Origin of the sequence: Bradyrhizobium sp. dw_411, assembly GCF_018449695.1 — a bacterium.
GTDB lineage: Bacteria > Pseudomonadota > Alphaproteobacteria > Rhizobiales > Xanthobacteraceae > Bradyrhizobium.
Map to the genome: position 1 here is coordinate 230,436 of NZ_JAAVUY010000010.1, position 57,671 is coordinate 288,106.

At 60.8% G+C, this 57,671-nt stretch carries 51 protein-coding genes (2 of these 51 cut by a window edge); 29 read left to right on the plus strand and 22 right to left on the minus strand.

Annotated features, from left to right (window positions below; genetic code table 11):
• The 3 genes in view from HB676_RS19100 to HB676_RS19110 are tightly spaced (at most 13 nt apart) and all read left to right on the plus strand, a layout consistent with a single transcriptional unit that may run on beyond the window.
• Window positions 1-114: the end of an ABC transporter substrate-binding protein gene (locus HB676_RS19100; protein ID WP_213739446.1), read on the plus strand. Its footprint begins 798 nt before the window's first position; the window shows 114 of its 912 coding nt (coding positions 799-912); its start codon lies off the left edge, out of view; it ends in the stop codon at window positions 112-114.
• Window positions 115-127: 13 nt separating this feature from the next.
• Window positions 128-943, plus strand: coding sequence for an ABC transporter permease (locus HB676_RS19105; protein WP_213739447.1), 816 nt, complete (start codon window positions 128-130; stop codon window positions 941-943).
• Complete coding sequence (locus tag HB676_RS19110; RefSeq protein ID WP_213739448.1) at window positions 940-1,719, plus strand: ABC transporter ATP-binding protein; 780 nt, start codon at window positions 940-942, stop codon at window positions 1,717-1,719. Before HB676_RS19105 ends, HB676_RS19110 begins: the two co-directional genes overlap by 4 nt.
• 1 nt (window position 1,720) lies before the next feature.
• Here the strand turns inward: HB676_RS19110 and HB676_RS19115 are convergent, their stop codons facing one another.
• From HB676_RS19115 to HB676_RS19140, 6 genes are read right to left on the minus strand one after another with little or no spacing between them, the layout of a single operon-like run.
• On the minus strand, window positions 1,721-2,560 hold the full coding sequence (locus tag HB676_RS19115) for a VOC family protein (protein WP_213739450.1): 840 nt from the start codon (window positions 2,558-2,560) through the stop codon (window positions 1,721-1,723).
• Window positions 2,561-2,591: 31 nt separating this feature from the next.
• On the minus strand, window positions 2,592-3,326 hold the full coding sequence (locus tag HB676_RS19120; protein WP_213739451.1) for an enoyl-CoA hydratase/isomerase family protein: 735 nt from the start codon (window positions 3,324-3,326) through the stop codon (window positions 2,592-2,594).
• Window positions 3,327-3,382: 56 nt separating this feature from the next.
• On the minus strand, window positions 3,383-3,919 hold the full coding sequence (locus tag HB676_RS19125; protein WP_213739453.1) for an SRPBCC family protein: 537 nt from the start codon (window positions 3,917-3,919) through the stop codon (window positions 3,383-3,385).
• A 30-nt stretch (window positions 3,920-3,949) separates the two neighbouring features.
• The gene (locus HB676_RS19130; protein WP_213739454.1) at window positions 3,950-6,298 is read right to left on the minus strand and encodes a xanthine dehydrogenase family protein molybdopterin-binding subunit; all 2,349 of its coding nucleotides are present in this window, start codon (window positions 6,296-6,298) and stop codon (window positions 3,950-3,952) included.
• Window positions 6,298-6,789: a (2Fe-2S)-binding protein gene (locus tag HB676_RS19135; protein WP_346347378.1), complete on the minus strand. Its 492-nt coding sequence runs from the start codon at window positions 6,787-6,789 to the stop codon at window positions 6,298-6,300. The genes HB676_RS19130 and HB676_RS19135 overlap by 1 nt, the downstream gene beginning before the upstream one ends.
• Window positions 6,786-7,667, minus strand: a complete 882-nt coding sequence (locus HB676_RS19140; protein WP_213739455.1) for a xanthine dehydrogenase family protein subunit M — start codon at window positions 7,665-7,667, stop codon at window positions 6,786-6,788. The genes HB676_RS19135 and HB676_RS19140 overlap by 4 nt, the downstream gene beginning before the upstream one ends.
• Window positions 7,668-7,928: 261 nt before the next feature.
• Between HB676_RS19140 and HB676_RS19145 the strand changes: the two genes are divergently transcribed.
• Together HB676_RS19145 and HB676_RS19150 are read left to right on the plus strand one after the other, a co-directional pair.
• Window positions 7,929-8,711: an IclR family transcriptional regulator gene (locus HB676_RS19145; protein WP_213739457.1), complete on the plus strand. Its 783-nt coding sequence runs from the start codon at window positions 7,929-7,931 to the stop codon at window positions 8,709-8,711.
• Window positions 8,712-8,809: 98 nt separating this feature from the next.
• Window positions 8,810-10,087, plus strand: coding sequence for an MFS transporter (locus HB676_RS19150; RefSeq protein ID WP_213739459.1), 1,278 nt, complete (start codon window positions 8,810-8,812; stop codon window positions 10,085-10,087).
• A gap of 24 nt (window positions 10,088-10,111) precedes the next feature.
• Here HB676_RS19150 and HB676_RS19155 read toward each other — a convergent pair whose 3' ends face one another.
• On the minus strand, window positions 10,112-11,005 hold the full coding sequence (locus HB676_RS19155) for a LysR substrate-binding domain-containing protein (RefSeq protein ID WP_213739461.1): 894 nt from the start codon (window positions 11,003-11,005) through the stop codon (window positions 10,112-10,114).
• Window positions 11,006-11,144: 139 nt separating this feature from the next.
• Here HB676_RS19155 and HB676_RS19160 point away from each other — a divergent pair, with 139 nt between their 5' ends.
• Both HB676_RS19160 and HB676_RS19165 read left to right on the plus strand, forming a co-directional pair.
• Complete coding sequence (locus tag HB676_RS19160) at window positions 11,145-12,314, plus strand: FAD-dependent monooxygenase (protein ID WP_213739462.1); 1,170 nt, start codon at window positions 11,145-11,147, stop codon at window positions 12,312-12,314.
• A gap of 103 nt (window positions 12,315-12,417) precedes the next feature.
• Window positions 12,418-13,833, plus strand: a complete 1,416-nt coding sequence (locus tag HB676_RS19165) for an MFS transporter (RefSeq protein WP_249780330.1) — start codon at window positions 12,418-12,420, stop codon at window positions 13,831-13,833.
• A 38-nt stretch (window positions 13,834-13,871) separates the two neighbouring features.
• Here HB676_RS19165 and HB676_RS19170 read toward each other — a convergent pair whose 3' ends face one another.
• On the minus strand, window positions 13,872-14,474 hold the full coding sequence (locus HB676_RS19170) for a winged helix DNA-binding protein (protein WP_249780331.1): 603 nt from the start codon (window positions 14,472-14,474) through the stop codon (window positions 13,872-13,874).
• A gap of 170 nt (window positions 14,475-14,644) precedes the next feature.
• On the opposite strand from HB676_RS19170, the gene HB676_RS19175 reads away from it, so the two are divergent.
• The 9 genes from HB676_RS19175 to HB676_RS19215 all read left to right on the plus strand — a co-directional run bounded on the left by HB676_RS19175 (window position 14,645) and on the right by HB676_RS19215 (window position 23,952).
• Window positions 14,645-15,874 carry a dienelactone hydrolase family protein gene (locus HB676_RS19175; RefSeq protein WP_213739466.1) on the plus strand — a complete coding sequence of 410 codons (1,230 nt, stop codon included), beginning with the start codon at window positions 14,645-14,647 and terminating at the stop codon, window positions 15,872-15,874.
• 60 nt (window positions 15,875-15,934) lie between these two features.
• Entirely contained in the window at window positions 15,935-17,476 is a 1,542-nt protein-coding gene (locus HB676_RS19180) for an ABC transporter substrate-binding protein (RefSeq protein ID WP_213739468.1), read from the plus strand.
• 24 nt (window positions 17,477-17,500) lie between these two features.
• Window positions 17,501-18,508: an ABC transporter permease gene (locus tag HB676_RS19185; protein WP_213739470.1), complete on the plus strand. Its 1,008-nt coding sequence runs from the start codon at window positions 17,501-17,503 to the stop codon at window positions 18,506-18,508.
• Window positions 18,501-19,388, plus strand: coding sequence for an ABC transporter permease (locus HB676_RS19190; RefSeq protein WP_213739472.1), 888 nt, complete (start codon window positions 18,501-18,503; stop codon window positions 19,386-19,388). The genes HB676_RS19185 and HB676_RS19190 overlap by 8 nt, the downstream gene beginning before the upstream one ends.
• Window positions 19,385-20,272, plus strand: a complete 888-nt coding sequence (locus HB676_RS19195) for an ABC transporter ATP-binding protein (RefSeq protein WP_213739474.1) — start codon at window positions 19,385-19,387, stop codon at window positions 20,270-20,272. The genes HB676_RS19190 and HB676_RS19195 overlap by 4 nt, the downstream gene beginning before the upstream one ends.
• Window positions 20,269-21,129, plus strand: a complete 861-nt coding sequence (locus HB676_RS19200) for an ATP-binding cassette domain-containing protein (RefSeq protein ID WP_213739476.1) — start codon at window positions 20,269-20,271, stop codon at window positions 21,127-21,129. Before HB676_RS19195 ends, HB676_RS19200 begins: the two co-directional genes overlap by 4 nt.
• Window positions 21,126-21,845, plus strand: coding sequence for an SDR family oxidoreductase (locus tag HB676_RS19205; RefSeq protein ID WP_213739477.1), 720 nt, complete (start codon window positions 21,126-21,128; stop codon window positions 21,843-21,845). Before HB676_RS19200 ends, HB676_RS19205 begins: the two co-directional genes overlap by 4 nt.
• A gap of 58 nt (window positions 21,846-21,903) precedes the next feature.
• Entirely contained in the window at window positions 21,904-22,509 is a 606-nt protein-coding gene (locus HB676_RS19210; RefSeq protein ID WP_213739478.1) for a VOC family protein, read from the plus strand.
• Between the two features lie 192 nt (window positions 22,510-22,701).
• Window positions 22,702-23,952 (plus strand): aminopeptidase, encoded by a 1,251-nt coding sequence (locus HB676_RS19215; RefSeq protein WP_213739479.1) that lies wholly within the window; start codon window positions 22,702-22,704, stop codon window positions 23,950-23,952.
• A gap of 21 nt (window positions 23,953-23,973) precedes the next feature.
• On the opposite strand, the gene HB676_RS19220 is transcribed toward HB676_RS19215, so the two are convergent.
• A complete protein-coding gene (locus HB676_RS19220) occupies window positions 23,974-24,273 on the minus strand; it encodes a hypothetical protein (RefSeq protein ID WP_213739480.1) in 300 nt (99 codons plus the stop codon).
• Here HB676_RS19220 and HB676_RS19225 point away from each other — a divergent pair.
• Complete coding sequence (locus HB676_RS19225) at window positions 24,260-24,709, plus strand: cupin domain-containing protein (protein ID WP_213739481.1); 450 nt, start codon at window positions 24,260-24,262, stop codon at window positions 24,707-24,709. The two genes, HB676_RS19220 and HB676_RS19225, sit on opposite strands and share 14 nt — an antisense overlap.
• 59 nt (window positions 24,710-24,768) lie before the next feature.
• On the opposite strand, the gene HB676_RS19230 is transcribed toward HB676_RS19225, so the two are convergent.
• The 10 genes from HB676_RS19230 to HB676_RS19275 all read right to left on the minus strand — a co-directional run bounded on the left by HB676_RS19230 (window position 24,769) and on the right by HB676_RS19275 (window position 34,416).
• A complete protein-coding gene (locus tag HB676_RS19230) occupies window positions 24,769-25,824 on the minus strand; it encodes an amidohydrolase family protein (protein ID WP_213739482.1) in 1,056 nt (351 codons plus the stop codon).
• A gap of 51 nt (window positions 25,825-25,875) precedes the next feature.
• The gene (locus HB676_RS19235) at window positions 25,876-26,694 is read right to left on the minus strand and encodes an MBL fold metallo-hydrolase (protein ID WP_213739483.1); all 819 of its coding nucleotides are present in this window, start codon (window positions 26,692-26,694) and stop codon (window positions 25,876-25,878) included.
• 137 nt (window positions 26,695-26,831) lie between these two features.
• A complete protein-coding gene (locus HB676_RS19240) occupies window positions 26,832-27,230 on the minus strand; it encodes a type II toxin-antitoxin system VapC family toxin (RefSeq protein WP_213739484.1) in 399 nt (132 codons plus the stop codon).
• Window positions 27,227-27,478: an AbrB/MazE/SpoVT family DNA-binding domain-containing protein gene (locus HB676_RS19245; protein WP_213739486.1), complete on the minus strand. Its 252-nt coding sequence runs from the start codon at window positions 27,476-27,478 to the stop codon at window positions 27,227-27,229. The genes HB676_RS19240 and HB676_RS19245 overlap by 4 nt, the downstream gene beginning before the upstream one ends.
• Window positions 27,479-27,572: 94 nt before the next feature.
• A complete protein-coding gene (locus HB676_RS19250) occupies window positions 27,573-29,096 on the minus strand; it encodes a permease (RefSeq protein WP_213739488.1) in 1,524 nt (507 codons plus the stop codon).
• Window positions 29,093-29,845: an ABC transporter ATP-binding protein gene (locus tag HB676_RS19255; RefSeq protein WP_213739489.1), complete on the minus strand. Its 753-nt coding sequence runs from the start codon at window positions 29,843-29,845 to the stop codon at window positions 29,093-29,095. The genes HB676_RS19250 and HB676_RS19255 overlap by 4 nt, the downstream gene beginning before the upstream one ends.
• A 130-nt stretch (window positions 29,846-29,975) precedes the next feature.
• Window positions 29,976-30,866, minus strand: coding sequence for a transporter substrate-binding domain-containing protein (locus HB676_RS19260; protein WP_249780332.1), 891 nt, complete (start codon window positions 30,864-30,866; stop codon window positions 29,976-29,978).
• Between the two features lie 68 nt (window positions 30,867-30,934).
• Window positions 30,935-31,222, minus strand: a complete 288-nt coding sequence (locus tag HB676_RS19265; protein WP_213739574.1) for a cytochrome c — start codon at window positions 31,220-31,222, stop codon at window positions 30,935-30,937.
• Window positions 31,223-31,304: 82 nt separating this feature from the next.
• On the minus strand, window positions 31,305-32,969 hold the full coding sequence (locus HB676_RS19270) for a methanol/ethanol family PQQ-dependent dehydrogenase (protein ID WP_213739493.1): 1,665 nt from the start codon (window positions 32,967-32,969) through the stop codon (window positions 31,305-31,307).
• 337 nt (window positions 32,970-33,306) lie between these two features.
• Window positions 33,307-34,416 (minus strand): lysozyme inhibitor LprI family protein, encoded by a 1,110-nt coding sequence (locus HB676_RS19275; RefSeq protein ID WP_249780333.1) that lies wholly within the window; start codon window positions 34,414-34,416, stop codon window positions 33,307-33,309.
• Between the two features lie 230 nt (window positions 34,417-34,646).
• On the opposite strand from HB676_RS19275, the gene HB676_RS19280 reads away from it, so the two are divergent.
• The gene (locus HB676_RS19280) at window positions 34,647-34,931 is read left to right on the plus strand and encodes a hypothetical protein (protein WP_249780334.1); all 285 of its coding nucleotides are present in this window, start codon (window positions 34,647-34,649) and stop codon (window positions 34,929-34,931) included.
• A gap of 83 nt (window positions 34,932-35,014) precedes the next feature.
• On the opposite strand, the gene HB676_RS19285 is transcribed toward HB676_RS19280, so the two are convergent.
• The gene (locus HB676_RS19285) at window positions 35,015-35,806 is read right to left on the minus strand and encodes a transglutaminase-like cysteine peptidase (protein WP_213739496.1); all 792 of its coding nucleotides are present in this window, start codon (window positions 35,804-35,806) and stop codon (window positions 35,015-35,017) included.
• Between the two features lie 615 nt (window positions 35,807-36,421).
• On the opposite strand from HB676_RS19285, the gene HB676_RS19290 reads away from it, so the two are divergent.
• Both HB676_RS19290 and HB676_RS19295 read left to right on the plus strand, forming a co-directional pair.
• A complete protein-coding gene (locus HB676_RS19290) occupies window positions 36,422-43,261 on the plus strand; it encodes a FecR domain-containing protein (RefSeq protein WP_218625772.1) in 6,840 nt (2,279 codons plus the stop codon).
• Window positions 43,262-43,546: 285 nt separating this feature from the next.
• Window positions 43,547-45,778, plus strand: coding sequence for an adenylate/guanylate cyclase domain-containing protein (locus HB676_RS19295; RefSeq protein WP_213739499.1), 2,232 nt, complete (start codon window positions 43,547-43,549; stop codon window positions 45,776-45,778).
• Between the two features lie 119 nt (window positions 45,779-45,897).
• Here the strand turns inward: HB676_RS19295 and HB676_RS19300 are convergent, their stop codons facing one another.
• Window positions 45,898-47,502 carry an ABC transporter substrate-binding protein gene (locus tag HB676_RS19300; RefSeq protein ID WP_213739501.1) on the minus strand — a complete coding sequence of 535 codons (1,605 nt, stop codon included), beginning with the start codon at window positions 47,500-47,502 and terminating at the stop codon, window positions 45,898-45,900.
• A 274-nt stretch (window positions 47,503-47,776) separates the two neighbouring features.
• Between HB676_RS19300 and HB676_RS19305 the strand changes: the two genes are divergently transcribed.
• From HB676_RS19305 to HB676_RS19340, 8 genes are all read left to right on the plus strand, one after another.
• Window positions 47,777-49,378, plus strand: coding sequence for an ABC transporter substrate-binding protein (locus HB676_RS19305; protein ID WP_249780348.1), 1,602 nt, complete (start codon window positions 47,777-47,779; stop codon window positions 49,376-49,378).
• Window positions 49,379-49,599: 221 nt separating this feature from the next.
• Window positions 49,600-50,553: an ABC transporter permease subunit gene (locus HB676_RS19310; RefSeq protein WP_213739503.1), complete on the plus strand. Its 954-nt coding sequence runs from the start codon at window positions 49,600-49,602 to the stop codon at window positions 50,551-50,553.
• An 18-nt stretch (window positions 50,554-50,571) separates the two neighbouring features.
• Complete coding sequence (locus HB676_RS19315) at window positions 50,572-51,459, plus strand: ABC transporter permease (protein WP_213739505.1); 888 nt, start codon at window positions 50,572-50,574, stop codon at window positions 51,457-51,459.
• A gap of 4 nt (window positions 51,460-51,463) precedes the next feature.
• Window positions 51,464-52,531: an ABC transporter ATP-binding protein gene (locus HB676_RS19320; RefSeq protein WP_213739507.1), complete on the plus strand. Its 1,068-nt coding sequence runs from the start codon at window positions 51,464-51,466 to the stop codon at window positions 52,529-52,531.
• Window positions 52,528-52,725, plus strand: a complete 198-nt coding sequence (locus HB676_RS19325) for a hypothetical protein (protein ID WP_213739508.1) — start codon at window positions 52,528-52,530, stop codon at window positions 52,723-52,725. Before HB676_RS19320 ends, HB676_RS19325 begins: the two co-directional genes overlap by 4 nt.
• A complete protein-coding gene (locus tag HB676_RS19330) occupies window positions 52,722-54,134 on the plus strand; it encodes an amidase (RefSeq protein WP_213739509.1) in 1,413 nt (470 codons plus the stop codon). The genes HB676_RS19325 and HB676_RS19330 overlap by 4 nt, the downstream gene beginning before the upstream one ends.
• Window positions 54,131-55,114 carry an ABC transporter ATP-binding protein gene (locus HB676_RS19335; RefSeq protein ID WP_213739510.1) on the plus strand — a complete coding sequence of 328 codons (984 nt, stop codon included), beginning with the start codon at window positions 54,131-54,133 and terminating at the stop codon, window positions 55,112-55,114. The genes HB676_RS19330 and HB676_RS19335 overlap by 4 nt, the downstream gene beginning before the upstream one ends.
• Before the next feature lie 147 nt (window positions 55,115-55,261).
• Entirely contained in the window at window positions 55,262-55,519 is a 258-nt protein-coding gene (locus HB676_RS19340; RefSeq protein WP_213739511.1) for a GlsB/YeaQ/YmgE family stress response membrane protein, read from the plus strand.
• 86 nt (window positions 55,520-55,605) lie between these two features.
• Here HB676_RS19340 and HB676_RS19345 read toward each other — a convergent pair whose 3' ends face one another.
• A complete protein-coding gene (locus tag HB676_RS19345; RefSeq protein WP_213739512.1) occupies window positions 55,606-56,022 on the minus strand; it encodes a DUF1236 domain-containing protein in 417 nt (138 codons plus the stop codon).
• Window positions 56,023-56,265: 243 nt separating this feature from the next.
• On the opposite strand from HB676_RS19345, the gene HB676_RS19350 reads away from it, so the two are divergent.
• A protein-coding gene (locus HB676_RS19350; RefSeq protein ID WP_213739576.1) for a type I secretion system permease/ATPase crosses the window boundary here: on the plus strand, window positions 56,266-57,671 show its 5' portion. 340 nt of this gene lie beyond the right edge of the window; 1,406 of the gene's 1,746 nt are visible here — the first part of the coding sequence; the start codon lies at window positions 56,266-56,268; the stop codon falls past the right edge of the window.

The following is a 57,671-nucleotide window of genomic DNA, read 5'->3' on the forward strand; positions in this document are numbered from 1 at the left end:
GGGCACGCGCAAGAGGCCGGATTCAAGACCGCGCTGGAGATGTTGCGGGTCGCAGACCCCACCGTGAAGGAAGTCACCTACCAGGACGTCGTCGCGCTGCGCTATCTGCCCTGAACCGAATGACCTCATGACCGATCCCGTCATTGCCGAAGAAATTCTCGCCCCGAGCGGTCCGGCGCGCGACGGCATCGACGTTTCGGCCCTGGTCTGGCGTTTGGTGCTGGTCATCGGATTATTGCTGATCTGGGAATTTTCTGCCGGCAATCTATTCAACGAATTCTGGAGCAGCCGGCCAAGCCTGATTGGCGAACGGCTATTCGCGCTGTTCAAAAGCGGCGAGATATGGCGGCATGTCAGCACCACGGTCTCGGAAGCCTTGCTCGGGCTTTTCCTCGGCGCGATCGTCGGCACGCCGATCGGTATCGCGCTGGCGCATTACCGGCGTGCCGCCAAGATCGTCGATCCCTTCGTGATGGGCCTTTATGGCCTGCCGCGCGTCGCGCTGGCGCCGATGTTCATCCTGTGGTTCGGCATCAGTCTTTTCGCGAAGGTGATGATGTCGTTCTCCATGGTGGTGTTCGTCTTCATCCTCAATGTCACCGAAGGTATCAGGACCATCGATCCCGATATGATCGACCTGATGCGCACCATGCGCGCGCCGCGGTCCTACATCCTGCGCAAGGTGACGATACCCTCCATTGTGCCCTGGCTGATCGCGTCCTTTCGCATCGGGATCGGGCTGTCGCTAGTCGGTGCGGTCGTCGGCGAATTGATCGGCGCCAATCGCGGCCTTGGCTGGTACGTGGTGCGGGCCGGCGGCCAGCTCGATACAACAGGCGTATTCGCCGGTCTGTTTCTACTGATGCTGCTCGCGATGATCGCCAACCAGATCATCTTCATGATCGAACAAAGGGCGCTGCATTGGCGCCACGAAACCAGATGACGGTCGCGACCGAAGCTCCCCGTATTCTGCTCGATAATGTCTCGGTGTCCTACGAGACCCCGCGCGGCCGCCTGCCGGTCGTCGATCGTGTCAGTCTTGCGGTGGACAAGGCTGAATTCGTGGTCCTCGTGGGCCCCAGTGGTTCCGGCAAGTCGACAATCCTGCGCGCGATCGCGGGCCTCAATGCCGTCGAAAGCGGAAGCATCACCGTCGACGGCAAAACGGTCGATGGGCCGCCCGAGCATATCGGCTTCATGTTCCAGAAAGACACGCTGCTGCCCTGGCAGACGGTGCGTGAAAATATCGAGGTCGGTCTCGCGCTGGCGGGTGTATCGCCCTCGCAATGGAAACAGCGCATTGCCGATTTGTTGGCGCTATTGCGCCTTTCCGAGTTTCGCGACGCCTATCCAGCGCAACTCTCCGGCGGCATGCGTCACCGTGTATCGCTCGGCCGCATGCTGGCCTATCAGCCCGCGGTGATGCTGATGGATGAACCGTTTGGCGCACTCGATTTCCAGACCAAGGCGGTGATGGGGCGCGAACTCCTGCGCATTTGGGAAGCGGAACGGCGCAGCATCCTGTTCGTCACCCATGATATTGAAGAGGCGGTTGCGCTGGCCGACCGGGTGCTGGTGTTTTCGCCGCGGCCGGCCCGCATCGTCGCGGAGCATCAGATCGACCTGCCGCGTCCGCGAAACCTGCGTGCGCTGCGTGGCAGCCCGGATTTCAGCGCGTATACGCGTGCGATCTGGGAGGCGCTTGGTGACACAGACTGAGTTACCGGTCGCTTTGAAACTCGAACAGCGTGTTGAGAAACGGCGCCAGCAAAGTCAGCGAATGCTCGCCCGTTGCCGAACGCAACTCGGGAAGAGGGACGGCGCGATCCCGGATGCGGCCGATGTCATCCGTTTTGAGTACGATTGCACCGAAGAAACTATTGCGACCGTCGGCCTCGACGCAAAGCGCGCCGTAGCGTTCGCGATACCTCGTGGGCGACATCAGCGTGATACGAAACGCATCAGCCAGATCCATGGTCCAGACGTCGTTCTCGCGTTGTTTCGTCGGAGCCTGCCCAGCCTTGGCATATAGCGCTGCGTCGGTCTCGATCGCGTTGGTCACGACCACCAGCTCCCTGAGCCCACTGCAGCCATTGGCGTGCGCCATCCATTCGCGGCGCCACACCAGTTCCGGCGTGTAGTGCTGGCAGTAATAGACCCGGCCCGCCGCAAAAAGCTCCGGGGCCGTCCGGGTGGTCCGGAATCGGACGAGTTGCTCGATACCGTCGATGATGGCCGGACGCGAAAAATCCTGCGGCGGAAGCATCGCAAGTCCGCTGTCGCGCAACGGGCCGATAATGGCGTCTACTTCCCTGGCCTGAAACACCAGCCCATTGAGGCCAAGCGGGCTTTCGAGGACGTCGCGGCGCAGGACGTCCGTTCCCAAGGGCAAGCCGACCAGTTCCAGATAGCCGCCTTCGAAAACCATCAGATGGTTGATCGAACCCAGCGAATGATAGCCCCGGGGCGTCACCGTGAAGCCGAGCTGTTCCATCAGCGCGGCGGCGCGCTCCATGTCGAACAGCGTATTGATCACGATATGGTCGAGCGGAAACGCCATGGGAACCGAACCTCGCGAAAGTCCGGCGTTATTACTCCTTCGAGGAGAGCACGACGGACAACAAGGTCGAGGCATAGCGGGCAGCGGCGTCCGGGTCCATATGCGGTGCGACCGCGAGATATTCCTTTACCGCGGCAATTGCCGGCCGGCTGCGGTCCGTCAACTTGGCCAGCGTGGCTGCGACCGCGGCGTCAAGCTTGTCCGCGGGGACGACTTCGCTGAGAAAGCCCAATTCCAGCGCTTCAGCGGCTCCGATTTTTGTCCTTGTGTAGACGAGGTGCATCAGGCGCTTGGGTGGCACCTTGCCGAGTACGGCCGAGATGGCGAGTGTCGGCGGCAAGTTCGTGTCCATTTCCGGCAGAGAAAATTGCGTGCCTTCGGCCGCGATCGACAGGTCGCATTGGCCGACCATGGCGCAGCCGAATCCCCGCGCCTCGCCCTGCACAACCGCGATAACCGGGACCGGCGTTGCGCGGATATCGGCGTAAAGGTCCAGAATGGGTTGCGTGACGCCGGTGCGCATTGCCAGCGCGTTCTTTGGTTTCGCCGAAGCGGGACCTGGGTCTCTGCCAAGACAAAAGTGCTCGCCTTGCGCACGAATGATGACGGCTTTGACGGCCGGATCGGCGCCGCACTCGCGGATGGCCTGTCCCAGCGCGGAGACATCTTCGGTCATCAGGCGGTTGCCTTGCTCCGGGCGGCTCAATGTTATGGTTGCGGTGAAGCCGGCTTCGTCGCGTGTCACGAAAAACGGGGCGGTTTCCATCGTCGTCCTTTCAGAAGATATGGCTTGAATTGAAATGCTGCCGGCCAATCGTGGGCTTAGCCCTTGATGGTGTTGCGCACGCCATCGAACAGGACCTTCAGTCCCGAGATTGGTTTCGCAGAATCTTGCGCTTCATCATCACCGGATTCGATCTGGGCCGCGAAGTTGCGGGCAAACTCGTTCATGATCACCTGAGCGGTATTCTGGATTAAGGCCGCTCCCCGCCCATATTGCGCGATCGAACCGGCCAATTGAACATCGGTATCCACCAGCACGCGGGTGCCTTCAGGCGCACTCGCAAGCGAGAACACCACGTTCGCCTGTGCGGTTCCTCGCGCCTTGGTTTCGGAGCCGCTCGCTTCCGCCATCACGCGATGGTTCGCCTCATCGACTTCCTTGTAGATCAGCTTGCCCTTGAAGTTGAGAAGCACGGGGCCAAGCCGGACCGAGATCGTGCCGACATAGGCGCCATCCTCGCCTTGCTCCAGCAACTGTGCGCCAGGGGCGCAGCGCGCCATGCGCGGAACATCATTTAGCTTCGCCCATGCCTCTGCCGGCTGAACGGGGACAGTAAACTCGTTATGAATCTTCATGATGGATCCTTTTTACGCAACGCTCCGAAGCTATGCGGCGTGCTCGCCATATGCGCCGGCCCGTTCGAGGGCCCGCACGATGCGATCGGGCATCAGCGGCGTTTCGGTGAAACGGACTGCGAAGGGTGACAACGCATTCTCGATTGCCGCGATAATGGCCGCGGCGGCGGGGATGGTTCCGCCCTCGCCAGCGCCCTTGACGCCAATCGGATTGAGCGGCGAGGGGGTTTCGACATGCGCGATGGCGCAGATCGGAACATCAGTTGCCATCGGCAGCAGATAGTCGGCGAAGGTGGTGGTCAGCGGCTGCGCGTTCTCGTCATATTGCATCCATTCGAGCAAAGCGTTGCCGATGCCGTGAGCGACGCCGCCCTGCACCTGCCCATCGACGATCAGCGGGTTGATGACATTGCCGCAATCGTGGCCAACTGAGTAGTTGAGGATTTTGACGGCGCCGGTGCCGATGTCCACTTCAACTTCCACCACATGCGTTCCGCTGCAATAGGCGGCCTGCGGCGGCGCGAAGTAGGCGGTATGTTCCAGGCCTACGGGCTGGTCGGATTCCATGGAAAATCCAGGCATGCCTTGCGCCGCACGCGCCAGTTCGCCGAACGAGACGGTCGGACGATTGCCGCCGCGCCCGATCGCTTTTCCATCTTCGAGATCAATTTCGCTTTCAGGCAAACCAAGCGTTCGCGCCGCCAGCTTCATGATCGAAGCCCGCACATGGGTGCCCGCGATGGACGCCGAGGAGCCGGCGTTGACCGCGAGCCGGCTCGCGAACGCGCCGACGCCGTTGGCGATACCGGCGGTGTCGCCGATCGTGACGGTCACATCTTCGATTCGGCAGCCGACCTGATCGGAGACGATTTGGGCCAGTGTGGTTCGCGTGCCCTGTCCCTGGCTGGTCGCACCCGAGGTAACCCGGACCTTGCCGCTCGGTAAAACGCGCACCGTGACGCCTTCGAACGGACCGAGACCAGTGCCTTCGACATAGGAAGCCAGGCCGATGCCGATGAAGCGGCCGTTGGCTGTCGCTTCGGCCTGCCGCCTCGGAAAGTCCGCATAGCGGGCGAGTTCCAGCGCGGCGTCATGCCCGCGGGGATAATCGCCGCTGTCATAGATCAGCGGCTTTCCGTCGCGGAAAATCAGGCCGACGGAATAGGGCATCTGTTCGGGACGGATATAGTTGCGGCGGCGCAGATCGGCTGGATCGAGTTTCAGTTCATGCGCGACCCTGTCCATCAGCCGTTCCATCGCGAAAACGGCTTGCGGCCGGCCGGCGCCGCGAACCGGCGTCGTGGCTACTTTATTCGTGAATGCGACGGTGCATGCGAGATGATAGGACGGAACGACATAGGGACCCGGCATCGTGGCGCCCGCGATATAGGGCATGATGATGCCCCACGGGACGAATGCGCCGGTGTCATGCAGCATGTCTCCGCGCACGCCGAGAATCATGCCGTCATTGTCCACCGCGATCTCGACGTTCCAGTATTGGTCGCGCTCCTGCGTGGCGCACAGAAAATGTTCGCGCCGGTCCTCGATAAATTTGACGGGCCGGCCGAGCGCACGGGCGGCGTGTGCGACGACTGCGTCTTCCGGATAAAAGATCGCCTTGGGTCCGAAGCCGCCGCCGACATCGGGGGCGATGATGCGAATGCTCTCCAGGTCAACTTCGAGGATTTCGGCGAGCATCCGCCGCGCGATGTGCGGTGTCTGGGTGGAAGACCACAGCGTGAGAGCATCGGTCATGACATCGGGTTGCGCGAGTACGCCGCGCGTTTCCATGGCCATCCCGCCGCCGCGGTGCTGCCAGAGCTCTTCGCGAAACACATGCGGTGCCGATGCAAACGCCGCTTCGACATCGCCGTATTTCATGACGAATTCGGAGACGATGTTGCTGTCGAGATCGGCATGCGCGCGGGGGGCGCCCTGGGCGAGGGCCGAACGGACGTCGCTCACCGCCCCAAGTACTTCATAGTCGACTTCGATCGCGGCCAGCGCGTCCTCAGCCAGATAGCGGCTGTCGGCCACGACGATCGCGAGCGCCTGCCCGACATAGCAGACTTCCTCCACGGCCAGGCTGTGTTGGGTGCGCAGCGTCGACATTGTTGAATTGGGAAGCAGCAACGGCATTCGCTGCTTGCGCATCTGCTCAGGCAGATCGTCTGCCGTCAAAACGGCGTGAACGCCCTCGCAGCGCAGTGCTGCGGAAGTGTCGATCGACTTGATCCGTGCGTGCCCATGCGGGCTGCGCAGGAATGCCGCATGCAACGTTTCTGGAAGATGGATATCGTCGACGTAGCGGCCCTTGCCCGAGACGAGGGCTACGTCCTCGAAGCGGCTGACGCGGGCTCCGAAATTCTTCACTCCCATCACGCAGCTCCCTTGATGTTCTTGAGCTGCTCTGCCGTTGCCAGCGCCGCGCGCACCGGGCCGGCGTAGCCGGTACATCTACAGAGGTGCCCGGTGAGGGTTTCGCGCACTTCCTGCTCGGTAGGATCGGGATTGTCCGACAAGAGTTCGGTCAAACTCATGAGAATCCCGGAGGTACAGAATCCGCATTGCAGGCCGTGGTGATCCTGAAAGGCCTGCTGGAGAGGGTTGAGACCTCCGGCAACGCTCAATCCCTCGACCGTCGTCAGCGTGCGGCCATTCATCTGGACCGCGAATGTCAGACAGGATCGGCCGGTACGACCATCGATCAGCACGGTGCAGGCCCCGCAGACTCCGTGTTCGCAGCCAAGGTGCGTCCCGGTGAGCCCGATTTCATGCCGAAGGAAATCGGCCAGCGTCATTCGCGCTTCGACATCGCGCGTGTACGTCTTGCCGTTGATATTGACGGAAATCGAATGGGTTTTCGTCACGCCAGTTCTCTCTTTTTTGTCTTCATTCGCGACCACGCCTCATGCAGGGCGCGTGTCGTCAGAATGCGGGCAAGATGCCGCCGGTAGGTCGCGTCGGCATGGATATCCGCGGTGGCTTCGATATCTGCCGCCAGATTGGCCGCGCGCGCGATCACGCTGTCGTCCAGACGTTGCCCCACCAGCGCGGCTTCCGCTTCATCGCGCCGGATGGGACGGTCGATGGCGCCGCAAAGCGCCACAGCCGCGCGTTCGATGACGCCATCGGGGTTCGCATCGAGCAGCACTGCAACGCCGACCACGGCAAAATCTCCGTGCCGCCGCGCATATTCGTGGAATGAATAGCCGTGCCCCTCGCGCCAGGGCCGGATGTGAACCGCGAGCAGGATCTCGTCATATCCCAGCGCGGTCGTCATGAAGCCGGCGCTGAATTCGCGCATCGGAACGATGCGCGTCCCGTTGGGTCCGGCGATTTCGATCTCGGCATCAAGCGCAAGGCAGGCGGTCGGCAACTCGGCGGCCGGGTCCGCATGCGCCAAACTGCCGCCGAGGGTTCCCCGGTTGCGGGTCTGCCGGTGTCCGACATGGGCCAGAGCCGCCTTGATGAGCGGAATTTTGTTGGCGAGGGGATCCGAAAATTCGAGTTCGCGCTGACGCGTCATCGCGCCGATCCGCAGCGCTTGAGCATCGAAATGCAATCCCGACAGGCCGGCGATATTTCCGAGATCAATCAGATGATCCGGCATGGCGTAGCGAAAGTTCATCATCGCCACGAGGGATTGGCCGCCCGCGATAATCTTTGCGTTATCGAGGGTCGAGATCATCGCGACGGCTTCATCGAGACTCGTCGGCGCATGGTATTCAAACGGCGCGGGCTTCATTGCCGGCCTGCCATTCGGTCCACGGATGTGGGCATCGAGACCTCCCAATCTCATTTTCGAAGACGGCTGTGCTCTAGCCGAGCGCGCCCGAGTTGATACTCAGGTCGCGGTTTAAGCGTTCTCTTGTGAAGAACGCGTGTTCCGTCCAAAGCCTATCTGGTCCGCTCGCCATGTCAACCGCTGCAATCATCTTTGGTTTCAGTTGACGAGAGGCCATTACCATGTTCCATTAAAGAACAAGTGTTTCGTTGTAGAGAACGCATGGACAGGAATCCGATAACCAAGGTACTGCGCGCCCTAAGCCGGCTGATCCAGGAGCCGTCCGGTTTGATCGGCGTGCGGGAGATGGCGGCGGGGATGGGTGTATCGCCCAGCAGTGCCCACCGACTCCTGACCGCGCTGGCGGACGAAGGGTTCGTTCGGCAGGATGCCGCGTCCTCGAAATATCTTTTGGGCGTGGAATTCTATCGCCTCGCCAATATCGCGGCGGCGAAGGCGCCGATTCGTCAGGCGGCGCTAAAGCACATGCAGCGTCTGGTCGATGCCTGTAACGAGACCGCGCTGCTCGGCATCTACGACGACCTTAAGCAGGAAATGATCTTTGCCGCGCGGGTGGAGTCCAAGCATTCCCTGCGCTATGCGGTTGATCTCAATCAGTGGATACCGGTTTATGCCGGCGCCAGCGGACTGGCCATCATGGCCTTTCTTTCCGACAGCGAGATTGAATCGATCATTGCCCGCACCCGGCTCATGCCGTTGACCGACTTGTCGATCACGGAGCCCTACCGCCTTCAGATGGAATTGCAGAAGATCAGGGCGCGTGGTGCGGCCGTTTCGCGCGGTCATCGCGTGCAAGGCGCCGTTGGCCTTGCCGCGCCCATTTTTGGGCCGAGCGGCAAAGTGGTCGGCGACGTTTGCCTTACCATTCCGGAGCAACGCTTCGATGCGATGGCGGAAGATCATATCCTTGATCTTTTGCGGGCGTGCGCCCTGTCCATCACTGAGGAAATAGGCGGCCGCATCACAGACAAGCAGGCGGCCTGAAACTCACCGGCAAGTGAGAACCACACGGTTTTTATAAACGAAAGCGGCCAAAAGAGCCGCCCTAACGATAGACGCATATGGCGTCAGGGAAACGCAACATGGCATACGTAACGGCTACGAACGTCGCCGACGAATCGAAAATCACGTCCTATCAGTGGCTCTGTTTGTTTTCGGCCTTCGCGGGCTGGATGTTCGATTCGATGGATCTGAACCTGTTTACGCTCGTGCTGTTTCCGAGCGTAGCCAGCCTGACGAAACTCACCAATCCCGCCGAAATCGCCCGCTATGGCGGTTACATCATGGCCATCAAGCTATTGTGCTGGGGCCTCGGCGGCATCCTCTTTGGAGTCGTGGCCGATCGCATCGGGCGCTCCCGCACCATGGTAATCACCATCATCATCTATGCGGTCTTCACCGGCTTGAGCGGGCTGGCGCAGGACTGGATTCAACTGGCGGCGTTGCAGGCGATTGCCGGTTTCGGCATCGGGGGCGAATGGGCCGCGGGCGCATCATTGATCGCGGAGAGCTGGCCGGAAAAGCATAGAGCTCGCGCCATGCAAATCATGCAGATGGCGTTTGCGTTCGGCTTTTTCGCCGCGGCGCTCGACAACCTTCTTCTTGGCCCCATCAGTTGGCGCTGGGTGCTGGCGGCTGGCGCGCTGCCCGCCGTGTTGAGCCTTCTCATCAGGTTTTTCGTTCCCGAGCCGGAGCGTTGGGTTGCGGTCCGTAAACGCGATGGCGGCCAAACGACCGCCGCGCAGACGTTTGCCGCGATCTTCAAGCCGAATATGCGTCGCCGGACGATTGTCGGAGCGATCGTCGCATCTTCGGTCATGATCGGCTGCTGGGGCGGCCTCACTCTGCTGCCGAGCTGGATACAGCAACTCGTGCGCGCCAGCGGCGGCACCAACGGCGTATCGACGATCAGTTATGCCTTCATGCTGATGATGGTCGGGGCCGCCCTGGGCTACGCCAGTCTGATCTGGATCACAGACTGGCTCGGCCGGCGGGGCGCGTATTTTGTCTTCAATATCTGCTCGCTTGCTTCATCGCTCTATCTATTCTGGTTCGTCAAGGACCTTCCGACGCTGCTATGGTTCATGCTGATCTACGGGTATTTCGTGATCGGCGGTTTCGGGACCTTTGCCGTGTACTTGCCCGAACTTTTTCCGACCCGCATCAGGGCCACGGGTCAGGGATTTTGCTGGAACGCCGCACGCTGCGCCACTGCCATTGGACCGCTGATCGCGGGATGGCTGGTCGCGGAGTTCGGTTCGTTTCCTGCCGCTGCCGCGGCGGTGTCGTTCGCCTATGTGGTCGGCGCGGTGGTGATCTGGTTTGGGCCGGAAACACGCGGTGTTCCGCTGGAGGATTAATTTCGACGGCAGCTAGCGCCGTTGTCAGGTTCGCACAGCGCGCGCAACTTCGATGAAGTTGCGCACCAGCGCGGAAGGATTGTCGCGTCGATAGACCAGCGTGAGCGGCATCGGCGGGAGCGCGCCGCGAACCAGTTTGCGATAGACGACGCTTTCATGGTGCAGCGCGCGCATCGACTCAGGCACCAATGAAATGCCTTGTCCGGCCGCGACCAGGTTGATCGCGGTGATGATGCGCGGGACTTGTTCCGCCACGTGCGGCTCAAAACCAGATTGGCGCAGCGCGCTCATCAGCACTTCGAAGATTCCAAAACCGTCCGGGCGCCGGTAGAGCACGAGGCGTTCCTGCATCAGCACCGACAGCGCAACCGGTGCGGCTGAGCGGGCGAGTCGATGATCCCTCGGCAGCGCCGCGACGAAGGCTTCCTCATGCAAGACATGGCTCTCAAGCGCAGGCAGGCCTGAACTGATGACGCGGACGAACGCCATGTCGAGGCGCTTTTCATCGACGCCGGAAAGCAACTCGAACGTCTCGCGCTCTTCCACGTCGAAGGTGGCCAGCGGATAAGCCTGACGGAACGCACGGATCAGCTTGGGCGCCAGATGATGAAGCGATGCGGAGCTGGTGAATCCGCAGGCGACGTGGCCCTGTTCACCGCGATCAAAGCGCCGCACCCGCACGATCGCGGCGGCGGCGCTGTCGAGGGTATGGCGTGCATCTTCCAGGAATTGCTTGCCGGCGGCATTGAGAACAACGCGCTTGGCGACACGATCGAACAGCCGCACGCCGAGTTCGTCCTCCAGGCTGCGGATTTGCTGGCTCAGCGGCGGTTGTTCCATGTTGAGCCGCTGAGCGGCGCGCGTGACCGAGCCTTCCTCGGCGACCGCCACGAAATAGCGCAAATGCCTGAGCTCCACGGCGTTTTCTCCTGCACAATATATACTTATTAAATATCAACTTGATAGCAAAGATATATTTTACATACCTAGGGGCAAGGCCGATGTTGGGGCTGAATGGAGACGCACAACAGTCTCCGCGATGAGGAGTTCAGGGATCATGGCCACCCCCAAAATTGCAATCGTCGGCGCCGGCATGGGTGGCATGGCCGCCGCCGGCACGCTCCAGCAGGCGGGTATCGACGTCCAGGTTTACGAGCAGGCGCACCAGTTCGGCCGGATCGGCGCCGGCATCCAGATGCTGCCGAACTCGATGAAGGTGCTACGCGGCATCGGCGTCGAGGATACGCTGCGCGCGCATGCCTTTGCGCCGTACTCCCATCTCAATCGCGTTGGCGATACCGGTGAGGTCAAGCGCGAGTTGCCGATGCCGGAAGATCTCTACGGCGCGCCGTTCCTCTGCATGCATCGCGCTGACCTGCATGAGGCGCTGACCTCGATCGTGCCGAGCGATATCATTCACCTGAACAAGAAACTGGTCGGGCTCGAACAAAACGGCGGCCCGGTGACGCTGTCCTTTGCGGATGGAACGACGGCCAAGGCGGATGCCGTGATCGGCGCCGACGGCGTGCACTCCATCGTGCGCGATATCATCATCGGACCGGACAAGCCGATCCATCGCGGCCGCATCGCCTACCGTTCCGTGTTCAAGTCAAATCTGATGCCAAAGGAGATTTCGATCTCGCGCACCAAATGGTGGGGCGAGGATCGTCACATCGTGATCTACTACACCACCAAGGATCGCAGCGATCTTTACTTCGTCACCAGCGTGCCGGAGCCGGCGGATTGGGTGACCAAGGAATCATGGTCGGCGAAGGGCGACGTCAAGGAATTGCGCGCAGCCTATGCCGGCTTCCATCCCGAGGTTCGGATGGTGCTCGACGCCTGCCCGGATTGTCACAAATGGGCGATCCTCGAGCGCGAGCCGCTGCCGAACTGGAGCCAGGGCAGGGTCGTGTTGATCGGTGACGCCTGTCACCCGATGACACCTTATATGGCACAGGGTGCGGCGACCTCGATCGAAGACGCCGCGGTGCTGGCGCGCTGCCTGAAAGACGTGTCGATCGATGGAATCGAAAAGGCTTTCAAGCGCTTCGAGGCGCATCGCAAGCCGCGCACCTCCAAGATCCAGCAAATATCCAGCGCCAACACCTGGATGAGCGGCGGCAATGACGATCCAAGCTGGCTCTATGGCTACGATGCCTGGAACATTTCGCTCGATGAGCCCGCTCCTACGCCAGGCGCCACCCAGAAACCGGCTGCGGCGTGAGTGGATCAAATGACTTCCACCGCAGCAAACAGGTTGGCTTGCATGTGACGCGTATTGACCGATAGGGTTGGACCGAAAAAATAGAACAAGCGGGAGAAAACCTTTGTCAGTCGCCAACGCGGAGCCGCGGTCCGAGGCTCCCGCCATTTCCTCATCCGCGTCCGAGGATGCCGCCACTTCCCTGATCGTTCGTATGGAACAGGTGCCGACGTCGCGCTGGTTCGTTCGCGCCCGCGTCGTGATGGGCAGTGCGACATTCTTCGATGCGTTCAATGCGCTGTCGATCGCCTTCGTGCTGCCGATTCTGGTGCCGCTGTGGCATATTACGGCGCCGGAAATCGGATTCCTGATCGGCGCCAGCTATGTCGGTCAGATCATCGGCGCGCTGGCTTTCAGTTGGGCGGCCGAGCGTTACGGCCGCGTGCCCTGCGCCGCAGCAGCTACCGCGATCTACGCGATCATGAGTCTCGCCTGCGCCGGCGCCTGGAGTTTTGGCGTTCTGCTGGCTTTCCGATTCATTCAAGGCATCGGCGTCGGCGGCGAGATGCCGGTTGCGGCCGTGTATATCAGCGAACTGTCCAAGGCCCGCGGCCGTGGGCGTTTCTTCATGCTGTACGAGATGATCTTCCCGATCGGCCTGATGGTGACGGGCCAGGTCGGTGCGATCCTGGTGCCGCTATGGGGATGGCAGATCATGTTCCTGATCGGAGGCATTCCCGGATTGATCATCGCGGTCATGCTGTTGCGACTGCCGGAATCCCCGCGCTGGCTGATCGGCAAGGGCCGTCTGGCGGAAGCCGAAAAGGTCGTGAGGCGATTGGAGGCGGCCGCCACCGGCGCGGCGCCATCCGCCATACCGCCTGTTGTGACGATGCCGGCACAAGTCCCGGTTCCGCCGCGCTCGCGTGGCAGTTGGGGCGAGTTGCTGTCGCCAGCCTATCGCAGTCGTACGCTGGTCGTCTGGGTGCTGTGGGCTACGGCGTATCTGGTCGCCAACAGCCTCAACAACTGGCTGCCGACACTTTATACGACCGTCTATCACCTCGATCTGAAGCCGGCATTGCGTGCAGCTTCCATGACCAATGTCGCTCAGGTCGTGCTGGTGCTGGTGTGCGCGATAGTGATTGATCGCACCGGCCGCAAATACTGGATGATGGGTGCGTTCGGGCTTGGCGCCGTGTTGTTGAGCGTGCTGGCTTTCGGCGGGACGCAGGATGTGTCCTGGGTGATCGTCTTCAGCACACTCAGCTATGGACTGGTCGGCTCCATCGCCGCCGTGGTCTATCTCTATACGCCAGAGATTTATCCGACCCGGATGCGCGCGATCGGAACCGGGGTTGCGACCTCATGGCTGCGGGTCGCCTCGGCGATCGGGCCGACCCTGGTCGGCTTCATGCTTGCCAAAGGCGGCGTCGACTCGGTGTTCCTGATGTTCGCCGGTGTCGCCATATTGGGATTGGTGGCCGCGACCCAAATGATCGAGACGCGCAACCTCCGGCTTGAGGATATCGCGCGCTGACGGCAGGCGTTCGAGAAGGCCGCGACCGCGGCGCGCCGTCAGGGCTGATGCCGCCGGGTGATCGCAACCTGTGCGGCCTGCGCATAAAGGCTCGAGATCAAATCGAGCTGGATGCTGGTGGTCTCGGACTTTGCAGCCCAGCCGTCGAGCGCCTCGAGCATCGGCGGCAACGTCGCGGCCCGCAACGCGGCATAGGCTTCGGTGACGGAATAGCCGGTCGCGGTGGCGCGGTAGCGCGTCTCCTTGCGCGATGAACTGCCTTCGGTTTCGATCAGGCCCACGCGAACCAGCTTGCGCGTGGCGTATTGCAGATTGGGGACATCGACGCGGTTGAGCAATTGGCCGATCTCCGATAGCCGCTTCGGCTCATCGCCCATCCGGACCACATTGAGCACGGCGACGTCGTCGCCGGTGAGCGGCACGTCGCAGACAGCGGCGAGACACGCCGCTTTCCAGCGGTAATAGGCTTGCGCCAACCGCTCCAGTCCGAATTCGAAATCCGATAGACGCCGTTCCGTCTCGGTGCGCGCGAGATGCCAGGACCCCGGCCGTTCGACGACGGCAGGTTGGGCTTTCGGCTTCGCGGTTCTGTTCGCCGTCCTGCCGGTTTTCTTCGGCGCAATATTGGTAGCTCTCTTCAAAACAGTCTCCCGATGTCGCGTGCGCTCAAGGCGTAGGCAACCCATGCTCAATCTATGCTATTTACAATTGGGAATCTTACATTAAAAATTCAATTAAGAAAGCACGATGAAGTGGCAGCACGAAATCGTAGTGGCTCCGCGCAAAGGCGAGCATTTGGAGGGGTAATACAGTGGCAGGACAATGGATTGATATTGCGGCTGCCGATGGCGGCACATTCAAGGGATATCTCGCCGTCCCGGCATCGGGGTCGGGCCCCGGCATTCTGCTGCTGCAGGAGATTTTCGGCGTTAATTCCTCGATGCGGGAAACCGCTGATCATTATGCTGAAGAAGGCTACGTGGTGCTGGCGCCGGATCTGTTCTGGCGCATGGAGCCCGGCGTCGACCTCGGCTACACCGAAGCCGATTTCAACAAGGCGTTCGGTTATTTTCAACGTTTCGACGCCAATCAGTCGATCAAGGATTCCGCCGATGCACTGAAGGTGTTGCGCGCGCGTCCGGAATGCGTCGGCAAGGTCGGCGCGCTCGGCTTCTGCCTGGGCGGCAAGCTGGCTTATCTCGTCGCGGCGCGCACCGATGTCGATTGTGCCGTCAGTTATTACGGCGTCGGCATCGAGGCTGACATCGGCGAAGCGTCTAAGGTCAAGTGCCCGATGGTGTTTCATTTCGCCGAGCTCGACAAATACGCGCCGGCGGAAGCCCGCGAGCAAATCAAGGCGGCCTTCGCTGAGCGACCCGACGTCGAATTGTATCTGTATCCCGGCTGCGACCACGCCTTCGCAGCCCCCGAGCGCACAAGCTTCAACAAGCCTGCGAGCCTGATGGCGCATTCGCGCTCGATCGCGCTGTTCCGCAAGGTCATGGGCCCGCATTATGATCTTTCCGCGCTGTGGGATCGTCATACCGAGCTGGAATTCGGCGAGCGCAATGCGGAAAAGACCATGACAACGATGGTCGCCGAGCCCTACGTTAATCACATTCCGACCATGACCGGCGGCGTCGGCTACCGCGATCTGCTGCGTTTCTACGCGAACCATTTCATTCCGAAGACGCCGCAGGACACCAAGCTGATCCCGATCTCGCGCACGATTGGCGCGGACCGTATCGTCGACGAGATGCTGTTCAGTTTCACCCACGATATCGAGATCGACTGGATGCTGCCCGGCGTGGCGCCGACAGGGAAATATGTCGAGGTACCGCTGATCGCCATTGTCCGGTTCCGCGGCGACAAGCTGTATAACGAGCACATCTATTGGGATCAGGCCTCGGTGCTGGTGCAGATCGGGCTTCTCGATCCGGCTGGGCTCCCCGTAGCCGGGGTGGCGCAGGCGAAGAAGCTCGTCGACGAGACGCTGCCTTCGAACACGCTGATGGCTCGATGGGCCGAGAGCGCTAAATAATTTGCCTTCAATCGACGGCGCCCGTCCCGGGCGCCGTTTCGTTCTGTGGAGTAGATTGTCATGAATTCTTCCACGATTTCTCGCCGTGCGGTTTTGCAACTGGCTGGCGCCGCCGCGTTACCTCTCTCCAGCGTTCTGGCGGGGTCGGCGCAAGCCGCCGCACCGGGCACGCTGACGATTGCTTACAATGTCAATCTGCCGTCGTTCGATCCGACCATTGGATTGTCTGCGGTCAATCCGACGATCCAGTCGATCTATCAGGCGATCTTCGATCCCTATATCGGTCAGGCGCCTGATTTGTCGTTCAAGCCTGGCCTGCTGACGAAATGGGGCTGGAACGCCGACCGCACCAAGGTGACGATGGAAGTGCGCAAGGGCGCGACCTGGCATGACGGTTCGCCGGTGACGCCTGAAGACGTGGTCTGGTCGCTGACCCGCGCCGCCGATGCCAAGAGCGGCAACCCGATCCAGTTCGTCTGGTCCAAGGTCAACAACTACAAGATCGACGGCAACACCATCACCGGCGATGTAGTGGAGTTCGAGCCGACCTTGTTCAAATGGATGGCTTTCCTCACTGGCTACATTCTGCCCAAGGCTTACTTCGAGAAAGTCGGCGCTGAAGGTTTCGAGAAGGCGCCGATCGGCTCCGGCCCGTACAAGGTTGACGCGTTCGAGCGCAACGCGTTTCTGCGGCTCAAGGCACATCCCGGCTATTGGGGCCCCAAGCCCGCCTTCGACACCGTGGTGTTCAAATTCGTCACCGATCCCACCAGCCGCGTCGCCGAAATCGAATCCGGCGGATCGGACGTCACGTTCGAAATTCCCTACGAGGAATTCGACCGCCTGAAATCGAAATCGGGCCTCGCCGGGCAGACCAAGCCGGTGTCCGATATCGCGATGATCTTCATCACCGACATCGCCCCGATGCTCGATCGCAATGTGCGTCTCGCGGCCAATCATGCGATCGACAAGAAGGCGATCGTTGACCGGCTTCTGAAAGGTTACGGCGTTCCGATCTCGACGCTGGAAGCGCCGGGCTATGCCGCCTTCGATCCCTCGATCAAAGTGTCCTACGATCCTGATCTGGCCAAGAGCCTGCTGGCCAAGAGCGGATACTCGCCCGAAAAGCCGGTCAAGTTCACCATCCAGACCACGCGCGGCTTCAAGCCAAAGGATTACGAGATGATCCAGGCGATCGTCGGGATGTGGCGCAAGGTCGGCATCGAGGCCACCATCGAGGTCTACGAGATCGCGCAGCATTTCGAACTGCGCGGGCGCCATGCGCTGGCGCCGGCCGCGTTCTACAATTGGGGCAATGCGATCGGCGATCCCTCCACGTCAACTGGATTTGCGATGTTCGGCCCGTCACCGCATTGCGCCTGGAAGGGCAAGGATCTGATCGAGCGGATCGGCCCCTTGTGGGGAGAAAAGGACGAGGCCAAGCGGATCGCCGGCTATAAAGCGGTCGATAAATACATCGCCGAAGAAGGCGAGGTGATTCCGCTGTTCCAGTATGTTCAGCCGATCATCCACAAGAAGGGGATCAAGGTCGTGGCCCAGGCCAACGGCATGATCCTTCCGCAGTTGATCACGCCTGCTTAAGGCGCAAGGCAAGGCGAGACGCTTATGAGATGGGGCGAGATCATCAGACGACTCGTCCTCATTCCGCCCACGCTGTTTGGCGTGTGCATCATTGTGTTCGTCCTGCTGCGCGTGGTTCCCGGCGATCCCATCGCCATGATGATTCCGCCCGGAGCCTCAGCCGCCGACATCGACCGGCTGAGGGCGTTTTACGGGCTCGATCAATCGATCCCGCAGCAATTCATCACCTGGTTCGGCCAGGCGCTGTCGGGCAATTTCGGCCGCTCGATCAGTCTCCATCAAAGCGTCTTCGAACTGGTGCTGGCGCGATTGCCGGCAACGCTTGAACTGTCGGCGATGGCGACGCTGATCGCCGTCGGGTTGGGGACCGTGGTTGCCTTCACGGGTGTCTATGTACGGGGGCGCGGCGCCGAATGGGCGATCGATGGCGGTATCGGTGTGTTTCTCGCGATTCCCGATTTTCTATGGGCGCTGATCCTACTGCTGCTGTTCGGCGTGTTGATTCCGCTATTGCCGATTACCGGCCGGATCGATCCGCAACTCGATGTCACCTTCCATACCAATTTCTATCTCATCGAAAGCCTGCTGACCGGCCGGCTCGATGTCGCCTCGGCGCTGTTGCAACATATGATCCTCCCCGCCGTCGCGCTGGCGCTGCCATTTGCAGCGCTCGTGGCGCGAATTCTCAAGGCCTCGCTGTCGGAAGCCGAAGATCAGGACTATGCACAGATCGCCCGGGCGCGGGGCTTTTCGCGGCCAGCCATTCTGCTGCGCGAGGTGTTTCCCAACGCGCTGATTCCGACGGTGGCGCTGGGTGGGGTTCAGATCACCTTGCTGCTCGGCGGCACGGTGCTGGTGGAGCGCATCTTCTCCTATGAGGGGATCGGTAACATGGCGATCGATGCGGTGATCAATCGCGATTTTCCGCTGATCCAGGGATTGATTCTGACTTTTGCCATCCTGTTCATCGCCCTCAATCTTGCCGTCGATTTGCTGGTGACCTTGCTGGATCCGAGGTTGCGCCATGGTTGATCTCGCGGTCAGTGGTCCGATCGCGCGGCCTTCGCAGTGGAGGGCCGGTTTTGCGCGCGGCGGGCCGCGGCTATGGATCGGTGTGGGTCTGGTGGGCTTCTTTGTCCTGATCGCGCTGTTGGCGCCGCTGCTCGCGCCGCACGATCCGATTGAACAGGATTTGTTGTCGGCGCAATTGCCGCCGGCCTGGATGCAGGGCGGCGAAGTTACATTTCCGCTCGGTACCGATAGTCTTGGCCGCTGCGTGCTGTCGCGGCTGATGTATGCGGCGCGGACTGCGATTGCGGTGGCGCTGATCGCAGCGTCGCTCGCGGCGATCATCGGAATCGCATTCGGCCTGATTGCCGGCATGTTCGGTGGCTGGATCGACCAGGTGGTCTCGCGCCTGATCGATGTCTGGATGGCTTTTCCGCCGGTGTTGCTGTCGATCGTGCTGGCCGCGGTGATCGGCGCCGGGTTGACTTCGGTAATCGCTGCCATTGTGGTGGTCGACTGGACGCGGTTCGCGCGCGTGGTGCGCGCCGAGACCATGGTGCAGTTGCAGCGCGATTACGCGTCGGCAGCGCGCGCCCTCGGTCTGAGCCGCGGCCAGATCCTGCGGCTGGAAATCCTGCCTAATCTCGTTCCCCTGATTGTCACGTTGTTCGCGGTCGAGATGGGAATTGCGATTCTGGTCGAGGTGATATTGTCGTTTGTCGGAATCTCCGTTGCAGGAGACGTCGCGACCTGGGGCGGAATGATCGTCGAGGGACGCCAGGTCATCTATCAGGCGCCATGGATCATGGCGTTTCCGATCGGCTGTGTCATTCTCAGCGTGATCGGTTTCAATCTTCTCGGCGACGGCCTGCGCGCCGCGCTCGACCCGGTGCAACGCCGATGACCGCCGTTCTCGCCGTTCAGGATTTGCATGTCGCGATCGGACCTCGCGGCAAGGCGGCCAATGTGCTGCGCGGCGCGAGCCTGGAAGTTCAAGCCGGTGAAGTCAGGGGACTGGTCGGCGAATCCGGCGCCGGCAAGTCGATGCTCGGGCGCGCCGTACTGGGCTTGCTGCCGGCGAATGCGGTCGTTCAGAGCGGTACGATCCAGTTCGAGGGCCGCGATCTCCTCGCGATGCCGGAGCCGGAGCGGAGAAGCCTGCTGGGCCGTCGTATTGCGCTGATCCCGCAGGATCCGATGACGTCGCTCAATCCGGTCAAGCGCGTCGGCGCGCAGATATCGATCATGCTGCGGCATCATTTGGCGCTGTCGAAACGCGAGGCGCTGGAGCGCGCAACGGAACTGTTGACCGAAGTTGCGATCCGCGAACCACGGCGCGTTCTCGATCTCTATCCGCATGAAATCTCCGGCGGGATGCGCCAGCGCGTGTTGATCGCGATGGCGTTTGCCTGCGATCCGAGCCTGGTGATCGCGGATGAGCCGACTACCGCCTTGGATGTTACCGTGCAGCGTCAGGTGCTGCAATTGGTCGAGCGTCTCAGGCAGCGCCACGGTGCGGCGATCCTGTTCGTGACGCATGACCTCGGCGTGGTCGCCAAGATCTGCCGGACCATGACCGTGCTGCATGCCGGCCGCGTGCTTGAAGACGGTGAGACCGCCGACGTGTTGGTCAAGCCGCGCCATCCCTATACGCGGGCGCTGCTGGCGGCGACGCCGCGCGCCGACCGGCCGGCCGAAGCGCTGCGTCCGGTGCCGCCGGCTCTGATTGAAAGCCTGTGGTCGGAGGCGCACCGGCTGGACAGGCTTGCCGTTGCGGGGCCGGCATGAGCGAAATCCTGCTGCGAACCGGTCAGTTGACCTTTGCCTACCCGGAGCGCGCGTCGTCGCTGTTCGGGCGGCCGGCGATGCGCGAGGTGGTGAAGCGGGTCGATCTTGCGATCCCGCGCGGTTCAGTACTCGGCCTCGTCGGCGAGTCCGGTTCGGGCAAGACCACGCTCGGCCGATTGCTGGTGCGGCTGCTGCAGCCGACGTCCGGCGGCATCCAGTTCGACGGCATTGAGATCGGCAACCTCAGCGAAGAAAAGTTGCGGCCGTTGCGCGCGCGCATCCAGATGATCTTCCAGGACCCGCAATCATCGCTCAATCCGCGGCTGCGATTGGGCGTCACGTTGACGCGTCCACTCCAGGTCTACGGACGTTTGAAGGGACGACAGGATCGGCGTGATCGCGCGGCGGCGTTGCTCGATCTGGTCGGCCTGCCGAAAGGCTTCGTCGATCGCTATCCGCATGAATTGTCAGGCGGCCAGCGCCAACGTGCCGGGATTGCCCGCGCTCTGGCGCTGGAGCCGGACTTTATTGTCGCCGACGAGATCGTTTCCGGTCTCGATGTTTCGACGCAGGCGCATATCCTGCTGCTGCTGCGGGAATTGCGCGCCCGGCTCGGCCTCACCATGGTGTTCATCAGCCACGATCTGTCAGTCGTCCGCGTGTTGTGCGACGATGTTGCGATCCTGCAGCACGGCGAGCTGGTCGAATACGGGCCGGTCGCCCGGATATTCAACTCGCCGCAGCATCCCTACACGCGTCAACTGCTCTCTGCCATCCCGTTACCCGACGTCGAGCCGGGCTGGCTGGACGATGCCAGCCCGATCGTCCCCTCCCACCAGCAAGGATCAGCCGCATGACCAAGACCATCAAGGGTTCTGTCGTTCTCATCACCGGGGCCAGCGGCGCGATTGCGCAGGCGCTCATCGCCGAGCTCAAGGCACGGGGCGCCGCCAAGATCTACGCCGGCGCGCGGGACATTTCGGGGCTCACCGCGTCCGGCGATCTGGTGCCGCTCAAGATGGATGTGAACAACGACGATGACGTCAAGAAAGCCGCGGCCGCGGCGCCCGACGTCACGCTACTGATCAACAATGCCGGCATCAATCACAACACCAGCTTCTTGACCGCCCCCGATCTGACGATTGCCAGCAAGGAGATCGAGGCCAATTATATCGCGCCGCTTCGTGTGACGCGGGCCTTCGCGCCGGCGCTGATCGCTCACAAGGGCTCTGTGCTCAACATTTTGACGATTCTGGCGCGGGTGAACCTGCCGTTCATGGGATCGTATTGCGCGTCCAAGGCGGCGGCGCTCAGCCTGACGCAAGGATTGCGTGGCGAGCTGGCGCCGCAGGGCGTTCATGTTGTCGGCGCGCTGCCGGGTGCGGTCGATACCAGGATGACCGCGGGTTTGCCGATTCCGAAAATGACGACGGCCGAAGCCGCCACCGAGATCCTCGACGGTTTCGAGTCCGGCGAGGAAGACATCTATGTCGGCGAAATGGCGCGCGGCATTGCCCAGGGCCTCGCGCACGATCCAAAGGCCGTCGAACGTCAACTGGCGTCGCCGGGCTAGCCCGGCCGGTGAATACTGATTCCGCTACGCATCAAGACAGAACGCAAAGGAGGACATCATGAAGACATCCGGATTTCTGGCTGCCGCACTTGCTACCCTCGTCATCGGCACGTCGCCGCAGCTTGCGTCAGCAGACTCGATCCCGGGTCTGCGCGGTCACGACCACACCGGTATCACCGTGCCGGACATCAAGGCGGCCACCGCTTTCTTCACCGATGTGATCGGTTGTTCCAATGCGATGTCGTTCGGGCCGTTCTCGGATGACAAGGGGACATTCATGCAGGATGTCGTCAACGTCCATCCGCGAGCCGTCATCGATCAGATCACCATGCTTCGCTGCGGCAACGGTTCCAATATCGAGCTGTTTCAGTATCAGGCCCCCGACCAGGCCAAGACGCTACCAAAGAACAGCGACATCGGTGGACACCATATCGCCCTTTACGTCGATGATATCGACAAGGCAGCAGCGTACCTGAAAGCCAAGAATGTCATGACGATGCAGGGGCCGATCCCGATCAAGGAGGGGCCTGCGGCGGGGCAGTCTATCCTGTACTTCTCGACGCCATGGGGGCTGCAGATGGAGTTGATCAGCTACCCGCAGGGCATGGCCTACGAGAAGGATGCCAAATCGGTGCTGTGGTCGACGCGGGAACCCGCGAAATAAATTCGCTTCGAAACGCCGATAAACAGGACTAATGACGCGCTGGCGGGTTTCGCCGGCGCGTTTTGCTGAACGAGATCGATAAATTTCGCGTGTTCCACAGCTTCTGTGGCGTTCTGCGACACTTATTCCGAACGACGTGCGCTAAAAAGGCCGATACAATCAGAGTCCATGCAATAGCCAGGCCTGACCTTCATGAGCGCATCCGAACGCACGTCCCCGATCGATCCCGTTAAACTCGACCGTCTCGCCGAAGTCGCCATCAAGGTTGGATTGCGGCTTGAGCCCGGACAGGATCTGCTGGTGACTGCGCCGACTGTCGCGTTGCCTTTGGTGCGAAGGGTCGCCGAGCATGCCTACAAGGCCGGTGCGGGCCTCGTCACTCCCATCATGTCCGATGAAGCGGTTACGCTGGCGCGCTACCGGTTCGGGCGAGACGAAGGCTTCGACCGCGCGGCCAGCTGGCTCTATGAGGGAATGTCGAAAGCCTTCGCCGGCAACTGCGCGCGGCTCGCGATCGTCGCCGACAACCCGATGCTGTTGTCCGCCGAGGATCCGGCCCGGGTCGCGCGCGCCAGCAAAGCCAATTCAATCGCCTACAAGCCGGCGCTGGAACGCATCGTCAATTTCGACATCAACTGGAATATCATCGCCTATCCGTCTCCGTCCTGGGCCAAACTGGTATTTCCGGACGACGAAGAGGATGTCGCCGTTGCGAAATTGGCGGACGCGATCTTCGCGGCCTCACGGGTCGACAATGACGATTCGGTCGCGGCATGGAACAAGCACAATGCGGTGCTGCGCGAACGGACCGAATGGCTGAATGGACAGCGGTTCGACGCGCTGCATTACACCGGACCCGGCACCGACCTTACGATCGGGCTGGCCCATGGTCATGAATGGCAAGGCGGCGGCTCCACGGCCAAAAACGGCATCACCTGCAACGCAAACATTCCGACCGAAGAAGTGTTCACCACGCCGCATGCGCGGCGGGTCAGCGGGCATGTCATCAGCTCGAAGCCGCTATCCTACCAAGGCTCCCTGATCGACAACATTGCAGTGCGCTTCGAAGAGGGGCGCATCGTCGAGGCCAAAGCTTCCCGCGGCGAAGAAGTTCTCAACAAGGTGCTCGATACCGACGAGGGCGCGCGCCGCCTCGGCGAAGTGGCGCTGGTGCCGCATTCCTCGCCGATCTCGAAAAGCGGGCTGTTGTTCTTCAACACGTTGTTTGACGAAAACGCCGCCTGTCATATCGCGCTTGGCCAATGCTATTCCAAATGCTTCGTCAATGGCACCAGCCTCTCGCCGGAGCAGATCGCAGCGCAAGGCGGCAACAAGAGCCTGATCCATATCGACTGGATGATCGGCTCGGACCAGACCGATATCGATGGCCTTTATGCCGATGGCCGCCGTGTGCCGGTGTTCCGTAAGGGCGAGTGGGCCTGACAAATTTGCGGCGTGACGGTCTCAACTGCCGCGCAACGAATTGCTCACAAGATCAAACCCGGACAGGGATACCTGGTTCAATTCCTCGGCGATGAAGTCGCGCTGGCGCAATCCAGGGTTCAATCGAAGCGCGCATGGGGTGCGTGCTTCAGAAAGTCGCAGTTTGATTGGCTTTTCGCGGGTTCGTTCACGCTTTTTGAAGTGATCGCCGTAAGGAAAGCTTAAAAGATTGTTATTAGCTTGGCGCCGCGCAGCTACAGGCTTTCGCGCGTAAGCCGATTTTTGAATATTTTCTTTGAGGTCCGTGATGCCCCGCTCCATGATCGAAACTACCAATCTCGTCGTCAACCTGACGCCGCGACCGATCGAGCCGTCCTGGATCATCGAAGGCAATCCCGTTGCGCAATCTTGTGTGCTCTCGAAAAGCGCGGACGGGCTGGCTTCCACCATGGTCTGGGAATGTACCGAGGGGAAGTTCAACTGGTATTATGATTTCGACGAGACGATCCTCATTCTCGAAGGCTCGATCGTTCTTGAAAACGATGCGATGAAGCCAACGCGCTACAGCGCCGGCGATGTCGTCTTCTTCAGGGACGGCGCGCATGCCAGATGGCATGTCGAGGGGCGCGTCCGGAAGCTCGCGTTTTGCCGTACCACCCAGCCGATGATTTTCGGCTTCGCGCTGCGGGTGTTCAACAAGCTCAAGCGAATCCTGCTGCCAAAGCAGGAGACGGCGAGCCTGATGGGTTCGGGCTAGTTCAGCCAAGCAGAGCGTTTTCGAGCGAAGTGGATACCGGTTCGCGTGAAGAAAGCGCGTCAAACAAAACACTCTAGCCGGTAAAAATCCGCGGCGGTCTTCGAGAACAAGGCGGTCTTCTCGGTCTCGCTGCAGTTCGCGGCGATACGCTTGAAGGCGTTGAAGATCACCTGATAGCTGCACTGGCCTTTGTCCGGCGGAAAATTGCTTTCGAACATGCAGCGCCCGGGGCCGAAGGCCTCGATGCAGGTCTCGATATAGGGACGCCACGCCGCGGCCAGTTCCTCCGACGAAGGCGGCATCGGACGCTGGTGAAAATCATAGCCGAGCAGGCACATCGCCAGCCCGCCGAGTTTCACGACCACGTTTGGGCATTTCGCGGTTTCCCGGATCGACGCCTTCCACACCGGAAATGTCTCCTCGCGCCGGCCGGCATAATGGCCGAGGCCGATCGGGCCGCCGCAATGATCGAGCACGATCCTGGTGTCCGGAAAGGCGCGGGCCAGATCGGTGAACTCGCCGATCTGTGGATGAAACAGCCAGGCATCGAAGCTCAGGCCAAGCGGCGCGAGGCAGGCAAAGCCCTTGCGGAAATTGGAATCGAGCAGCAACCCTTTCGGCCGGTTGGCATACATGCCCGCGACATTGGCGTCGGCATCCCAGGCCGACGAATGCCGGATGCCGCGGAAGCGGCCCTGGCCCGCGGAAATTTCAGCCTCTAAGACCGCACGGGCGCCTTCGCCGAGCAGCAGATTGACGTGTCCAACGATGCCAGCGCAGATCGCTGCGGGGCCATAATTGCCGCTTGCGCTCATCGCGGCGGCGCCGTTGGCAAATTCAACCTCACCGACCGGGCGGAACGCTTCGAGTCCAGCGGCGCGATACATCGAGCGCGCCTCGACATAGACGGTCGCGACGATGTTATGACCGGAGGCGATGTCGCCGGTGATTTCCTCGATCAGGTACCGTTGCTCGTCGCGGTCCCACAGATGGTGATGCGGATCGACGATCGGGCGGTTGGGATCGATAATCTCTTCCCGGCGCAAGGCGAGCCAGTCCGGGCGCGGATCGGCATACATTCCGCTCCTCGATAGGCCGATGCTGCCGGTGGCCATGGATCGTCACTCCCCCGTTTTAATTTTTATTGAGGGCGTTCGAAGCAGGCTTCAAACGCCCTGTAGAATAATCACAGTCGGTGTGCCCGGCAGTGAACCCCTTGAAATCGTCAGGGTTCGCTCGGTCCGCTCATCGATGGCGAATTGCTGGCCGATCCGGCGCATGAACTCGTCGAGCGGCGTCATGAAGCGATGCATCGGCAGCACAATGGAGGCGCGCAGCCGCCGCGTGATATCGGAGACGCCGTCCAGCGACATCGTATAGGCGCCGTCGATCGGGACCATCACGATGTCGAGCCGGCCGATGGCGGCGAAATGGCTCTCGTCGAGCTTGTGGTGCAGGTGGCCGAGATGGCCGATGCAGAGGCCGGCGACCTCGAAGATGAAGATCGAATTACCGTCCTTGATCATTTCGGAATTGGAATCATCGCCGAAATATTTACGGATGTCGGTGGTCACATTGCGGATCAGCACATCGCCGATGCGTTCGGAGATCTGCGCGGGCGTGCCGTCATCGTTCCAGCCGTGAAAGACATGTTTAATGCCGGGATCGGGAAACAGCGTGTAATGCGTGCTGTGCGCACGGTTCATGGTGACGACGTCGGGCAGGCGGCCGGTCCTGTAGACACCGTTATAATCGGTCGCGATCCGCACGCCGCCGGGGGTATCGATGTAATAGGTCGAATGCCCGGCATAGGTGATGGCGACTTCGTCCGCCTTGGCGGCGGCCAGACGAAGGCTGACCGGCGTAGCGCGGGGCTGCGTCTGCGACATCGCCAGGCATTCGCTGCTGCGCGGCATATTTTGCGCGATCGCCGGTGCGATCGACAGGCCCAGCAATCCGAACACGGCAGTCAAGTATCGCAGCATGACAGAACCGCTCCCGGTGACGCCCCGACAAGACACTGTACTGCCGAATTTCGCGTCCGTCATGATAGCGATGCTGCATATCGGCGTTGTGCGCTGAGAGCAGAAGAGGCCGCGTTTGAAATGGCGCCGCGCGGTATCTACGCGAGTAGCCGCGAAGCCCCGCCTTGGGCTTCCATCAGTTTTACGGCTTTTTTATCGAAAGAGACGAAAGTGTCTGCACCCAGCCAGCTTCCTTCATACGCGATAACGCCGTCGGCGAAATCGCCGCCCGCGTCCAGCACGGTCAGCCCGGCTTCTGCAGCCGGCCGATTCACGACGGCGTTCGCACCATTTATGAGGCGCCGGATAGCTTCCGCGATTTCGGCCGGAGGAATCTTGTAGCCCTGCGAAAGTACCCAGACCAACTCGCAGAGTGCGGGTATTGGGATTGCTACCAATTCCGCTTTTTTCAGTGCTGTTTGGGCAACTCTGCTTTGGTGTTCGTGATCTTCAGTAACGGCCCGAACCAGTACGTTGGTATCAGCCGTGATCCTCATCGTTTGCCAGCCCAGCCCCGAGCCGCGATTTCGTTCATTTCCTCAATCGACAGGGGCCGTGCGTTTTTCTTCTTCAGAAAACCGAAAGCATCCGAAATTTTACCCGTCGGTCGAGCCGCCTTCACCTCGATCCGCCCATCGGGAAGCTTGTCCACGGTAATTTTCTCACCCGGATTAATGCCCAGATGTTTCAGGAGATCTTTGCGCAGGGTGACTTGACCTTTGGCAGTTACGGTAAGCGTGCTCATCCGGCGACCTCATTCCTCAAACATCAAAGTAAGGTAAAATGACATTACAATCAAGAGTGTCGGAGTAGAATGCCTAACTTTACAGGCTCGCCGATCACTCCCGCCTGGGGCTGATCTTCCAGGTCAGGGCGACGATGGTGGCGGTCAACAGGCCGCTGACGAGCGCGGCGAGGGGGATCGACAGTACCAGCGCCCCGGTCGCGGCCCATCCGATCGAGGAAAAGGCTTCCGCGAAAGTGGCCAGCCGTGACGAGGTCTGGCGGCGGCGAAACTGGCTGCGCTTGGCCTGGACGCGAAACCAGAGCTGGATCGCGGTCGCCGATGCCGCAGCAATAATGACGCCCGCCGCTGTGACAGCGGCCTGTTGCGGTGAGGCAAACATCAGCGCGATGATAAGTGGTGCGAACAGCACGCTGATGGCGATCAGCACGACTTCGATCTTGGCGCGGATAACGCGCGAGGGCGGCAGTGGGGCGGTAGCTACCAGATCGGGGGCGTCTTCGCCCGAGATCGTCAGCCAGGCCAGACCGCCAGCGAGTTGGCCCGCCGCCATCACGATCACGGGTGTGATCAGCACAATCGCAGCGGAGCTGTCGGCGAAGCTTCGCCACAGCATCAAGGCGGGCGGCACGAGATACAGCAGTTGCATCAGGCTTTGCGATACCAGCCAGGGATCGCGCCGGAGCAGCACGAATTCCTTGCGCCGCAGCGCCTGTTGCCGCGAGCCGGCACGGAAGGCTCTTGCGCTCTTGCCTTGACGAGAAGGAGCGGCACTTGCCGACACGCTGATCGCGGTGTCGGCAAACCGGGGCGAGAACACCGCCATCACGACACCGAGCAGCACGAGACTGCCCGCAAGCAGAAGCAACAATGCCTCGCCATCGCCGAGCACGGCATGCGCCGGCCACCAGACGATACTGTCGGCATCAGGTGCAAAGGCCGCGGCGGTGTCCGACGTCAGGACCGCGAACCGCGACAGCGTACCGTAGGACAGGATCGCGGCGATCTGCAGCGCGATCACGAATCCGGCGCCGATAATCGCGGCGATGATTTGCGCGACCAGCCGGGTCCGGCGCGGGCCGATCGAGCGAAACAGCATGATCGTAACCGTGATCGCAACCGCCGCGGCGCTGAGGCCAATGGCGATCACGACGCCGTAGGCGGCGAACCATCGGACGCCGCCGCTGATCACAAGGACGTCGACAAAGGGTGTCGACAACAACAGCGCCATCGCGGTGACCGCTAACGCGATTGCGGCGATGCGCACCGAAAACACATTGGCCAGCGCGACCGGCGACGACATGATCAGGTCGAGATCGGCGCGAGCGTAAAATACCCGTGTTACGGATTCGATCGCCTGCGACAGCATCAGGGCCCATGCCAGGAAAATGGTCGCGGTGACGACAATAAGACTCGATTTGTCGAGCGGGGCCTGAAGGTCCGCAAAGCGGCCGATCACGGCATAGGCCGGCAGGTGCAGGAAGGCGGCGAGGACAATCAAACCGATAATCGCCGCGCGATTGCGTCCGCGCCGGCCGGCCGTCATGATCGCGAGCCATTCGCGCCATGCCAGCCGGATTTCGTGCCGGGCAAACCAGGTCAGCGCACTTGTCGTCATGCTGCGGCGGCCTCGGTATCAACCAGCGCGATAAACATGTCTTCAAGGCTGGTGTCGTTTTTGCCGTTCTGCTGGCGCAGCTCGGTGAGCGTGCCTTCGGCGACCAGCCGTCCTGACGCGATGACACCGATGCGGTCGGCCATGCGTTCGGCCACCTCCAGAATATGCGTCGTCATGATCACGGTACAGCCGGCGCGCACGCGCTCGCCCAATAATCCCTTGACGTGACGCGCGGACACGGCGTCGAGGCCGGTGAGGGGTTCATCAAGGATAATCAGGCGGGGGTTGTGTACCAGAGCTCCCGCGAGCGCGACTTTCTGGCGCATGCCTTTGGAGAATCCCTCGCAGCGCTCGTGCAGATGCGGTTCCAGGCCCAGCGACGCCAATAGCTCGCGCGCGGAGGGTTCGGAAACCGCGGGATCGATGCCCCACAGGCCGGCGACGAATTCGAGATATTCGAGCGGATTGAGCTTGTCGTAGATCATCGGCTCGTCTGAAACCCAGGCCATGATCTGCTTGGCCGCGACGGGATCTTTGAGCGCATCGATGCCGAGTACCGAGACCGAGCCGGCATCGGGCCGCAACAATCCGGCCACCATACGCAAGGTCGTGGTCTTGCCGGCGCCGTTTGGCCCGAGCAGGGCGTAGAATTCGCCGATGCGGATGGTAAGATCGAGCGCATCGACCGCGAGGCGATCAAAACGCTTTGTTAACCCTCGCACCTGGAGGGCGGATTCATCTGAATTCATGATGTCGGGACGATCCAGGTTGCAACCGTTGCGAACCATGGACCCAAGATATTTCGGCACGGTGAATCGAGGGCAGCAAATCCCGCCAAATGGGCGCAGGCTGTCGAGAGCCTCCTCACGCGTGCGTGAGTTACTTCTGCAGTACCTGTTGCCAGACGTCGCCAAGAATCGCCGGTTCACGGGGCGGCAGATAGGTGAGGCCGGCCGCCTGACCGAATTGGGCGATGGTTCCGGCGGCCTGCAAGTCGGTCAGCGCCTTGTTGACCGCAACGAGAAGATCAGGGTCGCTGGCAAGGCTGACATAGCCGCGATTGGCGCCGATCGGGTAAAAATATCCGGAGCCTATGAGTTTTGCGTCCGGATGGGTGGCGCGATAAGCGTCGAGCCGGCGCAAGTCGAGCAGCGTGGCGTCGAGATCGCCGCGATCGAGTGTGCCGAGCAGGTCATCCCGTCCGGGAACCAGATGGGTGATGTTGTCGATCAGCCGCCCGTTGTCGAACCTCATCAGGATTGCGTCGGCCAGGGTTCCGCTTTCGATGCCGATGCGGAGTCCGGCGAGATCCCCGACGCCGGTAATATGGCGGTCGCGCGCCTTGGGGCCAAGCGCGATCGTCAAAGGCGAATAGATATAGGCCTGGCTCGGTGTGAGCACGCCGAGCGGCACGCGACGCCGGCGGTCGTCGCGCGTGGCGCCCTCGAAGTCGGGTGGCTTCGCAGTCTTGACGCCGGGAACGACGAGCGAATCCTTTGTCAGCGCATAGCCGCCGACGAGTGAGCAGCGGCCATCCGAGAGCAGGGCATTGGCTTCGAGGGCTGGACTCGAATCTTCGTCGAGCTTGCTTTCGAACCACTGGATCTTGAGCGATCGGCCGAGCCGCTCTGCGATCGCCTCTGCCAGCGCAACGTCGAAACCGCGATCCGGCGCACCCCGATGATGCACCGAGAACGGCGGCAGATCTCCGTCGAGGCAGATATTCAAAACATTTTCGGCGCGAGCCGCCGTCGTTGCAGCAAATGCCATCAGCAGCGCTGCGGCGCCGGAGGCTGTTTGCCAGATATTTGCTTGCCGAGTCCTTGCTTGCCAGATCCTCATTGATCTCTCCGGCTCGAGATATAAGTCCAAAGCGAAGTTATCTGATCGTCGTTCAAGATATCGCCCCAGGGCGGCATCTTGCCGTTCTTGCCTTGCTTCACCGTGGTGAAAAAGCGCTCCTTATCATCGGGAAACCTGCGCAGGTCGGGCGTGATGGTGCCGGCATTGACCATGTTGGGTCCGTGGCAATGCGAGCAGGTATGCGCATAGGTTTTTTTGCCAACGTCGAGTTGCGACTGATCGCCGCCAATGGCGGTTTGCTGTGCGGCGATCGGCATCGTCATATCGACGATGAGGGTCGCCGTGACGGCGGCGTAAAACGCCGCCGTCCGCAAGCATGCTCTCTGCGTCACGTGCGATCCGCGATCAGTTTTTTACCGCGAACAACCACAATGAACCGCCAGCCGGTACCTTGGCGAGCCGTTCATCGCCGGAGAAGATCGAGTAGACGCCGCCATAGCCGCTGGTGACAGCGACATACTGGACACCGTCCTGCTGCCAGGTCACCGGCTGGCCTTCGATGCCCGATCCGGTCTGGAAGCTCCACAGCTTCTTGCCGTCATTGGCGTCGAACGCTTCGAACTCGCCGGTCAACTGGCCGGAGAACACGACGCCGCCGGCGGTCGACAGCACCCCGGAGAAGCGCGGGATATCGCTCGGCACTTCCCACTTCGCCTTTCCGGTCATCGGATCAATCGCCTTGAGATGGCCGCGGGGTCCGTCGCCCCACTCCCACACATCGGTCAGATCCATGCCGACATACCATTCGCCGGCCTTGTAGGTTGCCGGCTCGCTCTTGTAGTGGCCGCCGAAGGCAAGCGTGTTGGCATAGGCAAGCCCGGTCTGCGGATTGAACGACATCGGCTCCCAATTCTTGCCGCCAAGGATGGACGGATAGACGGTGACCTTCTTGCCGTCGCGGGCATCTTTCACGACGTCGGTCTCGATCGGACGCCCGGTTTTCATATCGATGCCGGAAGCCCAGTTGACCTTCACATAGGGATTGGCGGCGATCAGTTTGCCGTCGGTGCGGTCGAGGACGTAGAAGAAGCCGTTGCGATTGGCATCCATCAGTACCTTGGTGGGCTTGCCGGCGACATTGATGTCGGCGAGCACCATCTCGGCGACTGAATCATAGTCGAACGGATTGTTCGGCGAGAATTGATAGTGCCACTTCATCTTGCCGGTCTTCGGATCGAGTGCGAGGACGGAACAAGTGTAAAGATTGTCGCCGGGCCGCACCGCCGAGTTGAACGGGCCGGGGTTGCCGATGCCCCAATAGACCGTGTTCAGTTCGGGATCATATGAACCGGTGATCCATGTCGATCCGCCGCCCAGCTTCCAGGTATCGCCCTTCCAGGTGTCGCCACCGGGTTCATCGGGACTGGGGATCGTATTGGTTCGCCAAAGATGCTTGCCGGTCGCCGGATCCCATCCGTCGATGAAACCGCGGGTGCCGAACTCCGCGCCGGAAATGCCGGTGATGACGACGCCGTCGGCGACCAGCGGCGCCACCGTCATCGAGTAGCCTTCCTTGATGTCAGCCGTCTTCTGACGCCAGACTTCCTTGCCGGTCGCGGCATCGAGCGCGATCACATTGGCGTCGAGCGTCGTGCGGAACAGTTTGCCTTCGTAAATCGCGGCGCCCCGATTGATGATGCCGCAGCACACGATCCGAGGTGTTTCAGCGGGATACTCGACCTTGGTCTTCCATATCTGTTTGCCGGTTTTGACATCGACCGCCATCGTGGCGGCGTGCGTGGTGACATACAGTACGCCCTTGTAGACGATAGGCTGCGATTCCTCGCTCCGGTCGTCGGCAAGGCTGTAATTCCAGACCGGTACCAGGTTTTTGACGTTGTCTTTGGTGATCTGGGTGAGCGGACTGAACCGCTGCAGATTGTAGCCCATGCCGTAATTGAGCACACCCGACGTGTCAGTCGCACCCTTGACTAATTGATCGGTCGTCTGAGCACTCGCACTGAACGGAGCGAGCATAGCAAAGCCAGTGATAAGCGCGATGCGTATCATACGTTCCCTCCCAATGTATGCGCGTCTATTTTTTCTGACGCTGCGTGTCGCCGACAATCTTCCCGAAATTTGAAAGCGTCAACACGAAAACAAGGGAAGCGCGCGCACACGTCGACGCAACGGCCCGATTGCAGATCGAAGTGGCAACAAAAAATTTGCGCGGTCATTTTCCGCTAAGCGAAATACGGCGCGGAATCTGACGCGATGCAGCATCTGAAACCGACTCAAATGGCACGGATTCGCGCGCTATCGAATAGATCGGCGGCGGGGCAGAAAAAATTCAAGCTCGCAGACGAGCCGGATGTCTGAGCAGTCGAATGTTCCGCGCGTCGTAATTCTACGGACCGCTGATCGCAACGCCGACTTCGACCGGCTGCAAGGCTGTCGAATTGCAGCGCCAGCCGCCATTGTCGGTTTTCTGAAACGCGAACGATTTTTCGATTCTCAACCGGTGCGCCACCGCGAAGCCGTCCCGGCTGCCCGGCACCGATTTCGGTGTGCCGGATTTTACATCCCAGCACGTGCCGGTGCAGTTGGAAGCAATCGGGCTGCAGGCCGCAAAAGGTGAGAGCACGAGCATCTCGACCGTGGCGACGACGGTGGCGTTCTGCTCCGCTACTTCCCGGTTGATTTGAGAGACCCGGCTCACGGAGAGAAAATCGTCACAGGAATTGGTCGAATGAATTTGCGCGACGCACAGGTCGACGGCGTCGGCATCGGGGGAGGGCGAAACCTGATGACGTCCGAACACCCGCTTCGGGTCGCCCTTGGCCGCGGCGACCTCCGCCAGCTTCCTGGTGAAATAATCCGCGAGGCAGCCCTCCGAAGGCGACAGCTCCTGGAGCGGCACGTTCTCCTTGCCCGCCAGATTGCACTTTCGATCGCGCTCCCTGCTCCACCGCTCAAATTCGGCGAAGGCGTCGCGCGCCTCGTCCTCCTTCAGTTTGGCAATCAGGGTGAGCACGTGTTCATTGAGCTCCATCTTGGCGTTGGCCAATACGGGATCGGCGCAGATCAGCGCGCCGGCGGCGGTGTTGGTGGCGAGGCAATCGAAATTCGGGTCGTCCAGTATTTCAATGCGTTCCTCGGTTTCCTTCAGCAGGCAATCGCGGACCGGCTTGATGTCCCGGGTCGGAACGTTTTGCCGCCCGAAGATGCCGCAACTGGAATTGCGGTCCCTGATCCATTCGGCGTTTTCCTCGATCGCGAGGCGGCGGTTCGGAATCCGGTTCAGCCGTTGCTGGATGGCGCTGTTCAGCTTGGTGGCGACGCTGTTGAGCGAGGGGTCGCCGCAAAACAATTGATCCGCGGGATTCTTGATTTCTTCGCAATGGTTTTTGCCGAACAGTGGCAGGATATCGCTGATCGACCGGTTGGTATCCGCCGGCTCTTGCGCTCGTGCGGGGAGCGCCAGCCCGATCTGGACGGCGATAATAGCCAGCACCATTCCCCGCATCCCTAACCCCACTTGAAAGCCCCGCTTTAAAGAAAAACGCAAAATAATCGCCGACCATGGTAGCTTCTCGAACGCCGCGGCGAAATGGAATTATTGTCGCGTTGTTTGTGTTGCGGCGGGCCGCCGGTCGATTTTGATGCCGGCTATGGCTGTGATACCATGGCAATATTGCCGGGATACTGAACCTGGGTGTCCGTTATTGACGGACGAAATGTGCATCGATGATATCTCTGAAAAGAATTTCTGAGACGACCAACCTTATCCGCAAACGGTCCGTCAGATCTGTTCTGCTGCTCGGTCTGGCCGCGACGGTTGTCGCGTGGTCCGGCGTCAGCTTTGCCGACAGGCTTGTCGATCCGAACACTGTCGCGCCTGAATATCGCGACGTCGCCGAAAAACGGCGCGCCGAGCAACTCAAGCTGTTCCAATGCTCGCAAAAGGCTGACGCAGCGAAGGTCTTGCGCAGGGATCGCGCGGCCTTCGTCAGCGAATGCGTGGACAAGTGATCGCAGGCCGAGCGCAGTTCTGACGCAATCCCCGGGGTTACCCCCGGAGGTGCTTTCAGGAGTGCTTTGACGCGTGACGTCAGTTAGTTTGCGTGCGAGATCAGCCCGGGCTGGACGGTGAGATTCACCGCTATCGCCGGCGCGGAATCCCGGCCGCTGGCGACCGGGGGCGCATCGACATACTGCATGATGCCGTATTGATCGATCACAAACGTTGGCCGGTAATTCCTGACATAGGCGTCCTCGACCAGCGTCATGCGGCGATTGTCCAGTGTGAGCCAGTGATCGTCGAGCCGCGCCGCGACAACGGCGTGGTCCTCGCCATGGATGGTATCGCGCATGACGACAATCCGCAGATCGTCGGGCGCAACGCCGGCCAGTCGGAGGGCGACGAATTTTGCGATCGCGTAGTCTTCGCAGTCGCCGGCACCGGTTGTGAAGGTGACGAGCGGCGAACTCCACACGTCGATCTGGCCATATTGCGTCAGATCGCTCATTGGCCGGATCGCCAGGTTGATCGCGCGGTTGATTTCGCCGAGGCGGGCCCGTCCGTCACGGGCCCTGGCATTGTCCACGATCGCGAGCAGTTGCAGGGCGGCCGGCGATACGCAGCGGTCGCGGTCGCCGTCGCAAAGCGCCAGTTGCACCCTTTCGTCGTCGAGCTTGCGCTCTACGCCCAGCCACTTTTCCCGCAGCATGCCGGCCGACAGTTTCGAGGCAAACAGGCCAAAGGGTTCGGCGGATCGCCGGATCAGATCCATGGCGCCCGGCGAGATCAATGTGCCCGCGGTGAGATTCGTGGTTGGCCCGAAACAGGCCATGCCCCACACCAGTACGACGACGCGCCATGCGCGCGAATGACCGACACTACCCATCTGACGCCCCGTTGTTCCGGATTGTGCCGAGGCTGGTTAGCGCTCTCGTGACCGGATTGTTTCGCTGGGATGATGGGCGGCGGGGCTTTTATTCCGCTTAACAACCGCTGTGGCTGGCGGGAAACCGCTTAACAGGCTGAAATCCGCCTCGCCAATTTCTCGACAATTTTACCGGTTTCATATACAAAAAAACGAAATTTGTGGTAAATACCCTCATTAGTTGCAATGAACCTTATTTTCTGCGGGATATACCTAATTTCGGGGAGCTCGCTTGGTTTGTTATCCAGATCACAGTTTTAGTACGAAAATCGGCGCAATATCGGGGCTGCAGGGGTGGGACGAAGATTAAGCAAGTACCGAGGCTGTGGCTTATACGTAGAAATACGCGTGATGCCTGATGTTCGGATATCAAATCATGCACAAATTCGTGAGCTGAAGACCGAATACTTCGATCGGGGGACTAATCCAAAGAATAGATATGGCTTTGTGCCTTTGGCAAAACAACAAGCGGCGGTTTTGCGCAAGCAGGAGATGGTTTCGCGATCTGGTTCCCGGTGATATGCAAGCTTAGAGCATTGAAATTATATCGATATTAACCATTAGCCGGTGGGCTCATTGAATTACGCCAGTAAATTCGACGGCAAGTTATTCGTTGATAGTGTCGGCGTGCATGCCGGCGCTTCTGCGCACGGCGATCACGTTTCCCCGCATACAACCCATGCGCCAGCAGATGCGATCATCGTCCCGGATGCGCATTTACTGTTCAACGGCGACTTCAAGCGGTCCGGCGTCGATCTGATCCTTTCCGCGGACGATCAAAAGCTGGTGCTGCATGATTACTTCAAAGGTGAGAAGCGCGCAGCGCTGGCGTCGCCTGATGGCGCCCATCTCACCGGCGATATCGTCAAGGCGCTGTCTGGCCACGTCGAATATGCCCAGGCGGATGGCAGCGCCAGCGTCAACAAGGTTATCGGCCACGTCACCAAGCTCGCCGGCTCCGCGACCGCGATCCGCAATGGCGTCTCGATCATCCTGAATCAGGGCGACAACGTCGAAAAGGGCGACGTGGTCCAGTCCGGGTCCGGATCGACGGTCGGCATCACCTTCATCGACGGCACCGTGTTCGGCCTCTCGTCGAACGCGCGAATGGTGCTGAACGAGATGGTCTATGACCCCAACGGGTCGAACAATTCATCGCTGCTCAGCCTGGTGGCGGGGACCATCACCTTTGTCGCGGGCGAAACCGCCAAGCACGGCGACATGAAGATCGATACGCCGGTCGCGACCATGGGCATCCGCGGCACCGCGGTGCTGGTCGAGATCGACTTTGACACGGCTGGCCAGAACGGATTGCCCGACACGAAATTCCAGGTGCTGGTCGAGCCGGACGGCACCACGGGTTCGTACATTCTGTTCGACAAGGTGACGCTCACGCCGTTCGCGGTCGTCGATCGGGCCGGAACGCAATTCAGTTTCAGCAACGGCAATTTCAGCCAGTCGCTGTCGGGCCTGACGCCTGAGGTCCAAAAGCTCATCACCGATGTGTTCGCGCAACGGTTTTCGGACAACACCAACACCAAGACGTTCGATCACCATACCGACACGCCGATCCCGGATAGTCTGGCGCCGTTCAAGGTGGGTAATATCACCGTCACGCCGATTATTTTACTGGTGAGCACGCCGGTCAATACTCAGACTCAGATTCAGACTGGTTCGGGCCCGCAGCTCCAGCACATCCCCGGAGCGCCGACGGCTGTTCTCCTGGGCGCCGATGGCCAGCCTGCGAGCGCTTTCAAGATTGGCGAACTCCCGAGCGTGACCGGGAGTACTGCGCCCGACAAGGTTTCCGGCATAGTCAATTTCGCCGACGTCAACGCCGGTGACCTGCCGACGGTCTCGGCGAAGTTCGATGGGTCCACCTATACGGATCCCCACGGCAATGCCCTGTCGCTGAATACGCTGCAGCTTGCCGACATCAAGGCGGTTGAAGTCGATCTGGCCGTGACGGCTACCCCGGGCAATAACAACCACGGTTCGGCAAGCTGGAGCTACACGGTCCCCGACGGATCGTTCGACTTCCTTGCCGCCGGCGAGACGCTGCAGCTGACCTACACGCTGACGGTCGACAACAATTACGCGCCCGCCGACGAGACGACCCCTCTCAAATTCACCATCACGATCACCGGCACCAACGACGTTCCGGTCATCACCACGGGTGCGCAGACCATCCATTTCAGCGGCGGCAAGGGCACGATAGGCGGTGATCTGGCTCCCACGTCGGAAACGTCTGGCGTCACTGTGATACCCCCGCCGCCGGGAATGCTGACGTATAGCGAGAAGGGAACGCTGACGTTTACAGATCCCGATCTCACCGACACCCATAGTATTGTTGCTCCAGGCCCGACCGGCGACTTGACGGGCGCGTCGCTCGCCGGCGTGTCGCTCGATCTGACAGCATTTCAGCAGCAGTTTCCTATCCCGTTCCAGATTTTCGAAAACGCCCTCTCCGCATCCATCGGCACGGATAGCACTGGGACGGGGACCGGGACGATCAATTGGACGTTTGCGGAGCTTCCAAGCTACGTTGCCGACTTCATACCCAGCGGCGAGGCGCTCATTCTCACCTATACGGTGGAGGTGAAGGATTCGCAGGGCGCGATATCTACCCAGACCATCACGGTCACGATTGGCGGCAACGACGCCCCGGCCGTTGTCTGGATCGATACCAAGCCGGCGCCGCCGTCCGGAGCGCTGTGGAGCGACGGATCGAACTGGGAAACCGGCAACGCCCCAACCATCCATGATGACGCGATCATCATCACCAATCAGTTGCAGCCCAATTTTCCGACCTATCCGGTCGCGATCGACAGCGCGGCGTCCGCCAAATCGCTCGAAATGAACGATGTGACTGGCAAGGCCCCGATACTCGACAATAACGACACTCTGACGGTCGCCGGTGGGATTACGCTGAACGTCGATGCGGTTCTCAATAATTTCGGGAACATCAGCGTCGGTAGCCTGGCCACGCTATTGGCCATCAGCGGTCTCGCCGAGATTTTGGATCACAGTGTTCTGAATAATTCCGGTACGCTCGCTCTCGCCCATGGCGGCGATTTCCTTGATCAGAGTTCGATTACGAATTCGGGAACGATCGAGATTATTGGCGATACGCTCGATATTGAGGTTGCTGTCGCCAACGCCGGCGGCATTATCCAGGTCGACAGCGGTGCCAAGTTGAAGCTGAACGGTACCGCCATCAATGGCGGCACCATCACTGACAACGGCAGCATCGACGTCACAGCCAACAGCTCGATCAATGGCGCCGTCGCCGGGACTCCCGCGGTTACGACCAACGCGCTGCTGAACAATGGCGGGGTGACGATCGAGAGTGACGTAACGCTGACGCTCGACAATGTTACGGTGACCGGAACCACCTTTACCGATACCGCGAGCGGCGCGATTTTGTCGGTAGATGCCACCGACACGCTGACGCTGGACAACGTCACGGTCGATGGCGGCATCCTCACCGATAACGGCACAATCAATGTCGACGCCACGAACACGCTGAAGCTGAGCGGGGTCGCGCTGTCCGGCGGCAAGATCACCAATGCCGGCACGATCGAGATCATCGGTAGCGGCAGCATCAACAATGATATTTTCAGCAACACCCAACTGACGGTCGACGCCAACCAGATCCTGACGCTGGACGGCACCGCGATTACCGGCGGCATTCTCACCGATACCGGTACGGTTAATGTCGACGCCACCGATGCGCTGAAGCTGAGCGGAGTCGCGCTGTCCGGCGGCAAGATCACCAATGCCGGCACGATCGAGATCACCGGCAGCGGCAGCATCAACAATGATGTTTTCAGCAACACCCAACTGACGATCGACGCCAATCAGATCCTGACGCTGGACGGCACCGCGATCACCGGCGGCATCCTCACCGATAACGGCACGGTCAATGTCGACGCCACCGACACGCTAAAGCTGAGTGGGGTCGCGCTGTCCGGCGGCAAGATCACCAATGCCGGCACGATCGAGATCGCCGGCAGCGGCAGCATCAACAATGATATTTTCAGCAACACCCAGCTGACGGTCGACGCCAATCAGATCCTGACGCTGGACGGCACGGCGATCACCGGCGGTATCCTCACCGATAACGGCACGGTCAATGTCGACGCCACCGACACGCTAAAGCTGAGCGGGGTCGCGCTGTCCGGCGGCAAGATCACCAATGCCGGCACGATCGAGATCACCGGCAGCGGCAGCATCAACAACGATATTTTCAGCAACACCCAGCTGACAATCGACGCTAATCAGATCCTGACGCTGAATGGCACCGCGATCACCGGCGGCATCCTCACCGATACCGGTACAATCAATATCGACGCCACGAACACTCTGAAGCTGAGCGGGGTCGCGCTGTCCGGCGGCAAGGTCACCAATGCCGGAACGATCGAAATCACCGGCAGCGGCAGCATCAACAATGATGTTTTCAGCAACACCCAGCTGACGGTCGACGCCAATCAGATCCTGACGCTGGATGGTACCTCCATCACCGGCGGCATCATCAGCAATAACGGCACGGTCAATGTCGACGCCACCGATACGCTGAAGCTCAGCGGGGTCGCGCTGTCCGGCGGCAAGATCACCAACTCCGGCACGATCGAAATCACCGGCAGCGGCAGCATCAACAATGATATTTTCAGCAACGTCCAACTGACGGTCGACGCCAATCAGATCCTGACGCTGGATGGCACGGCGATCACCGGCGGCATCCTCACCGATACCGGCACAATCAATGTTGACGCCACCGATTCGCTGAAGCTGAGCGGTGTCGCGCTGTCCGGTGGCAAGATTACCAATGCCGGCACGATCGAAATCACCGGTAGCGGCAGCATCAACGATGATATTTTCAGCAACACCCAGCTGACAATCGACGCTAATCAGATCTTGACGCTGGATGGTACGGCGATCACCGGTGGTATCATCGGCAATAACGGCACGATCCATATCGATGCCTCCAGCACGCTGAAGCTGAGCGGGGTTGCGCTCTCCGGTGGCACGATCACCAATGCTGGCACGATCGATGTTGCCTCCAACAGCTCGATCAACGGCGTCACGACGGGCGGGCCGCCGGCAACCACCACGGTCAATGCCATTCTGAATGGCGGACTGGTAACGGTCGAGAGCGGCGCTGCGCTGACACTGGACAACGTCACGGTGAACGGGACGGTCTTTAACGACCTTGTCACCGGGGGCACCATCCAGATCGACAGTGGCGACACGCTGACGTTCAACGGCGCTACGATCAATGGCGGCATCCTCAATATCTCTGGCGAGCTGGATTCGACCGGCAACAGCTTCATCACCGGCGCGACGATCGTTAACGAAAATCATATTAATGTCGTCAGCGGCACGCTGACGATCGATCCTACGCCGGTGACCAATACCGGAACGATCGAGGTGAAGGACGGCAGCACCCTGGTGTTGAGCGGGGAAGTCATCGCCAACAGCGTTACGACCGCTGACGGTACCACGAAGGGTATCATCCAGGTTGACGCCACCGATCCTACACATTTCGCGACGCTCGATCTGGATGGGTCCACAATCGATGGCGGGACGCTCACCATCGGCGGTGAACTGGACTCGACCGGCAATAGTTTCATCACCGGTGTGACGATCACCAACACCGGTACGATCGATGTCACCGGCGGTACATTGACGATCGACGCGACCAGTACCCTCGACACTAGCCACGGAGTGGTGGAGGCGAGCGGCGGTCATCTGACGATCAATGCGGCGATCGTGGGTAATCTCGAGATCAAGGACGGTGCGGTGCTGGAACTCGGTTCGAGTTCGGCAGACGCCTATTCGCAGGCTACCGTCACATTTGATCCAGGCGCGATGGGTATCCTGAAGCTCGATCATTCTCAGCACTTCGGCGGGACGATCAGCGGTTTCAGCGCGGGCGACGTAATCGATCTGGCCGATCTGAAATATTCGTCGGCCGAAACCTACATCTGGAACAGTGCCACCAACACATTGACGATCCGCGACGGGACACAGATTGAGACGCTCAAGCTAGACGGTACTTACAGCCACAGCGGTTTCGTCCTTGAACGCGACGCCGATGGCAGTACCGATCTGGTGACGAGTCCCCCCAAGATCGTGGGCGAGACCAATCCGCCGACTGAAACAGTCATTCTGACAAAATCTCCGATCGTTCTGGCCGCGGGTGTAGACACAAATTCACTCAATCTGGGGACGGAGAGTTTCGATAATCTTTCGGCCGGGTCGACATCGAATAATGGGTTTGGCCATGGCACTTTCTTTAGCTCAGCTCTGGGCGCCACCTTCACGGCATCGGGCGACGCTGGCGTCGTGCATGGTTCATCCGGGGTCAGTGCGGCGCCGTTCATGGGGCCAGTGCCCGGCCAGCCGGACACCACGAACTATCTGAGCATTGGCGCTCACGGTTCGGAAACCATTTCTTTTGCATCGGAGCAAAACGAATTTGGACTTTATTGGGGATCGGTTGATTCCTTTAATACGATCAATTTCTACAATGGAACGACGCTTGTCGCTTCTTATGACGGCGCCGATATCAGCCCCCTGTTGTCCAATGGCAATCAGGGATCGTTTGCATCGAACGGGTATGTAGAATTTTTGGACCTGTCACCCTTCAACAAAGTCGTGCTGGCGACCGGAGATTCGAGCGCGTTCGAGATCGACAATGTTTCCGCCGGCTTTACGTCGGACTCGCATATCCAGCTTGCCACCCCGATGACGGGCACGCTTACCGTCAGCGATGCCGAGGTTGGCGATACGTTAACCGCTTCGGTGATTGGGGAAGGCGTTGTTAAATACGACGGTTCAACGACATTGCCGTCGGGTGCCAATGTTGCGGCGCTGATCGATCCCGACGCAATAACGTTCGACAGCGTAACGACAACCGCCGGCCTGGATACCTTGCATTGGACCTACAATCCCGCCAACGCGGATCTCGATTTTCTGGAGCCGCATGACACGCTGACTGTCACCTTTGAGGCGAAAGTTACCGATGGGCACGCCACCACCGTGGAGCAGCCCCTGACGATTACCGTTGTCGGTACAAATGCGTCGGTCGTGAACGGCACCGCTCAGAACGATACATTTGTAAACATCGGCGGCAATGTGACGATTTTTGGCAAGGGTGGACAGGACACGTTTGTGTTCAAGCCGAACTTTGGCAGCGCAACGATTGCCGACTTCAGTGTCAGCAACGACACGATCGATATCGACCACTCGTTGTTTGCGAGCGTGTCGGCGCTTCTGACCGGTGCACATTCGGCCAATTCCGGTCACGACGTCATCCTCACGGATGCTGCACATGATACGATCACGCTCAAGAACCTGTCGCTTACGCAACTGCAGTTCGCGGCTCAGCACGGAGACTTCCACATCACGTAAGCTCTAACGGTCGCAGGTGGCCAATCGCTGCAGACGATTTCAACATCCGTCGCCGCTTGATCCGCCATTTTCCCTTTTTGACAGGCAAGGTTTGCGAAGCCAGGAAGGGAAGGCTCAAAGAGCTCCGTGGAATTCCGAGACGCCCCGACGGGTCGTCGAGCACGGCGGTGTCCGGTGCCGAAATGGTTCTTCAGATCGTGCAGTAAGGCGGTTTCGGCACCCGCCGTGTCGTACCGTGGCAGGTCCGCACCTGTTCAAATATTCTCAACCTGATATGCACGCGGCATGAAGCGGTTCAAGATCTTACGAAGGTGGTTCGGGCGGAAGTTCGGCTATGCGAGGCTGATTTGCCTGGTGCTGCTGATTGGCATCGCGGCGCTGCGCATCGAGGATTTCGCTCCCATCGAAGAGCTCCGCGTCAGAACCTTCGATTCCTTCCAGCGCATCGATCCGCGCGTGAAGACGGCAAGGCCGGTCGTCATTGTCGATATTGACGAAAAGAGCCTGGCTTCGAAACTGGGCCAGTGGCCGTGGCCGCGGACCCGGATGGCCGATCTCGTCACCCACCTGACTGCGCTCGGTGCCAAGGTCATCGCGTTCGACGTCGTCTTTTCGGAACCGGACCGTCTCAATCCCGATGTCGCCGCCGACACGTTTCGCGATCTCGACGAGGAAACCCGGGCCAAACTGCATGCGCTGCCGAGCAATGATCAAATTTTTGCTGATGCGATGCGACGCTCACGCGTGGTACTCGGTGAATCCGGGCTTCCCGAAATCGTCAAGCAACTCGACACGAAGCTTCCGGTGACGGGTCTGGCGATGCTGGGTGAAGACCCTCAACGCTTCATGTTCGATTTTACGGGCCTGCTGCGCAATACGCCGGTTCTCGAAGTAGCGGCGGCCGGGCGAGGGTTGTTTTCGATCAATCCCGAACGCGATGGCATTGTCCGGCGGGTGCCGATGATCATGGAGGCCCAGGGCACAACCATGCCGTCCCTGAGTTTCGAGATGTTGCGGGTCGTGACCGGCACCGACACGATTTTCATCAAGACCGATCAGGCAGGCATCCTGAGCATCGGCGTCAAGGGTTTTCAGGTTCCGACCGATCGTCGTGGCCAGCTTTGGGTTCATTTTGCGCGCAACGATCCGTCGATCTATGTTTCGGCGATCGACGTGATCGATGGGGTCGTTCCGGCCGAAAAGATTCGCGGCAGGCTGGTGCTGATCGGGCCGTCCGCAGCAGGGCTTAACGACATCAAGACTACGCCGGTGTCGCGCGCCATGCCGGGCGTCGAGATCCATGCCCAGGTGCTGGAAGCCGCATTGACCAACTCGCTGCTGGCGCAACCGCCCTACGGTCCGCTGATGGAATTCGGTGCTGCGTTGTTGCTCGGCATCCTGGTGATCGCGTTTGCGCCGCGGTTCGGACCAACCACGCTCGTCGTTGTCGGTGCGCTGTTTGCCACCGTGCTGGTCGGAACGTCCTGGTATTTTTACACACAACACCGGCTGCTGGTCGATTTCACCTATCCTTTGCTGTCGACCACGGCGATCTATCTCACTTTGATCTTCGCGGCCTTCGTCAGGGAGCAGGCGCAGCGGCGGCAAATTCGCTCGGCGTTCGGCCAGTATTTGTCGCCGGCGCTGGTCGAACAACTTGCGCAGTCACCGGAAAAGCTCGTGCTTGGCGGTGAAGAGCGCGAAATGACCATCATGTTCTCGGATGTGCGGGGATTCACCAGCATCTCGGAATCCTACAAGCACGATCCGCAAGGCCTCACCGCGTTGATGAACCGGTTCCTGACGCCTCTGACCAATGCGATCCTGGCGCGAAAGGGCACCATCGACAAATATATGGGCGACGCCATCATGGCGTTCTGGAATGCGCCGCTCGACGACAAGGAGCACCAGCTCAATGCCTGCGAAGCCGCGCTGGATATGCTGGAGCGGATCGACGTCCTCAACAAGGAGCGCGAGGCCGAGGCCGAGCACGGCGGACACATCTATATTCCGATCAATGTCGGGGTCGGCTTGAATACCGGGACCTGCGTCGTCGGCAATATGGGCTCGAATTTGCGGTTCGACTATTCCGTGCTGGGCGACAGCGTCAATCTGGCGTCGCGCCTGGAGGGGCAATCCAAGGCGTATGGATTTCCGATCATCGTCGGCTCCAAGACCGCGCTCGCGGTCAAGGACAAGTTCGCGATCCTCGAACTCGATTTCATCATGGTCAAGGGCAAGAAGGAGCCCGAGGTCATCTACGCCATCGCCGGCCGCGAGGACACCGCGCAATCCGGCCGCTTTCAGCGCCTGCGCAACCTGACCATCGAAATGCTGGCCTGCTATCGCAACCGTGACTGGGAAGGCGCGCTCGCGGCGATCGAACGCGGCCGAACCACCGATGAGGCGAACACGCTTGAATCGCTATACGATCTCTATGAAGAACGGTTGCACGCGTATCGCGAGAACCCGCCGCCGCCCGACTGGAACGGCGCTTTTGCGTTGTTGACGAAGTAGCGCGGCGATGTGGTCCGTAGGGTGGGCAAAGGCGCCTTTGCGCCGTGCCCACCATTTCCTCGCCGGATTGTTGTGGTGGGCACGCTTCGCTTTGCCCACCCTACGGATATTTCAAAAACCTACTCCACCCCGATCGTGGTCAGGTCTTGAAACCAGTGCTGCGCCTGCACGAATTTCTTGATCCGGGGCGAGAGCGCATGCGGATTGGTGTCGTGCACCACCCACACCAGTGCGGCGTCATCGACGATCAAGGCATGCGCCTGCGCGATCAGGTCATCCTGTTTGGCGGTGTCGAAAGTCTGCTTAGCCTCATTGATCAGCGCATCGACCTTCGGGTTCTTGTAGCCGCCCCAGTTCACGCCGGTCGGCGCAATCTGGTCGGAGGCAAAGAAGCGAACGATCGCGTAAAGCGGGTCTGAGGTGACATAGGCAATGTTGTTGGCGGTGATGCCGGCATTCATTTCGTCGGCCGCGCCCTTGCGCCAATGCGTATAGAGCGTCTCGAGTTCGACCACCTTGAAGTCGATATCGATGCCGATTTCCTTGAAACTCTGCTGCAGGAATTCATTCATCGGCAGCGACAGCATCTGCCCGGTGCCGCCCTGCGCAATGATGAAGGTCGTCTTCAGCGGCTTGTCCTTGGAATAGCCGGCTTCCTCGACCAGTTTCTTGGCGGCAGCCAGATCGTATTTGATGTCGAAGCTGGGTTTGCCGAACCAGGGGCTTGAGGGATCGACTTGACCTTTGGCGGGCTTGGCCAGTCCGTTCATCAATCCGACCACGCCTTCGCGATCGATCGCGAGATTGAGCGCCTTGCGCAGCCGCACATCGGTCCAGGGCGAACCGGGCAATACGCTGAGATGATAATTCCAGACATGCGGTGTGATGTTGTCGACGATCCGCATCCCCGCCGATTTGAGTTGCGGCACCGCATCGGGCGCCGGCGTTTCGATCAGATCGACCTGCCCGGCGAGCAGCGCGTTGGTGCGGGTCAGCGCCTCCGGCATCGGAATCAGGATCAGCTTATCGACCTTCGCCAGCCGCTTCTTGTCCCAGTAGTTTTCGTTCTTGGTCAATTCGGCGAGTTCGCGCGGCACCAGCTTGGTCAGCTTGAAGGGGCCGGTGCCGGAAGGCTGGCTTGCGAATTTATCCCAGTCCTTGCCGAGCTTCTCATATTGCGCGGGGCTGGAGACCAGGAACCAGAGCATCTGGTAGGGAAAGAACGAGTCGACATTCTTGGTGGTGATCTCGACGGTGGAGTCGTCGATCTTGGCGTAGCTCGCCACCGAGGGCAGGCGGGTCTTCACTTGCGCGCTTTGGCGCTTGTCGAATTGCGGCGCCTTGTCGTTGAGAACCTTGTCGAGATTCCAGATCACCGCATCGGCGTCGAATTCGCTGCCATCGTGAAATTTAACGCCCTTGCGCAGCGTAAATCGCCACTTGGTCTTGTCCTTGTCATCGACCTTCCATTCGGTCGCGAGGCCGGGCACCAGTTTGCCCGGCCGATCCGCCACGTCCATCTCCCAGGCGACCAGCGGATCGTAGATCGTGTAGGCGCTGAACTGATAGGCGCCGGCGCCGCGATCCGGCTGGCCGGTCGTCAGCGGAATGTCCGCCATCGAAATCCCGTATCGCACCACGGTTTCGGCCTGCGCGGAACCCGCACACAGGCTGATGCCGATGGCGAGGGCCAAGGCTGGAAAGATCGAATTTCGGCGGCGCATGAACTAGACTCCATTGGACTGATCGGGGCGTGACTTTCAGGTCCAATGTTGCAAGGTTGGTGCCAGATTAGGCATTTGCATCTTTTTGTTCGGCAGCCTGACAAAGAGTTGTAATGGCAATCACAATCAGGCGAACAGTTGGGGTCATTGGCACAGCCGTTGCATGGTTTTGCATAAGAAATAGTCATCGAGAGCCGAGAAGGGATTAGTTGCAATGCGTGCCCAACATCCAGGAAAGAGCCGCACGGCGGCAGCGGTGCTGGCCGCGGCCGTCATGGTCATTTTGCCGCAGGCTGCCGGCGCCGAAACGGTGCTGCGCATCGGCATGACGGCGGCTGATATTCCGCGCACGCTGGGCCAGCCCGATCAGGGTTTTGAGGGCAATCGCTTCACCGGCCTCACCATGTATGACGCTTTGACGATGTGGGACCTTTCCTCCGCCGACAAGGCGAGTGTGATGATTCCGGGGCTCGCGACCGAATGGGCGGTCGATGCGACCGACAAGAACAAGTGGACATTCAAGCTTCGTCCCGGTGTCACATTCCACGATGGCTCACCGTTCAATGCCGACGCCGTGGTCTGGAATGTCGACAAGGTTCTCAAGCAGGACGCGGTGCAGTTCGATCCGAGTCAGGTCGGCGTTACGGCGTCACGCATGCCGACGCTGGTCTCGGCCCGCAAGATCGACGACATGACGGTGGAATTGGTCACCAAGGAGCCGGACAGCTTCCTGCCGATCAATCTCACCAATCTGTTCATGGCAAGCCCTGCGAAATGGCAGAAGCTGTTCGACGCGGCCGCAGGCGCCGACGCCAAGGCGAAATCGCAGGCCGCCTGGACCGCGTTCGCCAAGGACGCTTCGGGCACGGGTCCGTGGAAAATGTCGAGCTTCACGCCGCGTGAGCGGCTCGAACTCGTGAAGAACGCAAACTATTGGGACAAGGCACGCATCCCCAAAGTCGACAAGATGCTGCTGCTGCCGATGCCCGAAGCGAATGCGCGTACCGCGGCCTTGCTCTCCGGCCAGGTCGATTGGGTCGAAGCGCCGGCGCCGGATGCGGTCGCCGAAATCAAGCAGCGCGGTTTCATTATCCAGACCAATGAAGAACCGCATGTCTGGCCGTGGCAGTTCTCGCGCATCGAAGGCTCGCCCTGGAACGACATTCGGGTTCGCAAGGCGGCCAATCTCTGCATCGATCGCGAAGGCCTCAAGGACGGCCTGCTCGCGGGCCTGATGGTGCCGGCCACCGGCACCTTCGAGCCGGGTCATCCCTGGCGCGGCAAGCCGACCTTCGAGATCAAGTATGACAAGCCTGCGGCACAGAAGCTGATGCAGGAAGCCGGATTTGGTCCGAACAAGAAACTGACGGTCAAGATCCAGACCTCGGCCTCGGGCTCCGGCCAGATGCTGCCGCTGCCGATGAATGAATATCTGCAGCAGGCACTGGCGGAATGCTATTTCGACGTCCAGCTCGACGTCATCGAATGGAATACGCTGTTTACCAATTGGCGCCGCGGCGCCAAGGATCCCACAGCCAATGGCGCCAATGCCACCAACGTCACCTACGCGGCGATGGATCCGTTCTTCGCGATGGTGCGCTTCCTGCAATCCTCGATGGCGCCGCCGGTGTCGAACAATTGGGGCTTTATCAACAATCCCAAGTTCGACGAGTTGGTAACCAAGGCGCGGCAGACCTTCGATCCGGCCGCGCGCGATGCCGCGCTGGCTGAACTGCATGCAGCTTCCGTCGACGACGCGGCGTTTCTCTATGTCGCGCACGACGTCGGGCCGCGCGCGATGAGCCCGAAGATCAAGGGGTTTGTGCAGCCAAAGAGCTGGTTCGTGGACTTCTCGCCGGTTTCCATGACGCCGTGATTGCGTAACGAGACTCTTCCCCCTCTCCCCTTGTGGGAGAGGCATAGGCGGCCTTCGGCCGCCGTTCTTAGAAAGACGCCGATGCAAAGCATCGGCTATGGCGAAGCGAAGACGGGTGAGGGGTTTTCTCCGCGGAGAGAGACCCCTCATCCGGCGCTTCGCGCCACCTTCTCCCACAAGGGGAGAAGGGAAGAAAAGAGCAGCAACGAGAAGGTCATTCTGTGTTCGTCTATATCCTCAGACGCATCGTCTATGTGATCCCGATCGTCGTCAGCGTCGCGCTGGTGTGCTTTCTGCTGGTGCACATCACGCCCGGCGATCCCCTGGTTGCGATCCTGCCGGCCGACGCGTCGCAGGAGCTCGCCAATCAATTGCGCATCGCCTACGGCTTCGATCGCCCGCTGCCGGTCCAGTTCGGACTCTGGCTGTGGAAGGCGGTCAATGGCGATCTCGGTCATTCCATCGCGACCGGCCGCCCGGTGCTGGCGGAAGTGATGCGCGCGGTCGGCAATACCGTGACACTGGCGATCGCCGCCGCGTTGATCGGATTTACGCTGGGATTGTTCTTCGGTCTGATCGCCGGCTATTTCCGCGATACCTGGATCGACAAGGTCGCAACCTCGATTGCGATCGCCGGCGTCTCGGTGCCGCATTACTGGCTCGGGATGGTGCTGGTGATCATCTTCTCGGTGCAACTCAACTGGCTGCCTGCGGTCGGCGCCGGTCCCGGCGGCTCCGGCGCCTGGGGATGGGACTGGGAACATATCCGTTATCTGATCCTGCCCGCGGTCACCACGTCGGTGATTCCGATGGGCATCGTCACCCGTACGGTGCGGGCGCTGACCGGCGATATCCTCAGCCAGGATTTCGTCGAGGCCTTGCGCGCCAAGGGCCTGCGCGAAACCCATGTGTTTCGTCACGTCATCAAGAACGCCGCACCGACCGCGATGGCGGTGATGGGCCTGCAATTGGGATACATGCTCGGCGGTTCGATTCTGATCGAGACAGTGTTCTCGTGGCCGGGCTCGGGGCTGCTGCTGAATTCGGCGATCTTCCAGCGCGATCTGCCGTTGCTGCAGGGTACGATCCTGGTGCTGGCGCTGTTCTTTGTGTTTCTCAATCTCTTGGTCGATATCGCGCAAGCCTCGATCGATCCGCGAATCAAGCGGAGCTGAAGCAATGAGATTCTTCCGATGAGCGCGATCACAGACACGGCCCTCCAGGCAGCGCCCGCCACTAAGGCGCGCGGCTACTGGGCGACGGTCGGGCGGCGGATCATGCGCGACAAGGTCAGTATGGTCTGCGCGTTCATCTTGCTCGCGATTTTTCTCTCCGCGATCTGTGCGCCGTGGCTGGGGCTCGCCGACCCCTATCAGGGGTCGATGATCCGCCGCCTGCGCCATATTGGCACGCCGAATTATCCGCTCGGCACCGACGAACTCGGCCGCGACATGCTGGCGCGGCTGGTTTATGGCGGACGCCTGTCGCTGATTGTCGGCATTCTGCCCGTCATCCTCGCGTTCGTGATCGGCACGTCTCTGGGCCTTATCGCCGGCTATGTCGGCGGCAAGATCAACACCGCGATCATGCGAACGGTCGACGTGTTCTATGCATTCCCCTCGGTGTTGCTGGCAATCGCGATTTCGGGCGCGCTCGGCGCCGGCATCGTCAATTCCATCGTTTCGCTCACCATCGTATTCGTGCCGCAAATCACCCGGGTCGCGGAAAGCGTCACCACCGGCGTGCGCAACATGGATTTCGTGGAGGCGGCGCGGGCGTCCGGCGCCGGGGCTTTCACCATCATGCGCGTGCACATGCTCGGCAATGTGCTGGGGTCGATTTTCGTCTACGCCACCGGGTTGATTTCGGTGTCGATGATCCTGGCTGCAGGACTTTCGTTTCTTGGCTTGGGTACGAAACCGCCGGAGCCGGAATGGGGCCTGATGCTCAACACGCTGCGTACCGCGATCTACGTCAATCCATGGGTGGCGGCTTTGCCGGGCGCGATGATCTTTGCGGTGTCGATCTGTTTCAATCTGCTCAGCGACGGTATGCGCAGCGCCATGGACATCCGGAATTGATGCGATGAGCGAAGTCACTCCCATGGCCGATATGCTGGCGCCGATCGAGGATCGCGGGGGCGCCGCGCAGCCATTGCTTCAAGTCAATGGACTGACAAAACACTTCCCGGTGCGAGGCGACCTGTTCAGCCCGCGCAAGACGGTGCGCGCGGTCGACGACGTATCTTTTTCCATCGCCAAGGGCGAAACCGTCGGGATCGTCGGCGAATCCGGCTGCGGCAAGTCGACCACCGCGCGGCTGTTGATGCATCTGATGCCGCGCGATGCCGGAGATATCATCTATGACGGCATGCAGGTCGGCCGCGCGCTGTCGCTGCGCGAGCTTCGCCGTGGCATGCAGATGGTGTTTCAGGACAGCTACGCCTCGCTCAATCCGCGCCTGACGATCGAGGAATCGATCGCCTTCGGCCCGAAGGTTCACGGCATGGCCGATACGGCCGCGCGTGCGCTGGCGCGCGAGCTGCTCGGCAAGGTCGGCTTGCGGCCGGAAAACTTTGCCAATCGCTATCCACACGAGATTTCCGGCGGGCAACGCCAGCGCGTCAATATCGCGCGCGCGCTGGCGCTGTCGCCGCGTCTGGTGATCCTTGATGAGGCCGTTTCGGCGCTGGACAAGTCGGTCGAGGCGCAGGTCCTCAATCTGCTGGTCGACCTCAAGCGCGAATTCGGACTGACATATCTCTTCATCAGCCACGATCTCAATGTCGTGCGTTATATCTCCGACCGCGTGCTGGTGATGTATCTCGGCGAAGTGGTCGAGCTTGGCCCGGTGGATCTGGTGTGGGACGCACCAGCACATCCCTATACGCGGGCGCTATTGGCGGCGATGCCGTCTTCCGATCCGGATCATCGCACCGAAACGCCGCCGATTTCCGGCGATCCGCCCAATCCGATCGATCCTCCCTCGGGGTGCAGATTTCACACCCGTTGTCCTTTCGCGGAGCCGCTCTGCGCAAACGCCACACCAAAACTCAGCGCGGTCGATACAATGGGTCACGAAGCCGCGTGCTACATGGCCATACCCGGCTCGGGCCATAGCCGCGCGCTGTCAAAGGGAGCAAACATCACATGACAAGACCAGCACCAAAGGAAATAAGCGCCATTGCGGCCGTCGCGGGCCTTCCCGTCAGCGCCGAGGTCGCCACCCGCATCGCCAACTCCATCGGACCAGCGTTCGAAGGCTTTGCCGCCGTTGCCGGCACGCTGCCGTTCGATCTGGAACCGGCGACGTTCGTCGTCGTGCAAGCCGGGAAGGTTTCGAAATGAGCACTGAACCGGCTCTGATGACGCTCATTGTGGTCGCGCAAGCGATAGCACAGAAAAAGCTTTCGTCGCGCGAGGTGACGCAATCCTGTCTCGACCGGATCGCGCAGTGGCAGCCAAGCCTGAACGCGTTCATGGCGATCGAAGCCGATACCGCATTGGCGGCCGCCGATGCTGCCGACGCCGATCTCGCAAAGGGCAAAAATCGCGGCGTGTTGCACGGCGTGCCGCTGGCGCACAAGGACATGTATTACGACGCAGGCAAGATCGTCACCTGCGGCTCGCGCATCCGCCGCGATTTCGTCGCGACGACCACCGCGACCGCGCTGCAACGCCTAAAGGACGCCGGCACGGTTCGGCTGGGCTCGCTGCAGATGTCCGAATTCGCTTACGGGCCGACCGGCCATAACGCACATTTTGGACCGGTGCATAATCCCTGGGATCTCGCCTGCGTCACCGGCGGTTCGTCGTCTGGATCAGGCTCCGCGGTCGCCGCAAGGCTGACCTTTGCGGCCTTGGGTTCGGACACCGGCGGCTCGATCCGGATGCCGGCGCATTTTTGTGGCGTTACCGGGCTCAAGACCACCGTCGGCCGGATCAGCCGCGCCGGGGCAATGCCGCTGTCGCAATCGCTCGATACTGTCGGGCCGCTGGCGCGCAGTGTTGAAGACTGCGCGCTGTTGCTGGGCCTGATGGCGGGGGCCGATCCCGAAGATCCGACTGCGATCACAGGAACGGTGCCGGACTACGCTGCCGCGACAGCGGGATCAATCAAGGGTCTTACCATCGGCGTGCCCTCGGCGTTCTATGTCGATGATCTCGATTCCGAAGTCGCCGGAATTCTCGACGCGACTATCGCCGTGCTCAAACGCGAGGGCGCCAATGTCGTTCAGGTCGAACTGCCCGATCAGCGCCAACTCAGCGCCGCGTGCCAACTGGTGCTCGCCGTCGAAGCCGCGGCGTTCCACAAGCGATGGATGATCGAGCGACCGCAGGATTATGGCCCGCAGGTTTTGATGCGGCTGCAGAACGGGTTGGCGGTGCCGGGTGTATCGTATCTCGAGGCCGTTCGCTGGCGCGGCCCGGCGTTGTCGGCCTATCTCGCCGCCGTCGCCGGCGTCGATGCCATGATCGCACCGGTGGCGCCGGTCGCGGCTCCGACCATCGCCGAGAGCGATGTGGGCAACAGCCCCAACGCCGAAGCGGTGATCCAGCGGCTCACACGATTTACCCGCCCGATCAATTACCTCGGGCTGCCGTCGCTCGCGATCCCCTCGGGCTTTACCCGCGGCGGCCTTCCCGTCGCGATGCAATTGATCGGCCGTTCCTTCGATGAGGCCATGTTGCTGCGGATCGGCGCTGCGTTCCAACGCATCACTGACTTTCACGACCGGGTGCCGAAACTCGCATGACGAAGCTCGTCGAAATACGCGACCTCAACATCCGCTTCAGCGGCGAGCGCACGGTTCATGCCGTGAACGATCTCAGCCTTTCGCTCGGCGAGGGCGAAGTGCTGGGCCTGCTTGGCGAATCCGGTTCGGGCAAGAGCGTGACATTGCGCGCGCTGATGCGGCTGTTGCCGAAGAAGCGGACGCAAATCTCGGGAAGCGTACAGGTGCTGGGGCGCGATGTGCTGGCGCTGGATGACGAGGAGCTATCGGCGTTCCGCGGCCAGACGGTTTCGATGATCTTCCAGGAGCCGGCGCTCGCGCTCGATCCGGTCTACACCATCGGGCATCAGATCGCCGAAAGCGTGATGCGCCACGAGGGCAAAAGCCATAGCGACGCGATGGCGCGCGCGCTGGAAATGCTGGAAGTGGTGCGCATTCCCTCGGCCAAACGCCGGCTCGAGGCCTATCCGCATGAGATGTCCGGCGGCATGCGGCAGCGCGCGATGATTGCGCTGGCACTGGCCTGCAAGCCGAAGATATTGCTCGCGGACGAGCCGACCACCGCGCTCGATGCGACCGTGCAGATTCAGATCCTGCTGTTGTTGCGCGAACTGCAGCGCGAGTTCGGCATGTCCGTCATCTTCGTGACCCACGATATCGGGGTCGCGATCGAAATCTGCGACCGCGTTGCGGTGATGTATGCCGGGCAGATCGTCGAGCAGGGCACACTGAGCCAGATCGTGCGCTCGCCGGTGCATCCCTATGCACGGGGCCTGCTGGCCTCGACCGTTCACGGCGCCAAACGGGGTCAACGGCTGGAGACCATTCCGGGCACGCCGCCTTCGCTCGACAAGGCGCCGGTCAATTGCTCTTTCGCGCCGCGCTGCAGTTTTGCCGAAGCCCGCTGCCTGGAGCAATTACCGCCCAACGTGGCGATCGGTCCGGACCGGATCGCAAGATGCATCCTGGCGGAACGTGTCGAGGCCGTTGCCGCAAGGTAGTCCGACGCGATTCGGCGCTGATGCCGCAAAGCGGCAAACCCGGCGTGCTCCGAATACCCTAAATTGGAGTCGTCACATCCCCCGATTATAGATAGGTTTATGCGCGAGCGCGCAGGGATCGCGTGCATCAAAGGGGGGGAGTTTCCAATGCAAGGCGAAGGTATTCTGGTTACGTTATTTGTCGGTCTGGTTGCCGGCTGGCTCGCCGGGAAGGTCGTGCGCGGCGCGGGTTTCGGGATCATCGGCGATATCATCATCGGCATCCTCGGCGCGTTTATCGCGGGTTGGCTGTTTCCGAGGCTTGGCTTCCATATCGGTGGCGGCATCGTGGCGGAGATCATTTATGCCGCGATCGGTGCCATCGTGCTGTTGCTGGTCGTACGGCTCATTCGGGGCCGTGTCTGACGCCGCATAAAACGTAGCTCTCATGATTGAATGGAGGCCGTCCCGACAGACGGCCTCCATTTGATTTGATCCAGACCGTCGTCGCCTTATTCGATGACTTCGACAATTCGATGGGTGCGCGGATCGACCAGTACGGTACGGTCGTTCACGACCGTGTAGCGATAGTCGCGGACGCCATATTCCGGCGGCACATCGTAATAGGTGACGCCTTGCTCGGGCAGAACGGCGCCAATACGCACGTCCTCATTATACCGATAGGAAGGGCGATGCTGCTCGACCGCGTAACTGCGAAAGCGCGGGCGCTGATCGACGCCAAGGATTCCGTTGACGCCACCGACCACGCCGCCAATGACGCCACCGACGACGGCTCCGACCGGACCGGCAGCTCTTTCGCCGTCTCTTGAGCCTCGTTCAACGCCGCCGGGGACGCCTTGGGCCTGCGCTATAACTGGCAAGGCCATTGTGACGGCAAGGGCGGTAATTCCGATAAAACGGCGGATCATGATATCTCCTGAGGATTATTGGCTGAGGTGGAGACCCAACTCGCCGGGGTCCATTAGGTTCCGGCACCAGCCGGCGGTATCCGAGATTTCCTGGGTTTCAATCGCTTTTCCACCTCCGGATGTCCCCAACGCGTTTAGGTTAATGTGACTTCAAATGGACGCTGGCCGCAAAAATCGGTAATAACGTGCAGCGCACCCGTTTTGGAATCAGGGGCCGCGCCCCCCATGAAGAGATCAGAATTGATGGCTGTTGCTCCCGGTGTCCGGCGTTCCGAACTCGGTGACGCACTGCGCGCGTGCCGCAATGCATTCATCGGCGTCGGGCTGATGAGTTGCATGATCAACTTGCTCTATCTGACCGGCTCGCTGTTCATGCTGGAGGTCTATGACCGGGTGCTTCCTAGCCGCAGCGTACCAACGCTTGTCGGTCTCGCCATCCTCGCCAGCGGATTGTATATCGCCCAGGGCATTCTCGATCTCCTTCGCGGGCGAATCCTGGGGCGTATCGGCACGTCGCTCGATGAAACGCTCAATGCGCGCGTGTTCGACACCATTGTGCGCCTGCCGCTGATCGTCGGCGGACGCAATGAAGGCCTTCAGCCGCTGCGCGATCTCGACAATGTCCGCTCGTTCCTTGGCAGCATGGGGCCCGGCGCATTCTTCGACCTGCCATGGCTGCCGTTCTATCTGGCGATCTGCTTTGCCTTCCATGTGATGATCGGCCTGACCGCCCTGGTCGGCGCGATCATCCTGGTGACGCTTACCGTCGTAACCGAGTTCCTGTCGCGCGCGCCCGCGCGCGAGGCGATGGGGCTGGCCGCGCGACGCAATGACATCGCCACCACCAGCCGGCGCAACGCCGAAGTGCTGGTCGCCATGGGAATGGCCGGGCGCCTGACCAAGCGCTGGAGCGAAGCCAACGAGAAGTATCTTGCGGGCAATCAACGTGCCAGCGACGTCACCGGAGGCCTTGGTGCGATCGCCAAGGTCCTGCGCATGGTGCTGCAATCGGCGGTGCTCGCGGTCGGCGCCTATCTGGTGATTCATCAGGAAGCGACCGGCGGCATTATCATCGCAGGATCGATCCTGAGCGCGCGGGCGCTGGCGCCGGTCGATCTGGCGATCGCGCATTGGAAGGGTTTTGTGGCGGCGCGCCAGAGCTGGCATCGGCTCAACAAGCTGCTCGACTCCTTGCCCGCCCGTACTGTGCCGACCTTGCTGCAAACCCCGTCGAGCCGCCTGTCGGTCGAAGCCGTCAGCATCGTGCCTCCAGGCGATCAGAAAATTACCGTTCAGGATGTCACCTTCGCGCTCGAGGCCGGCAACGGATTGGGCGTTATCGGGCCAAGCGGATCCGGCAAGTCTTCGCTGGTGCGTGCGCTGGTCGGGGTGTGGCAGCCGGTGCGCGGAAAAGTGCGGATCGATGGTGCGGCGCTCGACCAGTGGTCGTCCGACGTGCTCGGCCGTTACGTCGGCTACCTGCCGCAGGACGTCGAATTGTTCGCCGGCTCCGTCGCCCAGAATATCTGCCGGTTCGATCCGGAAGCCAATTCGCAGGCAATCATCGCGGCGGCCAAGGAAGCCGGCGTCCATGAGATGATCATCAAGATGCGCGACGGCTACGACACCCAGATCGGTGAGCAGGGAAC

What these genes read in the sequence shown, in the direction of transcription:
- HB676_RS19105 (WP_213739447.1), top strand. Translation starts at nt 128, where the DNA reads ATGACCGATCCCGTCATTGCCGAAGAAATTCTCGCCCCGAGCGGTCCG.
- HB676_RS19110 (WP_213739448.1), top strand. Translation starts at nt 940, where the DNA reads ATGACGGTCGCGACCGAAGCTCCCCGTATTCTGCTCGATAATGTCTCG.
- HB676_RS19115 (WP_213739450.1), bottom strand. Translation starts at nt 2,560, where the DNA reads ATGGCGTTTCCGCTCGACCATATCGTGATCAATACGCTGTTCGACATG.
- HB676_RS19120 (WP_213739451.1), bottom strand. Translation starts at nt 3,326, where the DNA reads ATGGAAACCGCCCCGTTTTTCGTGACACGCGACGAAGCCGGCTTCACC.
- HB676_RS19125 (WP_213739453.1), bottom strand. Translation starts at nt 3,919, where the DNA reads ATGAAGATTCATAACGAGTTTACTGTCCCCGTTCAGCCGGCAGAGGCA.
- HB676_RS19130 (WP_213739454.1), bottom strand. Translation starts at nt 6,298, where the DNA reads ATGGGAGTGAAGAATTTCGGAGCCCGCGTCAGCCGCTTCGAGGACGTA.
- HB676_RS19140 (WP_213739455.1), bottom strand. Translation starts at nt 7,667, where the DNA reads ATGAAGCCCGCGCCGTTTGAATACCATGCGCCGACGAGTCTCGATGAA.
- HB676_RS19145 (WP_213739457.1), top strand. Translation starts at nt 7,929, where the DNA reads ATGGACAGGAATCCGATAACCAAGGTACTGCGCGCCCTAAGCCGGCTG.
- HB676_RS19150 (WP_213739459.1), top strand. Translation starts at nt 8,810, where the DNA reads ATGGCATACGTAACGGCTACGAACGTCGCCGACGAATCGAAAATCACG.
- HB676_RS19160 (WP_213739462.1), top strand. Translation starts at nt 11,145, where the DNA reads ATGGCCACCCCCAAAATTGCAATCGTCGGCGCCGGCATGGGTGGCATG.
- HB676_RS19180 (WP_213739468.1), top strand. Translation starts at nt 15,935, where the DNA reads ATGAATTCTTCCACGATTTCTCGCCGTGCGGTTTTGCAACTGGCTGGC.
- HB676_RS19185 (WP_213739470.1), top strand. Translation starts at nt 17,501, where the DNA reads ATGAGATGGGGCGAGATCATCAGACGACTCGTCCTCATTCCGCCCACG.
- HB676_RS19190 (WP_213739472.1), top strand. Translation starts at nt 18,501, where the DNA reads ATGGTTGATCTCGCGGTCAGTGGTCCGATCGCGCGGCCTTCGCAGTGG.
- HB676_RS19195 (WP_213739474.1), top strand. Translation starts at nt 19,385, where the DNA reads ATGACCGCCGTTCTCGCCGTTCAGGATTTGCATGTCGCGATCGGACCT.
- HB676_RS19200 (WP_213739476.1), top strand. Translation starts at nt 20,269, where the DNA reads ATGAGCGAAATCCTGCTGCGAACCGGTCAGTTGACCTTTGCCTACCCG.
- HB676_RS19205 (WP_213739477.1), top strand. Translation starts at nt 21,126, where the DNA reads ATGACCAAGACCATCAAGGGTTCTGTCGTTCTCATCACCGGGGCCAGC.
- HB676_RS19210 (WP_213739478.1), top strand. Translation starts at nt 21,904, where the DNA reads ATGAAGACATCCGGATTTCTGGCTGCCGCACTTGCTACCCTCGTCATC.
- HB676_RS19215 (WP_213739479.1), top strand. Translation starts at nt 22,702, where the DNA reads ATGAGCGCATCCGAACGCACGTCCCCGATCGATCCCGTTAAACTCGAC.
- HB676_RS19225 (WP_213739481.1), top strand. Translation starts at nt 24,260, where the DNA reads ATGCCCCGCTCCATGATCGAAACTACCAATCTCGTCGTCAACCTGACG.
- HB676_RS19220 (WP_213739480.1), bottom strand. Translation starts at nt 24,273, where the DNA reads ATGGAGCGGGGCATCACGGACCTCAAAGAAAATATTCAAAAATCGGCT.
- HB676_RS19230 (WP_213739482.1), bottom strand. Translation starts at nt 25,824, where the DNA reads ATGGCCACCGGCAGCATCGGCCTATCGAGGAGCGGAATGTATGCCGAT.
- HB676_RS19235 (WP_213739483.1), bottom strand. Translation starts at nt 26,694, where the DNA reads ATGCTGCGATACTTGACTGCCGTGTTCGGATTGCTGGGCCTGTCGATC.
- HB676_RS19240 (WP_213739484.1), bottom strand. Translation starts at nt 27,230, where the DNA reads ATGAGGATCACGGCTGATACCAACGTACTGGTTCGGGCCGTTACTGAA.
- HB676_RS19245 (WP_213739486.1), bottom strand. Translation starts at nt 27,478, where the DNA reads ATGAGCACGCTTACCGTAACTGCCAAAGGTCAAGTCACCCTGCGCAAA.
- HB676_RS19250 (WP_213739488.1), bottom strand. Translation starts at nt 29,096, where the DNA reads ATGACGACAAGTGCGCTGACCTGGTTTGCCCGGCACGAAATCCGGCTG.
- HB676_RS19255 (WP_213739489.1), bottom strand. Translation starts at nt 29,845, where the DNA reads ATGAATTCAGATGAATCCGCCCTCCAGGTGCGAGGGTTAACAAAGCGT.
- HB676_RS19260 (WP_249780332.1), bottom strand. Translation starts at nt 30,866, where the DNA reads ATGGCATTTGCTGCAACGACGGCGGCTCGCGCCGAAAATGTTTTGAAT.
- HB676_RS19265 (WP_213739574.1), bottom strand. Translation starts at nt 31,222, where the DNA reads ATGACGATGCCGATCGCCGCACAGCAAACCGCCATTGGCGGCGATCAG.
- HB676_RS19270 (WP_213739493.1), bottom strand. Translation starts at nt 32,969, where the DNA reads ATGATACGCATCGCGCTTATCACTGGCTTTGCTATGCTCGCTCCGTTC.
- HB676_RS19275 (WP_249780333.1), bottom strand. Translation starts at nt 34,416, where the DNA reads ATGGTGCTGGCTATTATCGCCGTCCAGATCGGGCTGGCGCTCCCCGCA.
- HB676_RS19280 (WP_249780334.1), top strand. Translation starts at nt 34,647, where the DNA reads ATGATATCTCTGAAAAGAATTTCTGAGACGACCAACCTTATCCGCAAA.
- HB676_RS19285 (WP_213739496.1), bottom strand. Translation starts at nt 35,806, where the DNA reads ATGGGTAGTGTCGGTCATTCGCGCGCATGGCGCGTCGTCGTACTGGTG.
- HB676_RS19295 (WP_213739499.1), top strand. Translation starts at nt 43,547, where the DNA reads ATGAAGCGGTTCAAGATCTTACGAAGGTGGTTCGGGCGGAAGTTCGGC.
- HB676_RS19300 (WP_213739501.1), bottom strand. Translation starts at nt 47,502, where the DNA reads ATGCGCCGCCGAAATTCGATCTTTCCAGCCTTGGCCCTCGCCATCGGC.
- HB676_RS19305 (WP_249780348.1), top strand. Translation starts at nt 47,777, where the DNA reads ATGGTCATTTTGCCGCAGGCTGCCGGCGCCGAAACGGTGCTGCGCATC.
- HB676_RS19315 (WP_213739505.1), top strand. Translation starts at nt 50,572, where the DNA reads ATGAGCGCGATCACAGACACGGCCCTCCAGGCAGCGCCCGCCACTAAG.
- HB676_RS19320 (WP_213739507.1), top strand. Translation starts at nt 51,464, where the DNA reads ATGAGCGAAGTCACTCCCATGGCCGATATGCTGGCGCCGATCGAGGAT.
- HB676_RS19325 (WP_213739508.1), top strand. Translation starts at nt 52,528, where the DNA reads ATGACAAGACCAGCACCAAAGGAAATAAGCGCCATTGCGGCCGTCGCG.
- HB676_RS19330 (WP_213739509.1), top strand. Translation starts at nt 52,722, where the DNA reads ATGAGCACTGAACCGGCTCTGATGACGCTCATTGTGGTCGCGCAAGCG.
- HB676_RS19335 (WP_213739510.1), top strand. Translation starts at nt 54,131, where the DNA reads ATGACGAAGCTCGTCGAAATACGCGACCTCAACATCCGCTTCAGCGGC.
- HB676_RS19340 (WP_213739511.1), top strand. Translation starts at nt 55,262, where the DNA reads ATGCAAGGCGAAGGTATTCTGGTTACGTTATTTGTCGGTCTGGTTGCC.
- HB676_RS19345 (WP_213739512.1), bottom strand. Translation starts at nt 56,022, where the DNA reads ATGATCCGCCGTTTTATCGGAATTACCGCCCTTGCCGTCACAATGGCC.